The sequence below is a fragment of the Pseudomonas sp. HB05 genome, assembly GCF_016756915.1.
Taxonomy (GTDB): Bacteria; Pseudomonadota; Gammaproteobacteria; order Pseudomonadales; family Pseudomonadaceae; genus Aquipseudomonas; species Aquipseudomonas alvandae.
Genome location: NZ_JAESPG010000019.1, coordinates 56,174 through 112,827 on the forward strand (window position 1 = coordinate 56,174; position 56,654 = coordinate 112,827).

A 56,654-nucleotide genomic window follows, 5' to 3' on the forward strand; every position below is an offset into this window, starting at 1 on the left:
ACGGTGTTGTGCGGGTAGCGGCGCTTGACCGCAGCGCCCAGCACGCCGGCGCCGCAGCCGAAGTCCAGCAGGTGGCCGCTGGGCAGCTTGTCCAAGTGCTCCAGCAACAGCGCACTGCCGCGATCCAGCCGCCCGTGACTGAATACCCCCGGCAAGCTGATGACCTTCAGCGGACCTTCGGCCAACGGCAGCTCATACGTCTGTGCAAGGCTTTCCAGCGGCTTGGCCTCGGGCGCGTTGGCGACGGTGACTTGCCAGAGCTGGCAGTGCCGCGCGCTGTCGAGCTTGCGTGGCTTGCCGAATGGGTTGAGCTGCTTGGAAGCCCCCTCGATGCCGCTGCGTTTTTCCCCCACCAAGTACACCTCGCGACCGGCCAGGCGCGCGGCCACGGCGTTGAGGATGTAGTCGGTGAGGTCCTTGGCCTTGGGCAGGAACACCACGGCGGTGTCGAACCCTCGCTCGGGTACGTTCACGCCAAAATGGCTGCGCTCCGGGAAGCGCGCATCCAGGGCCGCTTGATCGCCGGCGTGCCAGCACCAACCATGGGCCTCGGGCAGGCGGCCGAGCAGATCGTCGGCGGGCAGGCCAGCCAGCAGGACCGAACCCTGGAATAGCTCAGGTTGACGAAGCAGTACTTCACTGCGCGGATCCATGGTCTGCTCCTTGAAAAAAAGTGCGGCAGTTTATCAACTGACGACTCGTCGCGCTGTACCGCTGAAAAATCCCTGGGCGTTTTCGCTCAGTTGGCCAACGATCCGCTGCCGAGCCTCGCGGCTGCCCCAGGCGTTGTGGGGCGTGACGATCAACCGTGGGGTGTCGCCTGTCAGGAGCGGATTGCCCTCGGTGGGCGGCTCCACGCTCAACACGTCGGTGGCCGCACCGCCCAGGTGACCGCTGCGCAGGGCGTCGGCCAAGGCTTGCTCGTCGATCAGCCCGCCGCGTGCGGTGTTGACCACGAACGTACCGGGTTTGAGCAAGGCCAGTTCGCGCGTGCCGATGAAATGACGGGTGTGCTCGTTGAGCGGACAGTGCAGCGTCAGGGCGTCCACTCGCGGCAACAGTTGGTCCAATGGCAGGCGGTCGGGACGAGCGGGGCGTCCGGGAATCTGTCCCAGCAAGACGCTCATGCCAAAGGCTTCGGCCAGCCGCGCGACGGCGCCGCCCAATTCGCCATGGCCGAGCAGTCCGAGGGTCTTGCCCTGCAGCTCGACAATCGGATAATCCAGCAGGCAGAACTGCGAAGCCTGTTGCCAGCGACCTTCGCCCACGGCTTTTTGATAATCGGCCAGGCGCGTCGCCAGGTTCAGCAACAGCATGATCGTATGCTGGGCGACCGACGGCGTGCCGTAGCCCTGGCAGTTGCTGACGGTAATGCCATGGCGGCGGGCCGCGACCAGGTCGACGTTGTTGGTGCCGGTGGCGCTGATCAGGATCAGTTGCAGTTCGGGGTTGGCGGCCATCGCGGCTGCATCGATCACGACCTTGTTGGTGATCGCCACCGTGGCGCCCTTGAGCCGCTCTGTTACCTCATCCTGGCGGGTTCCGGCGAACAGTTGCAGTTCGCCGAAGCATTCGCGCAACGGGCCGAGGTCGAGGTCGCCGAGGTCCAGGGAAGGGTGATCGAGAAAAACTGCGCGGGCGGTATTGGTCATCAGCTGTACCTGTCATGGAAAGGACTGAAGGCGTAATGTGGCGAGCCTATCAGAACATTTGCCGTGGCGAGGGAGCTTGCTCCCGCTGGCCTGCGAAGCAGGCCCCAGAGGCAAGCGACTGCTGCGCAGCCGAGCGGGAGCAAGCTCCCTCGCCACGGGATTCATTCAACAGAGATTGTCGCAAGGAGCCGCACCATGTACCTCGCCGAATTCCTCACCGTCGCCCTGATCCATTTGCTGGCCGTGGCCAGCCCTGGTCCGGATTTCGCCGTGGTGGTGCGTGAAAGCGTGACCCACGGTCGCCGCGCCGGGACGTGGACAGCGTTGGGCGTCGGCACCGCGATCTTCCTGCACGTGGGATATTCGCTGCTGGGCATCGGCCTGATCGTGTCCCAATCGATCGTGCTGTTCAACGCATTGAAGTGGGCGGCCGCCGCCTACCTGTTGTACATCGGCTTCAAGGCATTGCGTGCGCAGCCGGCCAAGGCCAGCGAGGAAAACCTGCACAAGGAAGTCGGCGAACGCACCGCTCGCGGCGCATTTACCGCCGGCTTCGTGACCAACGGCCTGAATCCCAAGGCGACGCTGTTCTTCCTGTCCCTGTTCACCGTGGTCATCAATCCCCATACCCCGATGGCGATCCAGGCCGGCTACGGCGTCTATCTCGCAGTCGCCACGGCGGCCTGGTTCTGCATGGTGGCGATGCTGTTCAGCCAGGCACGGGTGCGTGCCGCTTTTGCCCGCATGGGCCACTGGTTCGACCGGACCATGGGCGCCGTGCTGGTTGCCATCGGGGTGAAGCTGGCGTTTACCGAGGCCCATTGATTGGGCTGAACCCGTCCCGATGATGGCTCAAGGCTGGTATTTGCGAGCGGATCAAATCATTCCTTCGGCTGATTTGGTCCGTGAAGAAGCGCTTTAGAGTGCTTACTTTCCAGCCAAGACCGTGCAGTCAGAAAAGGGACACTTATGTTGCAGACTCGCGTAATTCCTCCAGCCGAAGGCGCCTATCAATACCCGCTGCTGATCAAGCGGCTGCTGATGTCCGGCGCGCGTTACGAGAAAACCCGCGAGATCATCTACCGCGACCAGTTGCGCTACAGCTACCCGACGCTGATCGAGCGCGTCGCGCGGCTGGCCAATGTGCTGACCGAGGCGGGGGTGAAGGCCGGCGATACCGTGGCGGTGATGGACTGGGACAGCCATCGTTACCTGGAATGCATGTTCGCGATCCCGATGATCGGCGCGGTGATCCACACCATCAACGTGCGCCTGTCGCCGGAGCAGATCCTCTACACCATGAACCACGCCGAGGACCGCTTCGTGCTGGTCAACAGCGAGTTCGTCGGGTTGTACCAGGCGATTGCCGGGCACCTGACCACGGTGAAGAAAACCCTGCTGTTGACCGACCTGCCGGAAAAAACCGCCGACCTGCCAGATCTGGTTGGCGAGTACGAGCAACTCCTGGCCGGTGCAAGCCCGGTCTACGACTTCCAGGATTTCGACGAGAACTCCGTCGCCACCACGTTCTATACCACCGGCACTACAGGCAACCCCAAGGGCGTGTATTTCACCCATCGGCAACTGGTGCTGCATACCCTGGGCGTGTCGACCATCATGGGCGCCATCGACAGCGTGCGACTGCTGGGCACCAACGACGTGTACATGCCGATCACGCCAATGTTCCATGTCCACGCCTGGGGCCTGCCGTACGTGGCGACCATGCTGGGGCTCAAGCAGGTCTACCCCGGTCGTTACGACCCGGAGTTCCTGGTGGAGCTGTGGCGCAAGGAAAAGGTCACGTTCTCCCACTGCGTGCCGACCATCCTGCAGATGGTCCTCAACGCCAAGGGCGCCCAGGACACCGATTTTGGCGGCTGGAAAATCGTCATCGGTGGCAGCGCCCTCAACCGCAGCCTGTACGAGGCGGCCAAAGCCAAGGGCATCCAGCTCACCGCCGCCTACGGCATGTCCGAGACCGGCCCGCTGGTGTCCTGCGCCCACCTCAACGACGAACTGATGGCCGGCAGCGAAGACGAACGCATCACCTACCGGATCAAGGCCGGCGTGCCAGGGCCGCTGGTGGAGGCGGCGATCGTCGATGGCGAGGGCCGCTTCCTGCCCGCCGACGGCGAGACCCAGGGCGAATTGGTGCTGCGCGCGCCGTGGCTCACCGAAGGTTATTTCAATGAACCACAGAAGGGCGCCGAGCTCTGGAGCGGCGGCTGGTTGCACACCGGCGATGTCGCCACCCTCGATGGCATGGGCTTCATCGACATTCGCGACCGCATCAAGGACGTGATCAAGACCGGTGGCGAGTGGATCTCCTCCCTGGACCTCGAAGACCTCATCAGCCGTCATGCGGCGGTACGTGAAGTAGCAGTGGTCGGCATTCCCGATCCGCAGTGGGGCGAGCGGCCGTTTGCCTTGCTGGTGATTCGCGAAGGGCATGAGATCGGGGCTCGCGAGCTCAAGGAACACCTCAAGCCGTTTGTCGAGCTGGGGCATCTGAGCAAGTGGGCAATCCCGAGCCAGATTGCCCTTGTTACGGAAATTCCCAAGACCAGCGTCGGCAAGCTCGACAAGAAGCGTATCCGCGTCGACATCACCGAATGGCAAAGCAACAACAGCACCTTCCTCTCGACGCTCTGAGCGTCCCTGCCGTGCCCGAAAAGGGCACGGCAGCCCCACCAAGCAAGCGCTTGTCTTGTCAAAACCGAAAATTCAGCCATCCTTGCCGTGCCGACAGGTGTCGGCCTGGCGAAGGACTGTTCCAGAGTGGTCGTGGGCTGCAAATCACACTTTAGAGGGATCAAGCCGTACTACCTGCTGGCTATAGTCCGCTCAAGGTTTTCTGGAATGGTACGCGCGTGCCAGCACGGCGAAGGGTTTCCGGAAATACCCACTGCCATAACAATAAAACACATGGAGTTGCGTCGATGACCTCAGCAAACACTTTCTGGCGCCGGGCAAAATTGCCGCTGGCCGTCAGTCTTGCCTCCTCGCTCGCCGGCCCGGCTTTCGGCGTCAGCTTCAACATCGGTGAAATCGAAGGCCAGTTCGATTCGTCCCTGTCGGTCGGCGCGAGCTGGTCCACGGCCAAGGCCAACAAGAACCTGATCGGCGTCAACAATGGTGGCCATGGTTTGTCCCAGACCTCTGATGATGGTCACTTGAATTTCAAGCGTGGGGAAACCTTCTCGAAGATCTTCAAGGGTATCCATGACCTGGAGCTGAAGTACGGCGACACCGGTGTGTTTGTGCGTGGCAAGTATTGGTATGACTTTGAGCTCAAGGACGAAAGCCGTCCGTTCAAGGACATCAGCGACAGCAACCGAAAAGAAGGCGCTCAGTCTTCCGGCGGGCAGATTCTCGATGCGTTCATTTACCACAACTACGCCATTGCCGATCAGCCCGGCTCGGTGCGCCTCGGCAAGCAGGTGGTTAGTTGGGGCGAGAGCACCTTCATTCAGAACGGCATCAATGCCATCAACCCGGTCGATGTATCCGCGTTCCGTCGTCCGGGCGCCGAGGTCAAGGAAGGGCTGATCCCGGTCAATATGTTCTATGTGTCCCAGAGCCTGACCGACAATTTGTCAGCTGAAGCTTTCTACCAGTTGGAGTGGGACCAGACCGTTACTGACAATTGCGGGACTTTCTTCTCGCAGCCGGACGTCATTTCCGATGGTTGTGACAGTAACCTGCGAGTGCTGAGGAGCGCGTCGGCGATTCCAGCTGCTGCGATGCCTACCTTGGGTGCGTTCGGAGTGGACGTTGATGGCGAAGGCACTTTGGTTCGTCGTGGCGCCGACCGTGATGCTCGGGACAGCGGCCAGTTTGGCGTGTCTTTCAAGTACATGTACGAGCCGCTGGATACTGAGTTTGGCGCTTATTTCATGAACTACCACAGCCGTGCGCCAATTTTCAGCGGTCATGGTGCACCCGCCAGCGCTTATACCAGCGGACCAGGGTTGGTAGGGTCGCTGATGGCCGCTGGCATTCCGTTTGCTCAAGCGGTTGCCATGGCTCAAGCCATGGTACCGATGGTGGTCGCAGGTAATTCAAACTACTACGTCGAGTATCCCGAAGATATCCGCCTGTATGGCCTGAGCTTCTCGACCACATTGCCCACAGGTACCGCATGGAGCGGCGAAATCAGCTACCGTCCGAATGCACCGGTCCAGCTCAATACCACTGACATCCTGTTTTCCGGATTAACGCCTCTGAACCCCGATGTTTCTGTACTGCCAGGACAGGCAGACACGGACCAGCCAGGCTATCGCCGCAAGGAAGTGACACAACTGCAAACCACCTTTACCCACTTCTTCGATCAGGTCATGGGCGCCGAGCGCCTGACATTGGTAGGCGAGGTCGGTTTCACTCACGTCGGTGGTCTGGAAAGCACTTCCAAGGCGCGTTATGGCCGTGATCCAAGCTATGGCCCTGGGCCATTGCCGAATGGCCAATGCGAGATATTGAACGGTTCGACCCTGGCAGGCGGAGCGCAGAACAACGCTAGTCGCTATTGCGAAAATGATGGCTTCACCACGGCAAACTCCTGGGGTTATCGCGGTCGCGCGATCTGGGACTACAACGACGTGTTCGCCGGTGTAAACCTGCGGCCGAACGTGGCTTGGTCCCATGATGTGAAAGGCTACTCGCCAGGCCCTGGCGCCAACTTCGAGGAAGGTCGCAAGGCCGTCAGCCTCGGGCTGGATGCCGAGTACCAGAACACCTACACCGCCAGCCTGGCCTACACCAACTTCTTCGACGGCAAGTACACCACTGTGGACGATCGCGACTTCGTGGCGCTCAGCGTCGGCGTGAACTTCTAAGCACCGTATTTCAGGACGACACACTATGAAAATAACAAAGAATCTGTTGCAAGTCGGTGCGCTGGGATTATCCCTGTTGGCGGCCAGCGTCATGGCCGCCGTGCCTGCCGCCGAGGCCGATAAGCTGGGCAAGAGCCTGACGCCGATGGGCGCCGAGATGGCCGGCAACGCCGATGGTTCGATTACAGCCTGGAAACCCATGGCCAAGAACGCCGGCAGCGTGGACGGCAAGGGCTTCCTCTCCGACCCATACGCCAGTGAAAAACCGGTCTTCACCATCACCGCGCAGAACGTCGAGCAGTACAAGGACAAGCTCGCCCCGGGCCAGTACGCGATGTTCAAGCGCTACCCGGAAACCTTCAAGATGCCGGTCTACCCGACCCATCGCGGCGCCACCGTGCCGGATGACGTGTTGGCCTCCATCAAGAAAAACGCCGTGAACACCAAGCTGGTGGGCGCTGGCAACGGCCTGGAGAATTTCGAGACGGCGGTGCCGTTCCCGATTCCCCAGAGCGGGCTCGAAGTGATCTGGAACCACATCACCCGCTATCGCGGCGGCAGCGTGACACGTCTGGTCACCCAGGCCACGCCGCAGCCCAACGGTTCGTACAACCTCGTGTACTTCCAGGATCAGTTCGTGTTCCGCGACAAGATCAAGGGCTTCGATCCGGCCAACCCGGGCAACGTGCTGTTCTACTTCAAGCAGCAAGTGACTGCGCCGGCGCGCCTGGCCGGTACCGTGCTGCTGGTGCACGAAACCCTCGACCAGGTGAAGGAGCCGCGCAAGGCCTGGATCTACAACGCCGGCCAACGCCGCGTGCGCCAGGCCCCGCAAGTCGCCTACGACGGCCCGGGTACCGCCGCCGACGGCCTGCGCACCTCCGATAACCTGGACATGTACAACGGCGCGCCGGACCGTTACGACTGGAAGCTGGAAGGCAAGAAAGAGCTGTACATCGCCTCCAACAGCCACAAGATCGATTCGCCGCAGCTCAAGTACGCCGACATCCTCAAGGCCGGCCACATCAACCAGGACTTGGCGCGCTATGAGCTGCGTCGCGTCTGGCATGTGACCGCAACCCTGAAGGAAGGCCAGCGCCACATCTACGCCAAGCGTGACTTCTACATCGACGAAGACACCTGGCAAGCCGCGGTCATCGATCACTACGACGGCCGTGGCCAACTGTGGCGCGTGGCCGAAGCCCATGCCGAGAACTACTACGACAAGCAAGTGCCGTGGTACGCCATGGAGGTTATCTATGACCTGCAGTCCGGTCGCTACCTGGCCCTGGGCATGAAGAACGAAGAAAAGTCGGCTTACGACTTCGGCTTCACCGCGTCCACCAGCGACTTCACCCCGGCGGCACTGCGCCAGGAAGGCGTTCGCTAAATCGCTCCACCCGAGGCCGCATCCTCGAAAAAACGCCCCGACTGGTTCGGGGCGTTTTTTTTGACCGACACAAAAGCAGCACTCCAAGGCATTTGGTTTGTAGCCTTTTTGTAGCCATTTGTAGCACTCCCTTCAATACCTCTCCGTTTACGGCTAGTCTGCGGACATCTGCAACGCCGCCACCCGCATTCCAACAAGAGCCGGCCATGACTGATTTGTCTTCACTTCCGGATTCTTCCCGCGCAGCCATTGCGGTACAGGAAGGGCGCTTCTACCGCCCACCCTTGCCCGACGGCCATGTCGTGCGGCCGCGGTTGTGCGAGCGCCTGGGTGCCGGGCTTGGTGGCCGGTTGCTGTTGGTGAGTGCGCCGGCGGGGTTTGGCAAAAGCTCGCTGGCGGTGGAGTTCTGCCAGGGCCTGCCGGCCCACTGGCACAGCCTCTGGTTAGGGCTCAGTGCCCGGGACAACGACCCGGGGCGTTTCCTGGAGCGGCTGCTCGAAGGGCTCCAGGCGTTTTTCCCGCAACTGGGTGGCCGGGCACTGGGCCTGCTGAAAATGCGCCAGCGCCATCAGCCCTTCGCGTTCGAAGAATGGCTCGATGGTCTGCTCGATGAGCTATCGGCGCATCTGTCCCCTCGCGATCCCTTGCTATTGGTGCTCGACGACTACCATCTCGCCCAGAGCCCGGTGTTGGATCGCTGCCTGCAGTTTTTTCTCAATCACCTGCCCGACGGGCTGCTGGTGCTGGTCACCAGCCGTCAGCGGCCGGATTGGCACCTGGCGCGCTTGCGCTTGTCGCGACAGTTGCTCGAACTCAACGAGCAGGACCTGCGCCTGACCCACGACGAAGCGCAGACCTTGCTCCAGCATCACAGCAGTTCACTGCGCGGGGAGGCGCTGGAAAGTCTCATCCAGCGCAGTGAAGGCTGGGTGGCCGGGCTGCGTTTCTGGTTGCTCGCCGCTTCCGAGGCCGGCAGCGAAGGGCGACTGCCCCAGGCCCTGCACGGTGGCGAGGGGCTGATCCGCGATTACCTGCTGGAGGAAGTCATCGATTGCCTGCCCGTCGAGGTGCAGGCGTTTCTCTATGACATCGCCCCGCAAGAGCGCTTCTGCAGCGAACTGTGCGATGCGGTGCGCGATGCCCATGACAGTCAGGAAATTCTTCAATACCTGGCCGCGCACCAAGTGTTCCTGGTGCCGTTGGACGAACATGGCCACTGGTACCGTTTCCATCATCTGTTTTCCGACCTGTTGCGCAGCCGTCCCAGTGCGCCGGCCATGGTGCCGGCCGCGACTTTGCACCTTCGGGCCTGCCGCTGGTTCAACGCCCAGGGCTTGATCGACGAAGCCGTGGAGCAGGCGCTGCGGGCGGGGCACCTGGATGTGGCGGCGAACCTGGTGCAGAACCTGTCGGAAGAGCAACTGCTGGCCGAGCAGAACGTCGGCATGTTGCTGCGCTGGAAAATGGACTTGCCCGACAGCCTGCTCATCAGCACCCCGAGGTTGATCGTGCTTTACAGTTGGGCGCTGGGCCTGGCCTGCCAACTGGATGCCGCCGAGGAGCTGGCCGCACACTTGAGCCGCTTCCTGCCGGCCCCATCGGCCACCGCGCAAAAGTCCATGCTCGCGCAATGGCTCGCCTTGAGCGGTATCGTCGCCCGGGGCCGTGGCGACCGCGCGGCTACGTTGCGCTATTGCACCGAAGCCCTGGAAAGCCTGCCGCAAAAACGCTATGGCCAACGCCTGATGTGCTTGTCCACGCTGTCGAACCTGGCGATTGCCGATGGCGACCTGTGGCGGGCTCGTGCCTTGAACCGAGATTCCCTGGAGCTGGCGCAACGGGTCGGCAATCCGCTCTTCGAGGCCCTGGCCCATTACGATCGGGCCCGGGTGCTGCAAGCGCGGGGAGAAATCCTGCGGGCGCTCGAAGAGGTGAGACAAGGGCTGCAACGTCTGCAGGGTTTATCGCCACAACGGTTGTACGCGGTGCGAGCGCGTTTGGTCCTGTATGAGGGATTTCTGCTGACCCTGCGCATGCAGTCCCAGGCTGGATTGGCACGGTTGCAAGCCGGCCTGACCGAAGCCAGGGCCTGCCGTGACATCAGCGTGTTGATCGGCCATTGCGTGATTGCACGCGTCGAAGGCTACAACGGTGAGTTCGCCCGGGCCTTTGCCGAACTGGCCGAGGCTGAGCGCCTGATGCATATCTGGGACGTTCCGCCGGTGTATTACCTGGCGATGATCACCCTGGTCAAATGCGAGCTCTGGCTTGCCCAGGGCCGCACCGAGCTGGCCGAAGCCTGGTTAGCGCGACTGGGACAGACCTACACCGGCGAACGGGCTGCCGCGCCTCCGGAATTCCATCCGCAACTGCCACTGCACGTCGAACTGCAACAAGCGTTGCTGGAATCCATCCGCGGGCAGCCGATGCAGGCCGAAGGGCGCCTCGATGCGTTGCTGGAGCACGCGCAGCAAACCGGCCGGCAAATGCTCAGCGTCATGGTGCTCAATCAGAAGGTCGCGTTGCTGCTCGCTGTGGAGCGTGAGCCGCAAGCTCGAAGCGCCCTGGCCCAAGCCTTCGAGGCCGCCATCGGCGGGGTGCTGCAACCTTTCGAGTGGTTGTTGAAAGAACATCCGGAGTGGCTGCGCGAGCAACTGTTGCAGGCACCGCCCAGCGATTTGCGCCAACAACTGCTCGAATCCTTGCCATCCGCGGCGACGCCAGCCACCGAATCCATGACGCCGGTCGAAACCCTCAGCAGCCGTGAACGCGCGGTGTTGCAACTGATTGCCCAGGGCTGTTCCAACCAGGAGATCAGCGAGCAATTGTTCATTTCGCTGCACACGGTGAAAACCCACGCCAGCCATATCAACAGTAAACTCGGCGTGGAACGCCGCACCCAGGCCGTGGCGCGGGCGAAGGCGTTGGGGTTGTTGGGATGAGGTTGCTGTGACAAAACTGTGGCGAGGGAGCTTGCTCCCTCGCCACAAGAGCCATTACGCGTGAGTCGAGGAATCCATTCGATGTTGCCGTTGTACAAAACCATCCCGTCCCCCGTCGGCGAGCTGATCCTTGTTGCCCGAGGCACGAAGCTGGCGGCGATCCTGTGGGAAAACGAACGGCTCAATCGTGTGCGCCTCGGGCCGCTGGAGCCAGACGACGATCACCCGACGCTCAACGAAACCGAGCGTCAACTGCTGGAATACTTCGCCGGCCAGCGCCGCCGTTTCGAATTGGAGCTGGACTTCGCCGGCACTGATTTCCAGGTGCGGGTCTGGCAGGCTTTGCTGACGATCCCGTTCGGCGAGACCCGCAGCTACCGCGACATTGCCATCCAGATTGGCCAGCCGACCGCGACCCGCGCCGTCGGGGCGGCCAATGGACGCAACCCGATCTCCATCATCGCCCCCTGCCATCGCGTCATCGGCACGTCCGGCAGCCTCACCGGTTTCGCGGGCGGCCTCGCCGCCAAGCAGTTTCTGCTCAGCCTCGAAGGCCAACAGAGCCTGCAGCTGGCGTTCTGACCCTCACCCAATCCCCATGTGGGAGCGAGCAAGCTCGCTCCCACAGATTTTTCCTGCGCCAATATGAAATCCGTCTACAGTGTCTGCGCCTGCAAACATAAATCGCCAACGGAGCCATTATGGCCAGCTATGGATTGTTCCTGCTGCTCGCAACCCTGACCATCCTCAGCCCCGGTCCGGGCGTGGTCCTGACCCTGTCCAACTCGGTGCGTCACGGCTGGAGCGGCGCCTTGCCCGGTATCCTCGGCATCGCCCTGGGCGGTTTCCTGGTGGCGGGGATCTCGGCCAGCAGCGTGGGCTTGATCCTGGCGACGTCGGCGACGGCCTTCACCGTGTTGAAGTACGTCGGCGCGGCTTACTTGCTGTATCTGGGCGTGAAGATGTGGAACACCAAGACCTTCATTCCGACCCTCAACGACACGCCTTCACGTCCTTGGCGGCGATTTGTCGAGGCGTTGTCGATCCAGTTGCTCAACCCCAAGGCCGGGTTCTTTTTCCTGGCGGTGTTCCCACAGTTCATCGAGCCGGCCGGCAACTACTACACGCAGTTTCTCCTGCTGGTGGCGTCCTACGGCCTGCTCGTCATCGGCATACACAGTGGCTACGCGCTGATGGCGAGCCGTGCCAGGGGCTGGCTATCCACGCGCCAAGGCACGCGCGTTGTCGGCAAGTTGTCCGGCCTGACGTTCTTTTCCTTCGGCGTGCTGATGGCCTCGGCCAGCAAGTGATCAGCCTGGGGGCGATTTCGGCGCCAGCATGCGTGTCGGCGGATGGCCGTTGGCGTTGTGCTGGTAGATGTCCGCCGGTTGCCCCTGCTCATTGAAAAACACCTGGCCGATACCCGCCGAATTCCACAAGCGTTCCCCGGCCTCGGCGTGTTCCGGGACGTGGGGAATGATGCGCATGCTGCGGCGCTTGGTGAACCAGTTCAAGGGGGATCGGGGGGAATAGAGCCAGCGGTTCAGTCGATCGAACCACTCCAGCAGCGCCGGAGGAAACTCATTCTTGATGCCGCTGCTGGTGATCTGCCAAATGCGCGGACCGCCCTTGCGATGTGGGATCAATACCTCATAGACGAAGGAATAATGCACGTCACCCGAGAGCACCACGTAGCTGCCGGGCGTACGTGAATGTCGGAAAATATTCAGGATCACCTGGGCCGCGCCGCGATGGGCCATCCAGTTTTCCGCGTCCACCAACAGTGGATAACCGCACCAACTGAACACCCGCTGCACGGTCTCGATCAGTTTCACGCCGAAGATCGGCGCCGGTGACACGATGATCGCCGAGGGATGGTCCAGCAGTTCTTGTTGCAGCTCGCTCAGCGCTTCCCAGTCCAGCAGGCCCGACGGCTGCTTGAGGTTGTTTTCGCTGCGCCAGCGGCGCGTACGGGTGTCGAGCACCACCAGCGCCGGCGTGCTCGGCAGCACGTAGTGCCATTGCTGGAAACCGAGCAGCGTGTCGATCAGCGTGTCCTGCGGCGCGCTGTCGAGGTAGCGGTCTTTGGCGGTGCCGCATAACGCCACGGTTTGCTGGATCACCTCGCCAAACACGTCCGGGTTATTGCCCCAGCCCTGGCAGAGCATATAGGCGATCAGCGCGTTGCCGATGATGCGCTTGGAGAACGGATGCCCGTAGGCCGTTTCCTCCCATTGTGCGGATAAATTCCAGTCGTCGGTGATGTCGTGGTCATCGAAGATCATCAAGCAGGACAGGTGCGCGAACACCCGGGCCACGCCGCCAAGTCCGGCCCTGAAAGCCTCGATGCGTTGTTGCTCCACGTCATAGCGTTGACGTCGTTCGGCGGTCAATTCGGGTGGTTGCGGGTCGATCAACGTCCACGGCACGGGCGACCACACCAGCAGATACATCGCCATGACTTCGGCGAAGGTCACCAGGTGATTATCTGCGCTGCTGCTGGTGAAGATCGGCTTGCGTGCCCCGCCGAAGAAACGCTCACGCAGGGTTTCGTTGCTTTCGAGCGCTGGCAGCAAGTCTGCACGGTGGTAATAACTGGCGGGATGTTGGTAAAGCTTGGCGCTGTCTTCAACCACCGCACCTTCGAGGCATTCTTCGAACAACCCCAGGCGCTCGATCAAGGCATGGATCGCCCGCAACATCGGCCCGGCGACATCGTCGGCATACACCTGGTCGCCGCTCATCATCAACAACGCCGGCCGTTGCTCGGGAGATTGCGCCAACAGTCGGTCGACACAGAGCAAACCGTCGTTGGCCGGGTAGTGGGGTTTGCGGCAGGAGCCATGGACCAGTTGCCCGATGCGCGAATGCAGCATGAAATTAGGGCACTTCGCACCGCCGTACAGCAGGTGCGGCGCCCATTCGGCGATGGGCGTGCCGTCTACCAGCAGGTCGTAGTCAATCGTCACATCCAGCGGCAGGGCAGTATCGAGATGCACGTCGATCAAGTGCAAGAATGCCTGCCGCCCCACGGGCACCACCGTGCAGCGCGTGGCGTCGAGCTCGAGATCGCCTGCTTCGTCGAGACGCAAAGTCAACGTCAAGGGTCGTGAACCCACCAGCCACATCACCAGCCGCCGGGCTTCCAATCGCCGCAGCAGCGGACCGACGAGGACGGAGGGTAGGGTGGTTGGTGTGTCGGAAGGGGACGGCAACATTCGTAGGAAAAGCTCTGCTTCAGAAGGAAGCAGGGATCATAACGCAATGCGCCCAAGGGCTGTGGCGGCTGCGTCTTTGTGGCGAGGGAGCAAGCTCCCTCGCCACAGGATCAGCTCATTCCCAACCAGTTCGGCAGAACCAGCGAAATCCACGGCACATAGGTGATCAACACCAGGAACGCCAGCAAGATCATCAGCCACGGCATGGCTGCGCGGATGGTGGCCGTCAGCGACATGCCGGTCACCGCCGAGGTGACAAACAGGTTCAAGCCCACCGGCGGCGTGATCAGGCCGATTTCCAGGTTCACCACCATGATGATGCCCAGGTGAATCGGATCGATGCCCAGTTTCATCGCGATGGGAAACAGAATTGGCGCCAGGATCAGGATGATCGCCGACGGCTCCATGAACGCACCGGCAATCAGCAGCACAATGTTCACCACCAGCAGGAAGGTCACCGGCGTCAGCCCGGCATCGATCACCCATGCGGTGATTTGCTGCGGTAGCTGCTCAGTAGTCAACACGTGGGCAAAAAGCATGGCGTTGGCAATGATGAACATCAGCATGATGCTCAGCTTGGCCGACTCCAACAGCACCTTCGGCGTCTCGCGGAACGACAGGTCCTTGTAGACGAACAGGGCGATGAACGCCGAGTAGACCGCCGCCACCGCCGCGGCTTCGGTCGGTGTGAACATTCCCGAATAGATCCCGCCGAGGATGATGACCATCAGCAGCAAGCCCCAGATGGCCTGGCGTGCCGTGCTCAGCCATTCACGCAAGGAGGCTCGGGGCAAAGCCGGGAGATTTTTCTTCACCGCGACGATGTAGATCGCCACCATCAAGAAGAAACCCAGCAGTAACCCCGGAACCACACCGGCCATGAACAACTTGCCCACGGAGGTTTCTGTCGCGGCGGCGTAGACCACCATCACGATCGACGGCGGAATCAGGATGCCCAACGTGCCGGCGTTACACACGATACCGGCGCCAAACGCTTGTGGATAACCCGAGCGCACCATGCCGGCAATCGCGATGGAGCCCACTGCCGCCACCGTCGCGGGGCTGGAGCCGGACAGCGCCGCAAACAACATGCAAGCCAGCACGGCCGCAATCGCCAGGCCGCCGCGAATGTGTCCGACGCAGGCGTTGGCAAAGTCGATCAGCCGCCGCGCCACACCGCCCGTGGTCATGAACGCACCGGCCAGCAGGAAGAACGGAATCGCCAGCAGCGTGTAGTGTTCGCTGGTTTCGAACAGCTTGATCGCCAGGGAACGTACCGAATCGGGGCTGAAGAAAATGATCGTCAGCGATCCGGCCAGGCCCAGGGAAATGGCGATGGGTACGCCGATGAACATCAGCACGAACAGCGCGATGAACAGGAAGGCAATGGTCATGGCTTGTCTTCCTCGATCTCGGTGAGTTTGATCGCTTCCGCTGCTTCATCCGCCAGGCCCAGGCCCGTCTGACGATTCATCAGGATGCGTACGAGAATTTCCGCGAAACGGATGAACACCAGGGCGAACCCCACCGGCACGATCAAGCCGACATGCCATTGCATGACGCCGAAATGACCGAGGTCTTCGGCGCCGATTTCGGCAATCATCAAGGTGTTGATCCACTCGAAACTCGCCACTGCCAGCAGTCCGGCATACGCCAGGCAGCACAGGCAGGCGATCACGCCGATGAGACGCTGTACCGGTTTGCTCGCCAGTTTCACCAGCGCATCGACGCCGATGTGCCCGGCGGTGCGCACGCCATAGGACAAACCAAAGAAAATCAGCCAGCCAAACAGGGCCTTGGTCAGGGAGCTGCTCCAGGTCATCGCCTGGGCCATGCCCATGACGCTATCACCAATGGCGAACATCGATTCGCTGGCGGCGGGCCAATGATCGCCGAGGCTGTAGAAAATCGCGTAGAGGTTGTTGAGGACCACATAGACGAACGTGACGAGCGTCATGGCGGCCAGGAGGAAAGCGATGAAGCCTTCCTCGAAGTGTTCCCAGGTGCGCCGAAGGGCGTTCATGGATGACATCTCCTGCGAAGAGGACGACAGGCCGGCATTGCCAGGGCGGCAACGCCGGCCGACCCATTACTGAGCCTTGTTGGAGGCTTCGGCGGCCTTGATCAGGTCGGCGCCGATGTCACCTTCGAACTTCTTCCATACCGGTTTCATCTTCTCGCGCCATTCGTCGCGCTGTTCAGGCGTGAGGGTGATGATTTCGGTGGTCTTGGCATCGAGGATGCGCTGTTTGTCATGCTCGTTGAGCTGTGCCGCTTCTTTGTTCACTTGCGCGGTGACTTCCACCAGGATCTTGTCCAGTTCAGTGCGGATGTCCGGCGGCAGGCCGTTCCAGAACTTGGTGTTGGTGATCAGCATGTAGTCGAGTACACCGTGGTTGGATTCGGTGATGTACTTCTGCACTTCATGCATTTTCTGGCTGTAGATGTTCGAGTAGGGGTTTTCCGCACCGTTGACCACACCGGTCTGGAGGCCTTGGTAGACCTCGGCGAAACTCATCTTGCGCGGGTTGGCGTTGACGGCCTTGAACTGCTCTTCGAGCACCGCGGACGCCTGCACGCGGAACTTCAAGCCGCGGGCATCCTTGGGTTCGCGCAGCGGTTTGTTGGCGGACAATTGCTTCATGCCGTTGTGCCAATAGGCGAGGCCGGTGATGTTCTTGCTTTCCATGGACTTGAGCAGTTTCTGACCTTCAGGGCTCAGTTGGAAACGGTCCACGGCGGAGATGTCGTCAAACAGGAACGGCAAGTCGAACAACTGTACCGTCTTGGTGTACTGCTCGAACTTGGCCAGGGACGGCGCGATCATTTGTACGTCGCCCAGGAGCAGGGCTTCCATTTCCTTGCCGTCGCCGAACAGCGAGGAGTTGGGGTACACCTCGACTTTGACTTTGCCCGGCAAGCGCTCTTCCACCAACTTCTTGAACAGCAGCGCGCCCTGGCCCTTAGGGGTTTGTTCGGCCACCACGTGCGAGAACTTGATGACCACCGGATCGGCCGCCATGGCCGAGCCCAGCGCGCTGAGGGCCAGCGTGCAGACGAGTGCTTTCCACATAGGTTTGAACATTGGGGTTTCCTTTTATTTTTAGTTTTGCCCGTGCGGGCTCATTCAAAACAAAACGCACGGTGGGACAGTTGCAAGTCTAGGCAGAAAATAGCGTGCCGGGGCTTTGTGACATCAAGTGCCGCGTATTACTTCGCCGGGTTGGACGCTTCGGCAGCCTGGATCAAGTCCGGGCCGATGTCCTTTTCAAACTTCGCCCACACCGGTTTCATCTGGTCGCGCCAGGCACTTCGCTCTTGCGGGGTGAGCGTGATGATCTCGGTGGTCTTGGCGTCCAGGACGTGCTGTTTGTCCAACTGATTGAATCGCTCCGCTTCCTTGTTGGCATGGGCAGTGGATTCGACCACGATCTTCTGCAGTTCCGCGCGGATATCCGGCGGCAGGCCGTTCCAGAAGTCCGACGTGGTAATCAGCATGTAATCGAGTATGCCGTGGTTGGATTCGGTAACGTATTTCTGCACCTCATGGAGTTTCTGGTTGTAGAAATTCGAATAGGTGTTTTCCGTGCCGTTGACCAGGCCCGTACGCAAGCCCTGATACACCACCGAAAATATCATCGGTTGCCCTTTGGCGCCCACTGCCTTGAACTGCTCCTCCAGTACGGCGGAAGTCTGCACGCGAAAGACCAGGCCGCGCGCATCTTCGGGCGTACGAAGTGGCCTGGTCGCCGACAATTGCTTCATGCCGTTATGCCAATAGGCCAGGCCCGTGATGTTCTTGCTTTCCATGGACTTGAGCAATTGCTGGCCCTGGGGGCTCTGTTGGAAACGGTCTACCGCGGCAATGTCGTCGAACAGGAACGGCAAGTCGAACAGCTGTACCTTGCGGGTGTACTGCTCGAACTTGGCCAGCGAACGCGCAATGATCTGCACGTCTCCCAGCAGTAACGCTTCCATTTCCTTGTCATCGCCATAAAGCGTGGAATTGGGATAAACCTCCACCTTGACCTTGCCCGGCAAGCGTTCCTCCACCAGCTTCTTGAACATCAAGGCGCCTTGGCCCTTGGGCGTCTGCTCGCCCACCACGTGGGAGAACTTGATAACGATGGGGTCCGCCGCAGCGGTGCCCAGCGTGGTGAAAGCCAGCGTGAAGGCGAGCGCGTTCCATAAGGGTCTGAGCATGGCGATTCTCTTGGAATTATGTTTATCGTGCGGGCTCATCCCAGCCCCGGCGAACTGCAAACATGGCAAGTCTAGGAGAAAAAACGCGGGTGATTGGGTGATAGGTAAAATGAAGCCGTTTCGCCATCTGCTAGGCTAGGCCTCCAGGATCAAAAGCCGCAGGGGGGAACAGGATGTTTACGTTTGATAAGTTATGGAAGAGTCATCCCGAAATATTCGGCGACGCCGCGCCTTGCAGGACGAATGGTTCCAAGAACTTTAGCGATCAATGCGCAATCAATCTCGGCGTGGCCCTGCGGCGCGCAGGCGCCGACACAAGGATTACCATGAGTCCAAGGACATCTGGTTCTGGAAGGTCATATGAAGGTCATCAAAGGAGTCTTGTTCGTCTTGCTGCTGGTCGCTTCGGCCATGGGTGCTTTTAATCTGATTTTCATACTGATCGGAACCTATTTGGGTCCGCTGTATGAAAGCGATGCGGACCAGAGCCGCAATTTCGCGATCTGGCTGTTCGGAAATATCGGAGTGATGATCGTCGCGGCTGCGGCGGGCATTATCTGGAGCCGTCGGCGCGCGAAAAGGATTTAACCAAACAGTGCACGCGATAGGCGTTTTTTCATACCTCTTGGCCTGACCGCATCAGGCTGGCTGGAGCTCAAGGCTCCAGCGATGGCCCCTTCAACTCGATCTGGTTGCCATCCGGATCGGCGCAATAGATCGACAATCCCTTACCCTCCGCGCCAAAACGCATCTGTGCTTTCTCGACGGCCAGGCCGGCTGCGTGCAGATGAGCGAGCAGCGCTGGTTCGTCAAACGGCTCGATGCGCAGGCAGAAGTGATCGACGTTGTGGCCCTGCTTGCCGGCAGCCGCGCCACCCTGGCGGCCAAGCGGGCCATCGACAGCCACCAGATCGATCATCGATGCACCGGCACCGAGATGGATCAATCCCAGATCGTCCCGACGCTTCCTGAGCTCGCAGCCGAACACCGAGGTGTAGAAGGCGAGACTGCGCTCGATGTCGGTTACCCGCAGGACGATGTGGTCGATGCGTTCGATGGTGAAGTCCTTCATACCGGCCTCCGCATGGGGTGTCACGCCAATGACCCAGTCACTTTAGTCCAACAATTCCCGCAGAGGGAGCGAGCTGATTCCCAGCGATGACGTACCGCGTGGTATGACGACTTTTGCAGTCGTCATCTTCATGAGAAAGATGAGTTGACGAAAAAATCTCCTGTTTGTGTGGCTTTGTGGGTTGACATGCCTGCGGAAACATTCGAATAATCCATCACGTTGTATGACGACATACAAATAAAAAATAACAACACGGTGGCCCTCCCATGAGAATCACAGGCGTTAACGTCGAAATCTTTTCCACCCCGTCGCGTCGCGCCCAGGACAGTGCCGGCCACGCCCATCCCGGCGACGAAGTCATGATCAAGATGGCCCTGCTGCGAATCAGTTGCGACGACGGATCGGAGGGTTATGCCTTCGGTACGCCTGAGTTGATTCGCCCGCACATCATCGAATCCTTCGTGCGCAAGGTGCTGATCGGCCGCGACCCGATGGACCGTGAGAGCATCTGGCAGGATCTGGCGCACTGGCAGCGCGGCAGCGCCGGGCAATTCACCGATCGGGCCCTGGCCCTGGTGGAACAAGCCTTGTGGGATCTGGCCGGGCGCAAGCTGAAGTTGCCGGTGCACAAGCTCATCGGCGGTTACCGCGACAAGGTCCTGGCCTATGGCTCGACGATGTGCGGCGACGATTTGCCGGGTGGTCTGTCGACGCCGGATGAGTACGGCCAGTTTGCCGAGAAGCTGGTCAAGCGCGGCTACAAGGCAATCAAGCTGCACACCTGGATGCCGCCGATTTCCTTCGCACCAAATCCGCAAATGGACATCCAGGCCTGCGCCGCCGTCCGCGAGGCGGTTGGCCCGGACATCGCCCTGATGCTCGATGGCTACCACTGGTACAGCCGCATGGATGCGCTGACCATCGGCAAGGCCTTGGAGAAGCTGAATTTCGCCTGGTTCGAAGAGCCGATGATGGAAGACTCCGCCGAGTCCTACGCCTGGCTCGCTGCGAACCTGGACATCCCGGTGCTGGGCCCGGAAAGCATCGCCGGCAAATTCCACAGCCGCGCCAGTTGGGTGACGCAGAAGTCTTGTGACATCCTGCGCGCCGGCGTGGCCGGCGTCGGCGGTATCGGGCCGTGCCTGAAAGTGGCGCATCTGGCCGAGTCGTTCGGCATGGATTGCGAAGTCCACGGCAACGGCGCGGCGAACCTCGCCGTGGTCGGGGCGATCAGCAATTGTCGTTGGTACGAGCGTGGCCTGCTGCACCCGTTTCTCGACTACGAGGAAGTGCCGGCGCACCTCAACAGCCTCGTCGATCCGATGGACGCCGACGGTTATGTGCATCTGTCGGATCGGCCGGGGTTGGGCGAGGACATCAACTTCGCGTATATCGAAGCCAATACATTATCCCGGCACTGATGGCGCACTGCGTCCGAGGCTGAACGGCCCGGACGACAAAGTCTTTATAAATATAAGAAAGGACTGAACCATGAAACTCTGGCCCAAGCGCCTGTCCAGGCTGCTCTGTGTCATCGTGGCCCTGTGCGCAGTGCAGGTGCCCGTCAGCCTGGCCCAAGGCGAAACGCCCGCCGACCAATTGGTGGTGGGCATGAGCATGATCAACCTGCTGTCCCTCGACCCGGCTGCCGCGACGGGGCTCGAAGTGGCCGAGGTCAACGCCAACGTCTATGACATGCTCCTGGAGCAAGACGCGGCGAAGCCGGACACGCTGATTCCCGCCCTGGCCAAAAGCTGGGAAATCAGCCCGGACCGTATGCGCCTGACCTTTCAATTGCGCGACGACGTGCGCTTTCACTCCGGTGCGCCACTCACTGCGCAAGACGTCGCCTGGTCCTTGCAGCGCGTGGTCACGCTCAATCGCGCCCTGGCTTCGACCTGGAAGGCCTACGGCTTCACCGCCGAAAACGTCGTCAAACTGATGCGCGCCGAAGGGCCGCACACCTTTGTCATGGAGCTGCCGCGCAGCACCGATCCGTTGCTGGTACTCAACACGTTGGCGACCTCGCCCAGTGCCTTCATCGTCGATCGCTCGGTGGCCTTGCAGCATCAGGTCGGCGACGATCAGGGCGCGGCGTGGCTGGCCACGCATACGGCAGGTTCCGGTGCGTTCAAGCTGGATATCTGGCGCGCCAACGACGTGATCCTGATGAGTCGCAACGATGAGTACTGGCGCGGCGCGCCGAAGTTGCGCCGGGTGATCATGCGCAACATGACCGAATCCCAGGCCTTGCGCCTGATGGTCGAGCGCGGTGACCTGGACGTTGCCCGCGGCATGGCGGCCACCGACATCAAGGCCCTGGGCGCGGTCGATGACGTGCACATCCAGAGCATCGCCCGGGGCACGCTGTACTACGTGGCGTTGAGCATGCAGCAGCCGCTGTTCCAGGACATCCGCGTGCGCCAGGCGATCCGATTGTTGATCGACTACCAGGGCATCAACGACGTGGTGATGCCGCACTACGGCGTGATCAACCAACGGCCGATGCAACTGGGCTTGCCGGCGCGCCTGGACGATCCGGGTTATCGCCTGGACGTGGCCAAGGCCAAGCGCCTCCTGGCGGAAGCCGGTCACGCCGACGGCTTCAAGGTGAGCATCCGTTCGCTGACCGATCCACCGTTCATCAATATCGCCACCAGCCTGCAAGCGACGCTCGCCCAAGCGGGCATCCAGGCGACGATCATCACCGGCACCGGCAACCAGATCTACGGGGCGATGCGCGACCGTCAATTCGACATCCTCGTCGGGCGTGGCGGCGGCGGGGCCGAGCGGCATCCGCATTCGAGCCTGCGCGCCCTGGTGTACAACCCGGACAACCGCACCGAAGCCAAGTTGAGCAATTTCCAGGGCTGGCGCACCTCGTTCTTCGACCCGCAGCTCAACCAGTTGATCGAGCAGGCCGAGCGCGAGCGCGACCCCGAGCGCCAGCGGCAGATGTACGCCCAGGTCCAGACTCTCTATGACCAACAGGCCGGGGCAATCATGCCGGTCTCGCAAATGGTCGACGAGGTGGTGATCCACGCCGACGTGCGCAACTACATCGGCCACACCGCCGCCACCACGCGCCTTCGCGACGTCTATAAGCAGCGCTGAAATCGACGGCCTCACGGCCAAGGCAGGAATGAATATGTCGACTGCATCCTTTTCAATCTGGACCACCCGGGCCGCTTCGGCGACCCGGCGCGGCGGCTCGGTGGCGGTGACGCTGCTGGGGTTGCTGCTGCTGACTTTCTTTATCGGACGGGTGATGCCGCTGGACCCGGTGCTGGCCATCGTCGGCCCGGACGCCGACGCCTCGGCCTATGCCCAGGTCTACAAGGAGCTGGGCCTGGACAAACCGTTGTGGACGCAGTTTGCGATCTACCTCGGCGACCTGCTCCACGGTGACTTCGGCATGGCCTTGCTGACCGGCAATCCAGTCATCACCGACATCGCCCGGGTGTTTCCGGCCACGTTGGAACTGGCGACCCTGGCCATTCTGTTTGGCGTGTTGGCGGGGCTGCCGCTGGGTGTCTACGCGGCGACCCATCAGGGCCGTGCCGGTGACCATGTCGCTCGGCTGATCACGCTGTTCGGTTACTCCACGCCGATTTTCTGGATCGGCATGATGGCTTTCCTGGTGTTCTACGCCTGGTTGGGTTGGGCCGGCGGTGTCGGGCGGATCGGCCTGGCTTATGACGGGTTGATTCCGACGCACACCGGGCTGTTGTTGATCGACACTGCCTGGTCCGGCGATTGGGAAGCCTTTCGCAGCGCACTGCGGCACATCCTGCTGCCGGCGGTGATCCTCAGTTTCAACTCGGTCGCCTACATCAGTCGCATGACCCGCAGCTTCATGCTTGAGCAGTTGTCCCAGGAATACATCATTACCGCGCGGGTCAAGGGTCTGTCCCAGCGCAAGATCGTCTGGGGCCACGCCTTCGGCAACATCCGCGTGCAGCTGTTGACCATTGTTGCGCTGGCCTACGGCGGGTTGCTCGAAGGCGCGGTGCTGATCGAAACCGTCTTCGCCTGGCCAGGCTTCGGGCAGTACCTGACGAGCAGTCTGTTGCTCGGCGACATGAACGCGGTGATGGCTTGCGTGCTGTTGATCGGCCTCATCTTCGTGACGCTGAACCTGATCAGCGACGCGCTCTACAAGATCTTCGACCCGAGGACTCGCTAATGAACCTGCCCCTTGCTTCCAGCGCAGCCGGCAGTGCCGCGCTGCCCGCTTCGAGTACGGCTGCGCTGGTGGCCAGCGCCACTCGACTGCTGCGATTTTTGCTGCGCAACCCGATGACGTTTGCCGGCCTGGTTGTGGTCTCGACCTTGATGGTGGTTGCGGCGTTCGCGCCGTGGATCGCCGGTCACGATCCCCTGTTGCAGAACCTTGCCGGCGCGTTGCAAGCGCCCAGCAGCGCGCATTGGTTCGGCACGGACGAATACGGTCGCGATGTGTTCGCCCGGCTGGTGTATGGCTCGCGCATCACGCTGTACATCGTTTTGCTGGTGACGGTGATCGTCGGCCCCATCGGCCTGTTGGTCGGCACCGTTTCCGGCTACTTCGGCGGCTGGGTCGACAGCCTGTTCATGCGCATCACCGACATCTTCATCTCGTTCCCCAGCCTGGTGTTGGCGCTGGCTTTCATTGCCGCCCTCGGCCCGGGCCTGGAGCACGCGGTGATCGCCATCGCACTCACCGCCTGGCCGCCGATTGCCCGGCTCGCTCGCGCCGAAACGCTGCCGCTGCGCAACGCTGACTTCGTCGTCGCGGTTCAACTTCAAGGCGCGTCGAGCACCCGGATCATCCTGCGCCACATCATCCCGATGTGCCTGTCGTCGGTGATCATCCGCCTGACCATGAACATGGCGAGCATCATCCTCACTGCCGCTGCCCTGGGCTTTCTCGGTCTCGGCGCCCAGGCACCGCTGCCGGAGTGGGGCGCGATGATCTCCACCGGGCGGCGCTACATGCTCGAAAGCTGGTGGCTGGTGGCGGCGCCCGGTGCGGCGATCATGCTGGTCAGCCTGGCCTTCAACCTGTTGGGCGACGGCTTGCGCGACGTCCTCGACCCCCGCAGCCAATCCTGAGGAAAGTCCCATGACTGAGATAAAACTGGCCGTACAGGATTTATGCGTGGAGTTTCGCAACGCGGGCAAAACCTCGCTGGCGGTGCGCGATGTGTCGTTCACCCTGGGCCGGGAAAAACTCGCCATCGTCGGTGAATCCGGCTCGGGTAAATCGACCGTCGGCCGCAGCCTTTTGCGCTTGCATCCACCGACGGCGCGGGTCACCGCCAAGACCTTGCGTTTTGCCGATATCGACTTGCTGAGCGCCAGCGAAAAGCAGATCCAGGCGATTCGCGGGGCGCGCATGTCGATGATCATGCAAGACCCGAAGTACTCGCTGAACCCGGTGGTGCGCGTTGGCGAGCAAATCGCCGAAGCCTATCTCGCCCACCACAAGGTGCCCCATCACCAAGCCCGGGAACGGGCCCTGGATATGCTCGCCAAGGTGCACATCCGCGACCCTCGGCGGGTTTATGACCTGTATCCGCACGAGGTGTCGGGCGGCATGGGCCAGCGGATCATGATCGCCATGATGGTCATCACCGATCCCCAGGTGATCATCGCCGACGAGCCCACATCGGCGCTGGACGTGTCGGTGCGCCGGCAGGTGCTCAACGTGCTTGAAGAGTTGGTCTGCGAGCGTGACCTCGGGCTGATTTTCATCAGCCACGACCTGAACCTGGTGCGGCATTTCTGTGATCGGGTGCTGGTGATGTACGCCGGGCGCGTGGTCGAGTCGATTGCCGCCGCCGACCTGGACAACGCCACCCATCCGTACACCCAAGGCCTGTTGGCGGCGTTGCCCAGCCTGGACCATCCGCGCGCCACGCTGCCGGTGTTGCAGCGCGACCCACACTGGTTGAACCCTTGAGGAGCCTGTCATGAGCATGATCGAAATCACCGGCCTGAACCTCAGTTTCGGCACGGGCGCGGCACTGAATGCGGTATTGCACGACGTCGATTTGAGCGTCGCCGAAGGTGAAGCCTTCGGCCTGGTGGGGGAGTCCGGTTCGGGCAAGACCACCGTGCTGCGTTGCCTGGCCGGACAGTACCAGCACTGGACCGGACAATTGCAAGTCGCCGGCCGGGCGGTGACGCGCAAGCTGCCGCTGGACCACTACCGCACCGTGCAGATGGTTTTTCAGGATCCATACGCTTCACTGCATCCGCGCTACACCATCGACGCCGCTTTGCAGGAACCACTGCGCATCCATGGCATCGACGGGCGTGGGCAAAAGGTCAGCGAGATCCTGCGCAAAGTCGGCTTGAACGACAGCTTTCGCTTTCGTTACCCGCATCAATTGTCCGGCGGCCAGCGCCAGCGCGTGGCGATTGCCCGGGCGCTGATCCTGCGCCCACGGGTGTTGCTGTTGGACGAGCCGACCTCGGCGCTGGATGTCTCGGTGCAGGCGGAAATCCTCAACCTGTTGGCCGAACTGCGCCGCCAGGAAGGGCTGACTTATCTGATGGTCACCCACGACCTGGCCGTCGTTGCGCATTTGTGCGATCGGCTGGCGGTGATGCAGCAGGGCAGGGTAGTGGAGACGCTCGACAGTCATCGACTGGCAAACGATGGCGCCGCCCACGAATACACACGCCTGCTGGTGCAAGCCAGTCGCGACATACAACGAGTCCCTATCGCCGTTTGAAGTAACTAACCCGCTGTACCTGTTTTAAACCGCAGAACACGTTGAACCGCACGTTTCAATGCGCGCACGCGCTCGCCTGCGATTTGGCGTTCAACCCAACTATTGATTTCAACTTACAAGAATAAAAAACATGAAAAAGACCCTGGTAGTTTTGTCGATCGCTTCGCTGTTCACTTCGGTTGTCGCTCAGGCGGATACCGGTTATATCAACGTCCGCCATCAATACGCTGAAAAGACCCGCATGCACGCCGACCGCGCCAAGTTCGGCATCAGGCTGGATAACGGTGTGGGCCTGGAAGGTGAGCTCAAATACAAGACCGCTGGTGACCGGGAAGATGTCGCTTTCGACAACACCGTCGGCAGCGGCCACGAATTTACCGTCAACTACCAGCACAAGATCGATGATCGCTGGACGCTGACGCCTTCGTTCGCCATGGAAAGCGACGAGGAATCCACCACCTACAAGACGGGCATGCGCCTGGGCTACAAGATCACCAAGGAACTGAGCATCGCCGGTCGCTATCGCTACGACGTCAGCAAGCTGGACCGTGACAAGGTCGATCGCGACGTGCCGGACAACGGCCAGGACGACCAGACGATCCATCGCTACGACGTCTATATCAACTATGCAAACCAAGGGCCTTGGGCTTACGAGTATCAACTGACTTACTTCGATGCCGATTACATCCGCTACAACGGCGGCACCGATGACTATGAGCAGAATGCCGTGGTCAAGTACAAATGGGATAAGCGCTGGGCACCGTTCTTTGAAGTGGGTGATATCAAAGTCAACTCGGTGGACAGTGATCGGCAACTGCGGTTGCGGGTGGGGGTCCAGTACAACTTTTTCTGAGTTGCGGGAGAGGTAGTCAACACTGAATAAAACTGTGGGAGCGAGCTTGCTCGCGATAGCGGTCTGCCTGTGCCGATGATATTGGATGTGCCGCCGCCTTCGCGAGCAAGCTCGCTCCCACAGGGGGCGGTGGAGGATACAAATGCTGTGGTCACTGCAGCCACAAAACTGCGGGGGTTACTCGTTGTAGAACGCCTGGCGTTGTTGGGTTTCACACAGGCGCATGCGGCTGTTGCTCAAGTGCAGGTACATGGCCGCCCGCGCCGCGTCGACATTGTGACTGGCGATGGCATCGAAAATCTGTTGGTGTTCGGCATTGATCCCCTGCAGGTAGGCGCTGCGATCACTCTGCCCCGAATAGGCGGAGTTCATCCGGGTACGCGGGATCAGCTTGGTGCCCAGGTGCTTCATGATATCGATCAGGTAGTAATTGCCGGCCGCCTTGGCGATCTTCAGGTGGAACTGGAAATCGGCATTGATCGTGGTGCCGGATTTCTCAGGCCCTTGCAACAACGCTTCCAGCGCCTGGGCCAGCTCGGCCAGGGCTTCGGGCGTGGCGCGCTCGGCGGCCATGCCGGCGGCCTGTACTTCCAGGCTCAGGCGAAACTCCAGCAAGTTAAGCACATCGGACAACGTGGCGATCGTCGCCGGCCCGAGGGTAAAACCTTCCGGCGCCGGCATGTCCAGCACAAAGGTGCCGACGCCATGGCGCGTCTCCACCAACCCTGCCGCCTGCAAGCGCGACAATGCTTCGCGCACCACCGAACGGCTGACGCCTTCGGCTTCCATGATGTGCACTTCGGTGGGGAGCTTTTCGCCGCATTTCAGAATGCCGTCGCGCATGCGCTGGGCAAAACGGTCGACCAGTGTCTCGGCGAGGCGGCGCGGCTTGTTCAATGGAGATAACGCTTGGTCCGTCATCGGCGTGCTCTAGTGTGATCAGCGGGCATTATAGTGAGTTTTGGGGCAAGGTCGCGGCTATAATGCCGCGATCGTCTGGCTTGATGGATAGGTGCAATGGAGCGTGTCACAACCGATCGACGCCTGAGCATGACTCAGCAACTGGTGGTCGACCTGACGCAGCAGATACTCGCCGGCGAGCTGCCCGCGGGCAGCAAGCTGCCGACCGAACAGGTCATCATCAAGGAACGCGGCGTCAGTCGGACCGTGGTCCGTGAAGCCATGTCCCGGCTGCAGGCCGAAGGTTTGGTCGAGACACGCCACGGCATTGGCACCTTTGTGGTCGACACCGCCCGGCCGGGAGATTTCCAGGGCAGCAAGCACGTCAAGGGCGGCGCCTACGACGCATTGGCCGTCATCGAACTGCGCCTGAGCCTGGAAGTGGAAGCCGCCGGCATCGCCGCGCAACGGGCTACGCCTGAGCAATTGCTGGCGATGCGTGAAGCGCTCGACGTAGCGAATGCGCTTGACCCAACGGATGACGACAGCGCCCGGGCCGATTTCGAATTTCATCTGCAGATCGCCCAATGCACCGGCAACAGTTTCTTCATCGATGCCATCGCCCATGTCGGCAATACATTGCTCGCGGTTGTGCAACAGGCCGGGCCGGTGGTGACGGGCGAGAACCGGGCGTTGGTGGTGCGTGAGCGGGAGCAGGTCTACGCGGCGTTGGCGCGCCGTGATGCCGATGCGGCGCGGGCTTCGATGCGGCTGCATTTGATCAATGTGCAGCAGCGGGTTCGTGCTTTGACCGAGTTGACCGCGCAGTAACCTTCCGCCGTCCCCCCCTGTGGGAGCGAGCTTGCTCGCGAAAGCGGCGGATCAGTCAACATTAATGCGACTGACACACCGCCATCGCGAGCAAGCTCGCTCCCACAGTCGGGGGCTCGGGCGTTTGCAGATGCTGCGTTTACCGCCGCCCCCCTGTGGGAGCGGGCTTGCTCGCGAAGATGGTGGCCCATCCTCCTGCTAGTTGCGCTTCCAGCACTCCGCGTACCGCGCGCACACCCCGTAACGCTCATCCATCAGCGCCATCCTGTCCAGGTGATGACCCACCGCTTCGACCGTTACCACATTCACGATCCGGAAATACTCCACCATCATGGCGACGTCCAGGTCGACCTCGGCTTTCTCCGGCTTGGCATCGGCGGTTTTAGGCAACGCCCACTGTTCCAACTGCTCGTCCTTCAACTGCCGCAGGCGCGCCTGGTATTCCTCCTTGAAGCGTTCCATCGAGTGCGCCTTGTTCTGCGCCATGTCATCGCCAAACGTCTTCAGGTTTTCCCGGTACAGCGTCCAGTAGTCAGCCGGCAGGTCGAAGCCGAGCTTGGCCTTGCGTTCGCTGATCAGGGTGTCCAGCTTCTCTGGCGAATAGCTCTCGACTTTTTCCTTGGCCGGATCCGTCTTCACCGTGACGACCAGGCTTTTGTCGATGACTCGATTCATCAGCTCCAAGCGATGGGGTGTGTCCGGGTAGATCTTGGGAAACAGCGCATTGCGACCGGCGCAGGCGGGAAAGTCCTTTTTCAGGATCGGGATCGGTGTGCGCACGTCCTTGCCGTCGACCCGTTGCAAGCGTTGCAACTGAGTCAGGCAGAAGTTCTTCTCGGACTTGAACGTCACCTCGTATTCTGCATTGGCCTCGGGCGTGAAGTTGAAGCCCTTGCCACACACGGCATAACCGCTGTTCATGTTGGTGCGCAGGTGAATCTGCTCGCCGGGCTTGAGCTTGACCTCCAGATAACCCCTCGCATCCTTGGGCGCCGGAACGCTCATCCCCACCCGCCGCGCGGTATCGCTCAGCAGCATGTTGTTGAGAATGCCCGTGGTTTGCCCGTCGCAATGGGCTGCGTCGAAATAATCCAGGGTGGCGTTGCTGGTGTTGGCGACGAACCGCAACTTGGCGGCGTCCGGTTCGATGGCATCGGGGTAACTGCCATGGACGCTGCAGCCGCCGAGCAATACAAACAACGCGGACAATGCTAGCAACGGGGCTGGGGAGCGAGGCAGGGCGAGCATGGGTCATCCTTGAGGGGATCGATGAAGGGGGTGAATGCTACTGAAGTGCCACTATTGCGTCCATCGCCTGCAGCTGGACTCAGGAGTTTCAATTGAACTTCAGGAAGGTCGATAGCTAGGAAGTGGCGGTGTAGTTGTCGTTGAATGTCAGTGATGTTTATCCACAGGGGAGGCACAACGGTGGTCCCTGTTTCGCGCTGATGCCTCTAGCTATGAGCTGAAACAATGTTTCAGCACGATATCAGGCTTAATGATATCGTGCGGAAAAACTGATTCAGGCTAGGCTGAAGGCTTCTTGAATAGTCTTGATCAGGCGGTCGCCGTCCACCCCTTTGTAGGCCTGAGGATTTGACGCGAGCTCAGTGGGCACTTGGTTAAGAAACGACTTCAAATCGAGCGCCAGTCGTTCCGGTAGCTGAGCCATTCCCTCAGTGAGACCGACAGCCAGTACGATCACATCCCTGAAATGCTTTTTGATATCGCGACTGTCCACTGCAATGCCTTGCCCAAGCGACGCCTTCTTGTTGAGCCAGGCATGGGCTTTGAGGGGAACGAGCCGGTCGGCCCCGATATGGCTGATCTCCTGGGTATGATCGATGCCAGCGAGGAGAAAGGCATAGTACTCATCATCCAGGATAATCGCAGACAGGCTCGCAGCTTGTTCCTCTACGGGAATCTTAGTCATTCGGGCTGCTTCTTCGTGGTCCAGGCCGTCCGGGACGCGGGAAAACAGCTCGACCTGAACAGGAAAAGACTTGTCCACAGGATTTTGGAAACGATAGAAAACAGGGGAATCCTCATCGCTGTCCCCATTCTGGCGAATGGTATAGCCGCCGTCCTTGATGAACTTCCAGAACTGTCCGACGAATTCACGGTCGAGGGCTTCGACGACCAGCACGATATCCAGATCCTTGGTCGGTCGAAATGCCTCGCCGAGTTCCTCCATGGCAATCGAGGCGGCCATCCCTCCGATCAGAACGTAACTGCCCTGGAAGTCTTTGAAATACTCTCGAAACCGGTCAACACCCACTACCATTTCACATTCTCCATCATTTCATCCAGACACATTTGTATGCGTTCATCGTGGTCATCCTTGAGGCTTAGATAGAGAGAAAAGGGATCCACGATCCCATTGGCGATGTTGCTGCGGGGTGGTTCATAGCTCCAAAACTGAATGCAACACGCCGCATGGTTTTGTGGCACCTCGGCATAGGGGGCCGTGGCCTCGAGTTTTGACTGGATCGTTTTTGTCGTTGAACCCCAACCGCCAAAAGTGTCCCCGTAGATCTCGTTCCTTTCAGACTGCGCGCGTGTTCGAATTTGATCGAACTGCGCTGCCGTCATTGCAAAACAAGTCACTTTTGGGCTGGCAAGAAGGCTCATCTCGGCCAGTGCCGTTTCTCCTGCCAATAACATTGGTGTGTCAAATGCCTCCGGGATTGCATTGAGCCAAAGTGTTTTCTTGACCGGCGTGCGCATGGCCTCCTTCGCCCTTTCCCACGTTTCCTCGGGCGATAAATGAAAAATGATTGCGGATTCGCCCAGTTCTTTTCCAGGCTTAACAATGTCCAAGTCGGTCAGTTCCCTGATCGCTCGGGTGATGGTCATTTTGGCGTAGGAGAAGGACTGCTCGAATGCTGCGCGGGTGATCAGCAGCGAGTGATGCCAGCCTTTGATCAAGTATTGAATCAGCATGGCTTGGGTGGCGGGGCTCAGAACCTGAGGTTTGTTCAGGCGCTGGCGGTAATATTCACGCAAATCCATGCCAAAGGCCGGAAGAAAAAGTTGATTGCCCGGCACGATGAACTGAACGCCTTTCTCTACCAGTCGCTTGCGGTCATAACTGGGTAGCGTATCGGTGACGAAAATCATTAGATCGCCAGTCTCGGGCAACTTGTTGTGGGACTGGAGGTTGTGGATGGCCTGGATATGCTTGGCTACATCAGCAACGCTGGCTTCACGCTGTGGACGTTCCTTCAGAATAAGACATGGGGCGTCGAAGAAATTTGTGATGAAAAACTCGTATCGATCACGCAATGCATACGGAAGGATCTTCACGTTTTCCCACGGTTTCAGTCGTAGCTTCAGGCCAAGCACGCTTTCAACGTAGGCTTTGAGTTCGATCAGATCACGTCTGTCCTGAAGGTCAAGGTCCTGCCGAATAGCTGTCATGGTAATCCTTCCTATCACGATTTCAGCACGGTATCAGAAGTCATGATAGCGTGCAAAATCCGTGATGCTGATCGCGGATTTTCGTGCATGAAGCTCGTCGAAGAATTTCAGCCAATATTGCAGGTGAGCTGAAAAATATGATCGTCATCGTAAAAACGCTTGCCGGCCAATGCTTCAATAGCTGCGGCTTGGCTGGGGCTCAGGTTATAACCTTCATCGCCGCGTTGGGGGGTGGACCATCCCATGATTTGTTTCAGTTGCGCATCGCAGTTTTCGGGAAGATCAATCTCAAAAACTAAGAAGTCGCTAGATCTGTCAAAAGCTTCAACAATGTACTTCAAGGTTCTACCTCACGTGTATTGTCTGCATCTTTGGTTTGTTCACCGGTTTCGGAGTCAAATTCCCCTAGGTGTTTTCCACGTTTATTGTATTTTTCTACTTTCCCATGCTGGCAGTCCCATTCGTAGATAGTCCCGTCCCTTGTTTTCCATCGCTTCCGTAGACCTCCTCCGCCTTTTACCGGCGTTTTGCGAGTGGCAATTTTTGCATCAGGAAACGCAATAAGCCCTTTAGGAGGCGGATAGTATTTATGGTCTCCTTTAGCAGGCCGCGCAAACACCACATAAAGCGACTTCAGCCCCGTATCCGCCGGAAACACCAAGATACCGTCATCCGCCGTAACATCTTCTCCCGGCAGCCCATCAATCTGGCTGTCGACGTCCTCTGCGATCGGATGGACGAGGATCGTGCCCAGCTGCTTGCCGATATCGTCGGGGTAGGTCAGCGGTGGAAGCGAACCAAGCGGGGTCTGCTGCGGCGTCCAGATGAGGGTGATGCCGTTGAGCGTCGCCTCCATCGCCGTCTGGTCGGTGTTCCAGGTCACCTGCACGGTGCGCACCGAGTCGTCGGCCGAGGGACCGCTGTGGATGCCGTACACCTGGAGCACGCCGTCGGCGTCACGGCGGAATTGGAAGCGGACACGTGTGGTTGCGTGGTTCAGGCGGCGTAGCTGGTCGTCGGTGTACAGGGTGCCGTCGGCCATTTTAGTGGGCAGCATGCCCAGGACGAAAACGCTGGCAGGGCCGCCCGCGCCGCGTACCGCCCAGGTGAGGCGCTGTTGCATGATCCCGCCGCCGGCGATGCGGCCCAGCGCGAGGTCTGCGCCAAGCGCCGAGGCGATTGCGGTACTTGCCGAAGGCATGAGCATGGCGCCCGCCACCATGATCCGGCCGAAATTCGAGGCGGGCTCAGGCGTCGTGCCGGCGCCCGTTTGGCACCAGTTCTCGGCGATGCAGGATTTGGCAAAGACCAAGTCTTGCCGGGGCTTGGGCAACGGCCATTGTTCCGGGGGGACGGGGAGCTGTTCTGGCTCCGGCGCCAGGCGCGGCATGAAACCGCCGCCTGAGCTGGCGAGCCCCGACTTCACCAGCAGCAGGTCTCCGTTCCGGACGGCCTCGACGATATCGTTGTCCCGGTTGATCTTCGCCCGCATTCCAAACTGATCGAGCCCGTCGATGACATGGCCGCGCATCAGGGCGTCATCGACCAAACGTGCGGCAATGTCGGGAGACTCGGTCGGTTCAAGCCCCTTTTCCGCACTCCTTATCAAGCGCATTGCGATCCTTGCGGTTAAATAGGCGGGCTATTCTGGTGAGGCGCGCCATGGCCGGCAATGCGAGGACCTTTGCGGCATATGTCCTGCTTGAAAATTTCAATCTTTAGAAACGATTAATCGATCACCAGGGATTTCACGACATGAAAAAACAAGAACAACAAGCGCTGCTTCAAACCCTGAAAACCCGCTTCGAACAAAACCCGAACCGTCACCCAGACATTCCCTGGTCCGACATCCAGACCCGGCTCGAAAACAACCCCAATGCCCTGAAAACCCTCCAGGCCATGGACGCCACCGGCGGCGAGCCCGACGTGATCGGTCTCGACCCGCAGACCGGCGCCGTCACTTTCTGCGATTGCGCAAAGGAAAGCCCCACCGGTCGTCGCAGCCTCTGCTACGACCGTGCGGCCCTGGATGCGCGCAAGGAGAACAAGCCCAAGGGCAGCGCGATCGAGATGGCTGACGACATGGGGATAACCCTGTTGACCGAGGAGCAATACCGAGCCCTGCAGACGCTCGGTGAGTTCGATGCCAAGACGTCCAGTTGGCTGGCGACGCCTCCGGAACTTCGTGCGCTCGATGGGGCGATTTTTGGCGATTACCGTTATGGTCGGGTGTTCATCTACCACAACGGTGTGCAGTCGTATTACGCGGCGCGTGGGTTTCGTGGGGTGCTGAATATTTAGGAAACGCCCCTTCGCCACAAAGGGGCCGGGGATTTAGAAAATGCGGTACGTCAGCGCTGCATCACTTGAAAGTCAGAACCTCACACCCCTTGGCCTCAACGATCTCGCTAAACTCCGGCAACTGCGCCACAAAATCCGCCTCGAACGCCAGGTACCGATCCAGCGACGGCAGATAACGAATCTCCGGTTTGATGCGCGGGATATCCTTGCTGGTCAGCTTCACCACCTCATTGCTGCGCTGATTCCAAAACCAGGCCTGCGTGTGTGTGCCAAAGGTGTTGGCGCGGTAGCTCCACACCCACCAATCGCCATGCCCGCGCGCTACCTGCAGTTGCCCATGGAACGTGCGCAACGTAATCACCTGCTTGGGCTGCGTGACGAGCAGACGTGTGTCCTGGCGCAGCTCACTGCCGAAACCGTCCAGCGTCGCCTTCGATTTGGCGCCGGTGATGAAATTGAAGCGCCACGCCAATAGCACGGTCTCTTGATAACCCGAGTGCTCGACGTTCTGCCGCGCGCCTTCGCTGAACAGCAGAATCTCGTCACCGCCCAAGTACGCGGTCGATGCCCGTAGCTTATAAGCCTCGGTGGGCATCGGCTTGGCGACGATGGCCTGTTGGGTGTCCTGGTTCCAGACCCAGCAGCACTTGCCGTTGTGCTGCATGAACAACAATCGACGCCCGCCGACAGGCAGGATGGTGAGCTCGTCCGAGTCTTCGAAAATCACCTCGCTGCTGTCCGCCGTGATCCGCCAGATCCTTGTCAGGTGCTCGGGTTCGTAGATGCGCTGGCGCTCGAATATCTCATCGTCTACGACGACGCAGGGCTCTTCGAATGCCGGCCACTGCAGCCCGGCAGGGCCGAAGTCCTCGATGGCATCGCCCCGGCGAATCTCGTATTTGAACCGATCATCCGCGCTGTAATCGCCGTGTTTGACCTGGCGTCTCCACAGGCTGCGCCGGGCGTTGGCGTCGATCAGGCGCAGGTCCGCGCCATCCACTTCATCGGTGCGTTGTTCGAGCATGTCCTGTTCGGCGGGCGGCCACTGGTTATAGTCGATCAAAAAGCACAGCCAGCGATCTTCATCCTGTTCGGTGATTGCAGCCCAGCCGTTGCGGTAGTTGTATTCATGCACGTAGGTAGGGCCGGGGTAGTCATGGACTTCCTGCAACCACTTCAGCTTGCCGCGCTTGGGTTTGGCCGGCTTATGCTCGGTGACGGCAGGCTTCTGCGGCTCGATCAAAATCGGCGTGAACCTCGGCTCGCCACGTGGGCTTTGCCAATGCTGGGCAAACGCCTCGCGTTGATCGGAAGGGAAGATCACCGGTCGATAATCATCAGCGCCGGCATCCAGATTCCACAAGTCAAAACCCCGACCCGCCAGCACCGGCGCCAGGGCTTCGAAGCAGACCTCGGGCATCTCGTTGGACAGCTCGTCCAGCAACGCCTCGAACCCCGGGCCTGCGAATACATCGATGTCGGGATAGTAATGCTGCAACAGCCCGAGCAGGTCGCTGCCCGGGGTTTTCCAATCGATGTGGACCAACGGATCGAATTGCGATTGCATTACGGTGGTCTTCCTTGTGATTTCTCTGCGCCGATCTTAGGCAAATCAATAACCCGTGGCGAGGGAGCAAGCTCCCTCGCCACGGGTCAAAGCAAGCCCATCTCAGAGCTCCGGGAACTCATCCAGATAACACACCGGCGAGTTCCCCTCCGCGCGCTTATCCACCTCATCCTCCAACCACTGCGCCAACACCACCGCATTGTTCTCGCGCGTCGACTTGGCCGCATACACCAGGGTAAGCGTCCCGCCCCGCGCGACGTCCACCAACTTCCACCAATGCTCCGGTCGGGCCGCCAGCTCACGCCGATAGGCCGCCCTGAACTCGGCAAACGAAACCGCCCCCGCCTTGAACGCCTTGCGCAGTGCGTGGGAAGGCCCCACCTCCGGCAGCCACTCGGCAATCGCCAGGGCATCCTTGGGGCAACTACGCGGCCACAGCCGGTCGACCAGCACCCGCACGCCATCCTCGGCGCTGGCTGTTTCATAGGCGCGTTTACATTGGATCATCGCAGCCTGCCTGTTGAAGTGGGATCGCCTCAGCATAGCGACCAAGGATAGTTGGGCGCCTTCAAGTCTTCGCCGGACCTGCCGCTATCGGTATAACGATTTTTTACTGATCCATCGAATTGTTTTGAAAAATCCTGTTGCTCCGGCAATTGAATTGGAAAAAGCACGATAAGAGAACGTAGCGAATGGACGACGGACGATACGAAAGGCGGGCGGCGATGGCTGGGGGCGCGGCGGTGTCATCCGAGCCGCCGCATATTCTGCTGATTGACGATGTCCCGGAGGACATCCGCGCAACGCTCGTTCTATTGAAGGCGCAGCCCTGGCGCGTTTCCCTGGCCAGCGATGCCCTCCAGGGTTATCAGCGCGCATTGGCCTTGCGCCCGGACCTGATCGTGCTGGACGTGCACATGCCGCATATGAACGGTTTCAGCCTGTGCAGGCTTCTGCGCGAGGCTCCGGCGACCCGGCAGACGCCCATTCTCTTTCTGTCGTCGGCCAACAGCTCGATTGAACGCCTTGAAGGCTTGACCGTCGGTGGCGTCGATTACATTCCCAAATCCTGCGCCCCGGAAGAAGTGCTCGCACGCATCAAGATCCACCTGCAATTGACCTGGCGCGCGCCACCGGCCATGCCTAAAAGCCCCGCCGATCCGGAACCGCAAGGCGACGAAATCGTCCTGCGCGCGGCGATGCGACTGATTGAAAACCAGTTGGACGACATCCCGTCCCTGGCCAGCCTCGCGCAAAAGGTCGGCACCCATGAAAAACGTCTCACCGCGATTTTTCGCGAGCACCTGGGCATGACCGTGTTTGCCTATATTCGCGACGCGCGTTTGCGACGCGGCCAGGATCTGCTCTGCGAAAGCGCCATGAGCGTGCAGGACGTCGCCGAGCTGGTGGGCTTTCGCAACGCCTGCAATTTCACCACCGCCTTCCGCCAGCGAATCGGCATGACGCCCAGCCAGTTTCGCCAGCAAGCCCTGGGCCTCGTTGAAACCGAGTCGGCCGGGCGCGCCTGATGCGGCTTCTACAATTTTTATTGCTGACGATAACGCTGTTATCCACAGGCCTACTGCGTGCGGCGCCTGTGGATATCTGCCGCGCTGATCATTTGGACCTACTGTCCGTAGCGGAGATTTTCGAGGACACCCAGGCACGCCTGAGCCTGCAAGAAGTCGCGCAACGGCCTGACGCCGATTTCAAGGTGGCGACTCCAGGCTGGCCGACGCAGGGTTACAGTCGCTCGGCCTTCTGGTTGAAATTACAACTGACCAACTCAAGCGCTGCGACGTGTTCGCGTCTGCTGGTGATCGGCGCGCCGCGCCTGGAAGACATCCGCGTCTACCAGCCGGGGCAGGATGCCCATGGCGGAGCCGCCTATCCCCTGGCCGAATGGCCCCGGCCGGCAGCGCGTCAACCGGCGTTCCCCGTCACGTTGGTGGCGGGGGAGAGCACCACGGTGTTCGTCCGGGTGGCGAGCAATTTCCAGATGCTGTTGGAGCCGGAACTGTGGTCCGAGCCCGCGCTGTTGCGCAGTCAGCAACAGACCTACCTGAGTGACGGACTCACCCTCGGCATTGTCCTGCTGGTGGTGCCGTTCGGCTTTATCGTCGGCAGGATCCTCCGCTCCCGACTGCTGACGGTGAATGCCGGCGCGGTACTCAGCTACATCCTGTTGAGCTGCATCCTCAACGGCTACCTGATCTACTGGCCCAGCGCACTGGGCTGGACACGCGAGCTGCTGACCTTCGCCAGTGCAACCTCGATCGTCCTGTTCCTGGCCTACATGCGCGTGCTATTGCAGGTTTCCCAACTGCCCAAGCTCATTGGCTGGAGCTACTGGGTGCCGCTGTTGGGCTGTGTCTTCGGCCGACTCTGGTGGCTCAAGGCCGACCCGGCCCAGGGCGCCCTGATTGTCCAAATCTCGCTGATGAGTTTCTACGGCGCGCTGCTCCCCACCTTGTTTATGGCGTGGCGCAGGCGTCTGGCCTACAACTGGATGGCATGGCTGGTGCCGGGGCTATTGCTGACGCAACTGCTGATGCGGATTCTATTTCCCCAAGAACAATTGCCCTGGCAATCGCCGGAAAGTAAATACAGCCTGTCGTCGACCCTGCCGGGCGTGGTGTTGCTGGTGTGCACATTGATCACGGAAGTCGCCCGCAGCCGCCACCGCGAAAAGCACGCCCTGTCCACCCTCGAACAACAACGCCAGGCCGAGCATGAACGCCTGGAAAGCACCGTGGCGCTGCGCACCTCGCAATTGCGCGAATCCCTCGAGGCGCGCAGTGCGTTGATGGCGCGGATCAGCCACGACCTGCGCTCGCCGCTGGTGCGCATCATCGACTACGCGCGCCTGCTCCACGCTGGGCCGAACCGCGACTATCAAGCGACCATCGAGCGCAACGCCCGCCAGCAACTGGAGCTGATCGACGAGATGCTCGAGTTTTCCCGTGGCGAACTGGAGCAGATGCAACTGGCCCTCGCGCCGGGTTATCTGTACGGCTTCCTCCAAGAGATCGCAGACGAAGCGGGCTTTCTCGCCGCGCGCCAGGGCAACGTTTTCAACGCTGTCATGGCCGATGACCTGCCGCCACTCGTCGAGGCGGATTTCAAGCGGTTGCGCCAGGTGCTCATGAACCTGCTGGCAAACGCGGCGAAATTCACCCGCAACGGTCAGATCCGTTTCGAAGTCAACGCGTGTCCAGGAGCCTCCGCAGATACTGTGGAACTGCGCTTCAGCGTGATCGACACCGGCATCGGCATCGACCCGCATGAATTCGAACAACTGCTGCAACCGTTCCGCCGTGGCCGCAACGCGCAACGCTACGAAGGCAGCGGGCTGGGCCTGTCCATCGTCAGCCAATTGCTGGAGCGCATGGACAGCCGCCTCGAACCCCAGGCCACGGGGCAGGGCAGCCACTTCAGTTTTCGCCTGCAACTCAAATGCGCCCAGGAACACGACCTGGAAAACGGCATCGTCGATAACAACGTCACGCCGCTGGATGGCGAGGGCAAACATGTGCTGCTGGTGGACGACGTCGAGCAGAACAGTGAATGGCTCTACGACCTGCTGGCCGGCTACGGTTTCGACGTCAGCATCGCAACGCACGGCGAAGACGCCTTGGCCTGCCTGGCGGAGCAACCGATCGACCTGCTGATCAGCGACCAGATGATGCCCGGCATGGACGGTTGGGAACTGCTACGACAGGTGCGCGACCGTGAGCACGACCTGCCGGTGATGCTTTATTCAGCGATCCCGCCACGCAGGCCGGAAGATTACCCGCAAGACCTGACCTTCGACGCGGTGCTGCTCAAGCCCGCCGACAGCCGCGAATTGCTGGCGAGGATCAAAACGCTGGTTTGCCAGGACACGGTGCATCGCGCGATGGCTCGGGAGTTCTAGCATGCCGGGTCTGGGTTATCGGCTGCTCTTGCTCGGCAGCCTTTGCGCGTTGCCCTGGGTGTCGACCCAGGCGGAACAGGAGACGCCCAGCGCCCTCACGCTCGACGCAACCACCGTCACCGCTCGCCGTCGCGAAGAAGACCCGCAAGACGTGCCGATCCCGATCAACGTCCTCTACGGCGAGCAACTGGACGAGGCCGGCCTGCACCGGTTGCAAGACATCCAACAACGCGTGCCCGGATTGATCGTGTCCGGCCACGACGCCCGCTACGCCGGCTTCGGCCTGCGCGGCTTCGGTGCGACCGCCTACAACGATGGCCTGGAAGGCAGCGTCGGCACCTACGTCGATGGCGTCTACCAGGCGCGCCAGGGCATGGCCTTCACCGAGTTGATGGACATCGAACGCATCGAAGTTTTGCGCGGCCCCCAAGGCACCTTGTTCGGCAAGAACACCACCGCCGGCGCGCTGAACATCGTCACCAGGCAACCAACGTTCCAGCCCGAAGCCAACCTCGAAGCCAGCTACGGCGAGCGTGGCCTGCGGGAATATCGCGGGACGGTTTCCGGGCCGCTGCAAGACGACGTGCTTGCGGGTCGACTCAACGTGTTCGACAGCTCCAGCGAAGGCTCTGTGGAAAACCTGCAAGACGGCAGCCGCCTCGGCGATGCCGACAGCCAAGGCCTGCGCGGCCAATTGCTGTGGACGCCGAACAGCGACTTCAGCGCCCGCCTGATCGCCGACTACGCCGAGCAGAACGAAGCCGGCAACGTGCTGCTGGTCAATCACTACGGCGAGCAAACCCGCAAGCGCGCCAAATTCCTTGGCTATCCGCTGGCCGAGCCCGACCCCTACAAACGCGAATCCCGCATCGACGCGCCGGGACATCCGCAAACCCTGCAGAACGGTGTCTCGCTGGAATTGAACTGGGACCTCGACGAGGCCATGCGCTTGACCAGCATCACCGCCTACCGCGACTGGGATTACCGCGCCGACCGCGACGCCGACAGCACCGCACGCTCGGTGATGCAATCCGAAGCCGCATTGGACCACCGACAGTTCAGCCAGGAATGGCGCCTGTCCGGCACGGCCGGCTCGTCCGTCGATTACGTCGCCGGCCTGTATTACCTGCGCCAACAGCTCGACCGCCAGATCGACGTCGAATACGGCAAGGACGCCGCGTCCTGGTTCGTCGGCGATCAACTGGAACAACTGAAGAAACTGGGCATCAACATCACCGATCCGAGCCAGGTGCCGGCCCTGTTGCTGGACGGTGCGCGGCAACGCTACGACGGCGAGCAGAACGGCGACAGCCGCGCCGTTTTCGGCCAACTCTCCTGGCGCCCGATTGACCCGCTGGAACTCACCGGCGGCCTGCGCTACAGCCAGGAGCGCAAGGACGGCTGGATCTCCCGCGACGTCAGCAACCTCGCCCCGCTGACGGGCTTGCCCCCGGTGTTCCAAGTGGGCGGGCAACTGCTGCGGGACATCGCCCTCGGCCGTGCTTACTACCGCGAAGACTCCATCAAAGAAGACAACGTCTCCGGCCTGCTCAGCGCCAGCTACCGCTTCAACGACGGGATGATGGGCTACGTCAGTTGGTCGCGAGGCTACAAGGCTGGTGGCATCAACTTCGACGTGATCGGCCCGTTCACCGCGCCGACCTTCGAGCCGGAACGCGCCACGTCCCTGGAAGCGGGCATGAAGACGCGGTTCTGGGACCAGCGCGCGATGCTCGACCTCGCCGTCTACCAGACCGACGTCGACAACTACCAAGCGCTCACCTACAGCCCGCCCACGTCGGTGTTCGCGCCGCCGCTGCGCGACAACCTGATCAACGTCGGCAAAGTCCGCCTGCGCGGCATCGAACTCGATTCCGCCTGGCAACTCACCCCCCGACTCACCGGGCGCCTGGGCCTGGCCTGGAGCGATGCGCGCTACCGCAGCTTCCCCAACGCACCGTGCCCACCGGCCTCGGGCCAATGGACCTGCGACCTCAGCGGCGAGCGCCTCTACAACGCACCGGAATGGAACCTCAGCAGCGGCCTCGACCATACCCACCCGCTGCCCTACGGATTGGAAGCCTTCAGCGGCCTCGACTACAGCTTTCGCACCGGCTACTACGGCACGCTCGAAGGTGGCGACGGCAGCTATCAACCGAGCTACGGCCTCACCAACCTGCGCCTGGGCGTGCGCAGCCAGGACCGTGCCTGGGAAGTCGAAGGCTGGGTGCGCAACGTCTTCGACCGCAACTACATCACCGCCGTCTACTCACTGCTCGGCGCCGGCGACTACGGCGTCATGACCGGCAGCGAACGCACCGTCGGCAGCACCGTCAGACTTCGCTATTGAGCGAAATAAACCGCGTCGGACAAAACGCCAGGCGATTACCGCCAGCCTTCTTCGACAAGTACATGGCCTGATCCGCCTTGCTGATCAACCCATCGATCTCATGCCCGTGCTCAGGATAGAACGCCACCCCGATACTCGCCGCTATCTCTACTTTCTGCGCACCAATCACTATCGGTGCGTTCGCCGCCGCCAACATCCGCTTGAGCAGCGGCTCGCTGTCCTCCTCCGCGTGCAAACCCACCAGCCCGGCGACAAACTCATCACCCCCCAGCCGGGCCAACGTATCGCCTTCACGCAACGTCGCATTGATCCGCGCCGCGACAATCTGCAACACCCGATCGCCCCAGTCATGCCCATAACTGTCGTTCAACGCCTTGAACCCATCCAGGTCAATAAACGCGATCGCCACCTTCTGCTGATAAATCCGCGCCTTGCCCAACGCCTGCCGCATCCGTTCGGCCAACAACAACCGATTGGGCAACTGCGTGAGCGCGTCATACCGCGCGTCCCGCTCCAGCAACTGCAAACGCTGCTTCATCTGCGTCATGTCGCTGAACAACGCCACGTAATGCTGGACATTGCCGTGACGGTCATGCACCGCGCTGATGCTGATCCGCGACGTCATCTCCCGGCCGTCCTTGTGATTGCTTTGGATCTCGCCGGACCAATGGCCATGGAAATCCAGGGCGTTTTTCATGGGCGCGTAAAAGGCGGTGAGGCGACGGACCATGCGGTGGGAATTCAACTCGCGTCCTTGTAGCTCTTCCTGACCGTAACCGGTGAGACGGGTGAAGGCCTCGTTCACGCCAATGACCCGGCCGAACGGATCGACCAGCATGATGCCTTCGCGGGCATGGGTGAACACCGTTGTTGCCAGCTCAGGGCACAGGTTGTTGAGGTGACGGTCCAACTCGGCTTCATCGCGGGTGGCGGGCCAAATGTTGGAATCGAAGCCTTGCTGGGCCAGATAGGCGACCAGGGAGGAGAGCGATTTGTGCAGGCGGGTGAGTGCATTCGTGGCGAGCCTGGAGTTGAGGCAGTAGCTGCGAATGAAGGTGCGTAGGTTCATGGGGGGACGCGGTGCTCGGTTGTAGCGCTTGGGGTGGGTGAAGCGGGGGATTATCGGGGTGCGGGACGGAAGGGGACTTTGCTGGAGCGGATGGGGGCTTTGCGGGAGGGGATGGAGTGGAAAGATTTTGGGTGTAGCCTTGGCAACGAATCACAAGGCCGACCCGCAAAGCGTATGGAATGAACAGAATCGGAGACGTTGCCCCATGACCTGCGAAGCCAGAATCAACAGCGTGAAGCCTGTCCCGGGCCAACGTGCATTGCAGGTGGAGTTTGCCAACGGCAAGCGCTATGACGTTGACCTACAGGCACACATCCGACAGTTCCCGGTGCTGAACCCCTTGGACGATCCGTCATTGTTCGGCACCGCCCAAGTGGGCGAGTGGGGCTTTGGTGTGCGCTGGGGGGATGGCTTGGAACTGGCCGCCGTGACCTTGCATCGGTTGGCGCTGGAGCAAGCCGGTGAGGTTGCCAACCCAATCATTTGAGCGCTGGATGTCGAAGGACAAGCCCTGCTGACGACCGTGGCCTGAGTGATTGGAGCTGCTACGCAGCCCAGCGGGAGCAAGCTCCCTCGCCACGGGATAATCGGTTGTCCAATGAATCCGGGCACAACGCTCCCCCTGTGGGAGCGAGCTTGCTCGCGATAGCGGTGCGTCAGTCAACAAGTATTCAAGCGGACTCAACCTCACAAAACGAAACCCGCCCCGCGTCCGAAAGAGGACAGGTCCATTTATTACCACGCTGCTCAGTTGAGTAAACACTGAACCCCGTGGCGAGGGAGCTTGCTTCCGCTGGGCTGCGCAGCAGCCCCTCCTCATCCATAGGCCAACCGCTCACCCCAGCCAAATGAAGCCCTGTCAGTAAAGCCCGACAGACACCGCCACGAAGCCTCGCCAGCCCACGTCGCCTTGCGCCTTTGCCTACAACTACGCCAGAATCCGCCGGCTTGTGCGCCTTGGGTTACGTCGGTAGTTTGGGTTCGGTCACTGCTCATCAGTGATCGGGTTTAGTCGCCCAGGGTGAAACAGGTTGTGCAAGGCGTCATCCAGTCGGGATTCCCATCCTGTACTCGATGGTGGCTGTGCGCAGGGCGTCCTCGGACGCGCCGGTTTCTTGTTTCCCCGGTCGACTAACCTGCGTACAGCTGCCTCCCATCGTTTAGTCGCGAGCGGGTGATGGCTCCAACTAAAGGAAGCAAGACGATGGCAAAAGTTACTCCGAATCCTCCCGATACGAACGAACACGTCTCCCGTGCTCAGTCTGCCCGCAACAAGAAAATCGACGACGCTGCAACGCGAGCGTTGGATTTTTACCTGAAACCCAAGCCTAAGGGCGAAACTTCTGACAAGACCGATTCCATTCTCCGGATTGATCCGGGTGTGGATTCTGAGTGTTTGCTTGCGAATCTCAGTGAGAACCTGGCTTCGGCGAATGCCATGATCAGTGATTTGGCGTTTGATCTGGATGGATCGCGACGGCGGGTTGCGTTGGGGATTTTGCAGGTGATTGAGGTGAGTGAGCTGTTGGCGAATCGGGCTTTGGATATTGTTGAGGTGAGGTAGGGCGGCAGCGTTACGTGCCGCCTGGATTGGAAAAAAAAGGTCTTGCCTAGCAAGGCCTTTTTTTGTGCCCGAGGGAGGCTGAGCGCTCCAGCAAGCACGAGGCGCCAAAGGTCCGCGTTCTTCATTCATGCGAGCTTTTCTTCTGCTAGCTGAGGTGTGACAAATTTTCGCGGGGCAGCAGTGGCGTTTTGCTGCTATACCTGAGTCGAGCATATACGGCGCTGTGCAAACAGGAGTTCTGGATGAAGATTCTTGCAGGGTTGGTCGCGGGATTGATATTAGCCATTCTTGTTTCGACAGTTGTAGCAATCGCCGGGGCGGCATCTCCGAGAGCCGCTGGAGGGACTGGCGCGATTGTTTTCTTCGTAATATGGATTATTGCATTAGTAATAGCTGTCTCCGCTCCCACTGCTGGCAAGGCATGGCGTCGACTTTTGGTTACCTCAGGAATCGCTGCGTTCATGCTTCCGTTAGCTGGTATTGTTTTTACCGGTAGCCATATCGCAACGAATATTAGCGGTGCTCATTCAGGCGCGGAAACCGCAGGAGCCGCAATTGGCGGCACCTTGGTGAGTGGCTTCCTAGGATTTGTTGGCTTCTTCCTGGGGGTGATTTTTCTCATCGTCGGTTTGTTGGTTGGTCGAGATAAACAAGTGATTTACATTCAGCCGCCATCAAACTCCTAAGACAAAACGGGCGACGGTTTGAAAACTTTTTGGCTATTAAAGCAGGATGCGAGTTTGTTTTTTCGTGGCGGGACCCTTTTAATAAATTCGTTACCTTCGTAGTGAGAAGGCGTCGATGTGCATTGTTGAGGGAAATATCTAATCACTGTTGGGCGGCGCTATAGCGGATAGGAACATCGAACTCATGAAAAAGATTGACTTGCACATTCACACGATATCAACGATCAGTGACGCCGGTTTTACATTCAGTCTTGAGACATTTAAGAGGTATGTCGAGGAAGCTTCGTTAGATGCAGTGGCTGTCACCAATCACGATGTTTTTGATGCCGATCAGTTTAGAGAGATACAGGACGCCCTCAATATAGTGGTTTTCCCAGGTATAGAAATAAACGTGATGAAAGGGCATGTCCTTATCATCGGAAGCGCCTCGCGGTTAGATGACTTTGAGGCGAAATCAAAAAATGTTTCGCAAAAAATAACGAAAATCGGGGACTTCCTGTCCGTAGATGAACTGATCTCCATTTATGGGAATCTTGATCAGTACCTAGTGATACCTCATTACGACAAGTCACCGCCAATTAGAGGGGAGGCTCTGGAGCAATTACGACCCTATATCTGCGCGGGGGAAGTAGATAGTGCAAAAAAATTCGTCCGCTCGATCAAAGACAGCACGAAGCCTACGCCCGTTTTGTTTAGCGATTTCAGAATGAAGGCTGACCTTCCACGACTTCCTACCCGCCAAACTTTCATAGACTGTGGGGAGGTAACACTTGGCGCTCTCAAGGCATGCCTACGGGACAAAGCAAAAGTTTCACTATCAGAGTCTGACGGCAACAACCTGTGGCAAGTCCTTGAAGGAGGACAAAAAATTTCTACAGGCCTCAATGTTCTGATCGGCGCGCGTTCTAGTGGCAAGACCCATACGCTCGATGAAATCAGTGCTACTGTTGAACATACCAAGTACATAAAACAATTCTCACTCGTGCAACAGAGCGAGGCGGATTACGAGCGAGAATTTACAAGCGAGGTGGAGCGTAGGCGCAGTGTGTTTGTAGACGATTACTTGGCTGGCCTGAAACGAGTGCTAGACGATGTTATGAATGTCGACTTAGAGGCTCGTGAGCGTGACCTGGATCAGTATGTCGAGACACTTTTGAAATCAGCCGAAGAGACTGATCGTCAGGATGCCTTTTCAAAGTCTAAGCTATTTGATGAGGTTAAATTTCCGATAGGAAATAACAAAGCATTAACCTCGCTCATAGATTCTGTAAAGCAGATAATTGAAAATACCGAATTTCGTGGGGTTGTTGAAAAACACATTCAGTTGGTCGCATTAAAGAGTCTCATCGTAGAATTGATAGGGTTGTATAGAGATAGGACTTTCAATAATCAAAAAACGAAAGCGGTTAATGATTTGATAGATGAGATAAAACAAGGCTTGCTCCTGAGGACTTCAGCAACTCAAATTAAAGATATCGACATTTATGAGTGCTGTTTAGATAAAAAGAGAGTCGAGCGGTTTGCCGAAATTGTAAATATTCTTAAGCAGGAAGCGGTTATATTTGAAGAGTCTTTGCAAGGATTCAAAATAGAAGCTATCAAAGCACCGTATGCTGGTGCGGGTGAAATGAAATCCGCAAGCGGGATTCGAACCGCTTTTAGTGGAGCGTTTCTCCAGTACTCAGACCCCTACAAGTATCTCCGTTGCTTGCTTAGTAACGAAAATCTAGCTCGCGCAGATTTGTATAAATTATTCACAAAAATATCCTACAGAATTCTAAATGAAGATGGTTTCGAAGTCTCAGGTGGAGAGCGATCAGAATTTCGCCTGCTTCAGGAAATTTCCGATGCCCAGAATTACGACATATTGTTGATAGATGAGCCAGAGTCATCTTTTGATAATCTTTTTCTGAAGAGTGATGTCAATAAGATATTGAAATCGATTTCAGAAACGATGCCGGTAGTTGTTGTTACTCATAACAGCACAGTTGGCGCTTCAGTCGGAGCCGATTATCTTCTTTACACGAGAAAAGAGATTGAAGATGGGCGGGTTTTGTATAGGCTGTACTCTGGATACCCCACGGACAAAATGCTTTCCTCAGTTGACGGAAAAGCCATTAAGAGTCACGAAATTATGATGGATTCACTGGAGGCTGGAACTAAGGCCTATGAATCTCGGAGAAAGGGATATGAAGCTATTAAAGGTTGAAAGCAGTTGTGGGTACTTCCGCTTGCAGGACGGAAGTTACAGTCCTGTCGACAAAATTTCCAAGGATGATTTGCTTTGGCTTGTCAGCGTAACTTTATCCGATGAAGACGTTGAATTCGATATATACGACGAAAGCATGATCCAAAACCATGCTCATCAGGTCATCTACAAAAGTATCGTACGTAAGCTCCACTCGCTGCGAGAAAGAAAACAGGAGTTTGTTGACGAATCTGCGCGACTGTATCTAGAAGATTATGAAAAGTACAAGATGGTCCCTGCTAGCTAGAGGCGCTGAGCGCGGTTAGAAACTGATCGACCACGCCGCCGGGTTCGGAGAGTTCAAAGCGCAGGCCGCCGGGATAGTAATAGAACAGCGGTCTGGCGAATGTGCTGTTGCCAAAGATTCGTTCGGTTTCGATTTGTAGATTCACGTGTGTCCTGGCCGCTCTTCAACCGTTTCCATGGTTTGGGTGGTGCGATGGGATGTTACGACGCCTCGGATAGTGGGTCGATGATCTTGAGTGTCGCACCGCCAGCCGTCACCGCGTTCTTGCGTTCAGTCGAACTCTACGTTTGGCACGAACGATGGATACTCAAGGCTCAGGTCTTCGAGGCACTTTTGCATGAGCTCAGCATCTTTGGGTAAGCGCCTGGATAACGCATCCCACCCGGAAATTTTCAGGTGCACGGGCATTTCCACTAGTCCGGTAATTGCGTCCCAGAAGGCATCCCAGTTACAGCCGTACCAGCCGGGGAAGCCTAGCGCGTCTCTCAGGGTGGAATGGAGTTCGTTGGCACTCATCACTTCGTTTAGATCAATCTGCACAAGCAGTTGGCGGGTCATCGTTCGAACCTCAATAGCGTTTAAGGTCTGCGATCAGGAACTCAACGGAACGAGCGCTGGGGTTTATAGAATATCTTTCACGTAACCGTTAAGCGCGATGAGCGGAGCGTAAAAATCGTCCATTTTCTGCACTGCGTTGAAGTCCGCAACCAAACGATGCAGCTCTCGGCCCAGCACTGTATCTACCCCACCAATCGCGCCCAACGCTAAATCCAGGCATCGGCTGATTTCGCCCTGAATCCCGGCCACATCGCCCCGCCGTATCAGCAACTTAAAAATCTCCCGGTCGCAACTGCCCATCAACGGATCATCCCGCAAAATCGGGCTGTGCCCTTCCGTCTCATAAGCGAGTTTGAGGGAGTAGAGAGCGACCGTTTCCAGCAGCAATTCCATGGGGTGAAATCCTTTGTGACTGGGTGAGGAGGGTGGGGTGGAGTTGGGTTGAGGGTTCATGGCTTGGCGAGTGCTAGTCGGAGTATCGGTGTGGGGAGTGACTATTTTGTGAGCGCTTTGCGCTCAAGCGGGAGCAAGCTCACTCGCCACGGGGTTTTCCCCTATCGCAGGTTCTTCCTCGTGACTGGGCTGGTATTGGGGGGCTGCTTTGCAGCCCAGCGGGGATAAATCCCCTCGCCACAAAAGGGATCGCCGTCAGGTGAGATCTGCGCTGATCACAGCAAAACCACTTTCCTGCAGACGAAAAAAAAGACCTTGAATTTCAAGGTCTTTCTTTAAGATGGTGCCCCGAGGGAGACTCGAACTCCCACTCCTTTCGAAAACGGATTTTGAATCCGCCGCGTCTACCAATTCCGCCATCAGGGCTCAATGGCGGCGAAGTATAGAGAGGTGCCTACCGTTGGTCAATCACGTTTTATGGTGAATTTTTGATATTTCCGCTAGACTTTCCGGCCCTGCTAGACGAACCCCATCATGCGTGTTGCTGACTTTACCTTCGAACTCCCGGATTCGCTGATCGCTCGCCACCCTCTGGCCGAGCGTCGCGCCAGTCGACTGTTGACCCTGGACGGGGTCAGCGGTGCCATGGCTCACCGTCAATTCACTGATTTGCTCGAGCATTTGCACCCGGGCGATTTGATGGTGTTCAACAATACCCGGGTGATTCCGGCGCGGTTGTTTGGCCAGAAGGCCTCCGGCGGCAAGCTGGAGATTCTGGTGGAGCGGGTGCTGGACAGTCATCGCGTGCTGGCCCATGTGCGGTCGAGCAAGTCGCCCAAGCCGGGTTCGTCGATCTTGATCGACGGCGGCGGTGAGGCGCGGATGGTGGCGCGGCATGATGCGTTGTTCGAGCTGGAGTTTGCCGAAGAGGTGTTGCCGCTGCTCGACCGTGTCGGGCACATGCCGTTGCCTCCTTATATAGACCGCCCGGACGAAGGTTCGGACCGCGAGCGTTATCAGACCGTCTACGCCGAGCGCCTGGGGGCGGTGGCGGCGCCGACGGCGGGGCTGCATTTTGATCAGCCGTTGCTGGAGGCGATTGCGGCCAAGGGCGTGGAGACGGCGTTCGTGACGCTGCACGTCGGCGCGGGGACGTTCCAGCCGGTGCGCGTGGATCGCATCGAAGACCACCACATGCACAGCGAATGGCTCGAAGTGAGCCAGGAAGTCGTCGATGCCGTGGCGGCCTGTCGCGCCCGCGGTGGGCGGGTGGTGGCGGTGGGGACCACCAGCGTGCGCTCCCTGGAAAGCGCCGCGCGCGATGGCGTGCTCAAGCCGTTCAGTGGCGACACCGACATCTTTATCTACCCGGGCCGGCCGTTTCATGTGGTCGATGCCCTGGTCACCAACTTTCATTTGCCCGAGTCCACGCTGTTGATGCTGGTTTCGGCGTTCGCCGGTTATCCCGAAGCCATGGCCGCCTACAAGGCCGCTGTCGAGCATGGGTACCGCTTTTTCAGCTACGGTGATGCGATGTTCATCACCCGTAACCCCGCGCCACGCGGGCCCGAGGAAACCGTATGAGTCGCACCTGTCGCATGTCCTTCGAGTTGCTTGCCACCGATGGCAAGGCTCGTCGCGGACGCCTGACCTTCCCCCGCGGAACCGTGGAAACCCCTGCGTTCATGCCGGTGGGCACCTACGGCACGGTCAAGGGCATGCTGCCGCGTGACATCGAGGCGATTGGCGCGGAAATCATCCTCGGCAATACCTTCCACCTGTGGCTGCGCCCGGGCATGGAGGTGATCAAGGCCCACGGCGACCTGCACGATTTCATGCAGTGGAAAGGTCCGATCCTGACCGACTCCGGCGGCTTCCAGGTGTTCAGCCTCGGTGCGATGCGCAAGATCAAGGAGGAGGGCGTGACCTTCGCTTCTCCGGTGGACGGTTCCAAAGTGTTCATGGGCCCGGAAGAGTCGATGCAGGTGCAGCGCGACCTGGGTTCGGACATCGTGATGATCTTCGACGAGTGTACGCCGTACCCGGCCGATGAAGACGTGGCGCGGGTGTCGATGGAACTGTCGTTGCGCTGGGCCCAGCGTTCGAAGAATGCCCATGGCGAAAACACGGCGGCGCTGTTCGGCATTGTCCAGGGCGGCATGCACCGCGACCTGCGCATGCGCTCGCTGGAAGGCCTGGACAAGATTGGTTTTGACGGCCTGGCGATTGGCGGCCTGTCGGTGGGCGAACCGAAGCACGAGATGATCAAGGTGCTCGATTACCTGCCGGGCGAAATGCCCGCTGACAAACCTCGTTACCTTATGGGCGTTGGCAAACCGGAAGATCTGGTTGAGGGTGTGCGCCGCGGGGTGGACATGTTCGATTGCGTGATGCCAACCCGTAATGCCCGCAATGGGCATCTGTTCATCGACACCGGTGTGCTGAAGATCCGTAACGCGTTTCATCGCCATGATGATTCGCCGCTCGATCCGACGTGCGATTGCTACACCTGCCAGAACTTCTCCCGTGCTTATCTGCATCATTTGGACAAGTGCGGCGAAATGCTCGGCAGCATGCTCAATACCATCCACAATTTGCGCCATTATCAGGTGCTTATGGCTGGTTTGCGCGAGGCTATCCAACAGGGTACATTGGCCGCCTTTGTCGAGGCCTTCTATGCCAAGCGCGGGTTGCCTGTTCCGCCTTTGGACTGAGTTTTCCGATCCCTAGATTCAATACTTGCAACTGGAGTGCTAAATGAGCTTTTTTATCTCTAACGCCATGGCCGATGCCGCTGCACCTGCAGCTGCGCCAATGGGTGGCGGTTTCGAGTGGATTTTCCTGGTCGGCTTCCTGGTCATCTTCTACCTGATGATCTGGCGTCCACAGGCCAAGCGCGCCAAAGAGCAGAAGAACCTGCTCAGCAGCTTGCAGAAAGGTGATGAAGTGGTCACCACCGGCGGCATCGCTGGCAAGATCACTAAAGTGGCTGATGACTTCGTGGTACTGGAAGTGTCCGACACTGTTGAAATGAAGTTCCAGAAGGGCGCCATCGCGGCCACGCTGCCAAAAGGCACGCTGAAAGCGATCTAAGTAACAACTTCTCTTCAATCGACGGGGCGCGCAAGGCGCCCCGCGTCATAAGCGGGCGGCGTGATGCTGAACAAATACCCTCTGTGGAAATACCTACTGATCCTGGCGGTGCTGGCGGTCGGTCTGATTTATTCCGCTCCCAATCTTTACCCGGATGACCCGGCCATTCAGGTCAGTGGCGCAAGCACTGCGCTGCAGGTCACCCAGGCCGATCTGGACCGTGCGAGCGCTGCGCTCAAGGCTTCCAATATCGAGGTCAAGGCTGCGTCCATCGCTGAAAACGGCAAGGGCGGCCTGTTGCGCCTGGTCAAGTCTGAAGATCAGCTGCCGGCCAAGGACGTGGTGCGCAAGGCGTTGGGCGACGACTACGTTGTAGCCCTGAACCTGGCCCAGACCACCCCGCAATGGCTGCGCAATCTTGGCGCCCACCCAATGAAGTTGGGCCTGGACTTGTCCGGTGGCGTGCACTTCCTGCTGGAAGTGGACATGGAAAAAGCCCTCGACGCACGCCTGAAAGTCTACGAAGGCGACGTCAAGAGCCTGCTGCGCAAAGAGCGCGTGCGTTATCGCAGCCTGCCGCAGTTCGAAGGTGCCATTCAACTGGGCTTCAGCGATGAAGACGCCCGCGAACAGGCTCGTGCGCTGGTCCGCAAGAATTTCAACGATTTCGACATTGTACCGGCCGACCTCAATGGCCAACCGGTGCTGCGTCTGGCGATGACCCCGGCCAAGCTGGCGGAAATCCGCGAATACTCCATCAAGCAGAACTTGACCACGGTACGTAACCGCGTCAACGAGCTGGGTGTGGCCGAGCCGATCGTGCAGCGCCAGGGCGCCAACCGCATCGTGGTTGAGCTGCCAGGCGTGCAGGACACGGCCGAAGCCAAGCGTATCCTCGGCAAGACCGCCAACCTGGAATTCCGCCTGGCTGCTGAGCCGGGTGCGTCCAAGGCCACTTCCGAGAGCTTCGAGTTCCGTGAAGGCGGTCGTCCGGCGGCGCAGATCGAGCGTGGCCTGATCATCACTGGTGACCAGGTGACCGACGCCCAGGCGGGCTTCGACGAGCAGGGTCGTCCGCAGGTGAACATTCGCCTCGACGGCCACGGCGGCGAACTGATGAGCCGCGCCACGCGCAGCAACGTCGGTCGCAGCATGGCGGTGATCTTCATCGAGCAGAAGCCGACCACTACCTACACCAAGCAAGTGGTCAACGGTGTCGAGAAAGACGTGCCGGTGCAGACCTTCAAGGAAGAGAAGAAGATCATCAGCCTGGCGACCATCCAGTCGCCACTGGGCAGCCAGTTCCGCATCACCGGCCTGAACGGCCAGGGCGAATCCTCGGAACTGGCCTTGTTGCTGCGTGCCGGTGGCCTGGCCGCGCCGATGTACTTCGCTGAAGAACGCACCATCGGCCCGAGCCTGGGTGCCGACAACATCACCAAGGGTGTCGATGCATCCCTGTGGGGCATGTTGTTCGTGTCGCTGTTCATCATCGCCATCTACCGCTTCTTCGGCTTGATCGCCACGGTTGCGCTGGCGGTGAACATGGTGCTGCTGCTGGCCCTGATGTCGTTGTTGGGCGCGACGCTGACCCTGCCGGGTATCGCCGGTATCGTCTTGACCATGGGCATGGCGGTGGACGCCAACGTGCTGATCTTCTCGCGGATACGTGAAGAAATCGCCGCGGGCATGTCGGTCCAGCGGGCAATCAACGAAGGCTTCGGCCGCGCATTCACTGCGATTATCGACTCCAACCTGACCACGTTGCTGGTCGGCGGGATTCTCTTTGCCATGGGCACCGGCCCGGTCAAGGGTTTCGCAGTGACCATGTCCCTCGGGATCTTTACCTCGATGTTCACAGCCATCATGGTGACCCGTGCAATGGTCAACCTGATTTATGGTGGTCGTGACGTCAAGAAGTTGTGGATTTAAGGGGCTGCCATGTTACGTACAATCAACTTCATGGGCGTTCGCAACATTGCGTTCGGCGTCACATTGTTCCTCACGGCCCTGGCGTTGTTCAGCTGGGCCACCAAGGGCCTGAACTACGGCCTGGACTTCACCGGCGGTACGCTCATCGAGCTGACCTACGAGCGTCCGGCTGACGTCAGCAAGGTGCGTGAGCAACTGGCGACCTCGGGCTACAGCGATGCCGTCGTGCAGAGCTTTGGCGCCACCACCGATTTGCTGGTGCGCATGCCAGGCGAAGACCCGCAACTGGGCCACCAGGTAGCCGAAGCCTTGCAGAAGGCCGGCGGCGACAACCCGGCCCAGGTCAAGCGCGTGGAGTTCGTCGGCCCGCAAGTGGGTGAAGAACTGCGCGACCAGGGCGGCCTCGGCATGCTGTTGGCCCTGGGCGGCGTGATGCTCTACCTGGCCTTCCGCTTCCAGTGGAAGTTCGCGGTGGGGGCCATTGTCTCGCTGATCCACGACGTGATCGTGACCGTGGGCATCCTGTCGTTCTTCCAGATCACCTTCGACTTGACGGTGTTGGCGGCGGTGCTGGCGATCATCGGTTACTCGCTCAACGACACCATCGTGGTGTTCGACCGGGTGCGTGAGAACTTCCGTGTGTTGCGCAAGGCGTCCTTGATCGAGAACATCAACATCTCGACCACCCAGACCCTGTTGCGGACCATGGCGACGTCGATCTCCACCTTGCTGGCGATTGCCGCGCTGTTGTTCTTTGGCGGCGACAACCTGTTCGGTTTCTCCATCGCGCTGTTCATTGGTGTGATGGCGGGTACTTACTCGTCGATCTACATCGCCAACGTGGTGTTGATCTGGCTGAACTTGAGCTCCGAGGATCTGATTCCTCCAGCCGCTACGGAGACCGAGGTGGACGACCGCCCGTAAGGTTCGGTTTTCCGTCCGTCACCACTGAAAAGGCGCGAGTTGAACTCGCGCCTTTTTTTGTGCTCCAAGGCTGGGAGAAGCGCGGATTATTCCGCTTGTGATGGTCAGGAGGTTCAAGTGAACAAATCGATGCTGGTTGGTGCGGTATTGGGTGCTGTCGGTGTAACAGCCGGTGGTGCGGTCGCCACCTACAGCTTGGTAAAAAGTGGCCCTGAGTATGCGCAAGTATTGGCCGTGGAACCGGTCAAGACCCAGATCAAGACTCCGCGTGAAGTGTGCAAGGACGTCACCGTGACTCGGCAGAAGCCAGTCCAGGACCAGCACCAGATCGCCGGCACCGTGCTCGGCGCTGTGGCCGGTGGCCTGTTGGGCAACCAGATCGGCGGCGGCACCGGCAAGAAAATCGCCACCGTGGCCGGTGCGGCTGGCGGCGGTTATGCCGGTAACAAGATTCAGGAAGGCATGCAGGAACGCGACACGTACACCACCACCCAAACTCGCTGCAACACGGTCAATGACATCAGCGACAAGGTTGTAGGCTACGACGTTCGCTACATGCTCGACGGCAAGGAAGGCAAAGTCCGTATGGACCGCGACCCGGGCAACCAGATCCCGGTGAGCAAGGAAGGCCAACTGATCCTGGGTCAGAACGAACCAGCGCAGTGATCCAGCCGCTATGAAAAAGCACCCTTCGGGGTGCTTTTTTCATGCCCACAATTCACGCGCCACCCCGAATCCCCTGTGGGAGCGAGCTTGCTCGTGAAGCGGTGGCTCAGCTTGCATCGATATTGAATGTGCCGGCCTCTTCGCGAGCAAGCTCGCTCCCACATTGGATCTGCGGTGGGCACAAATCTTATGCCTACCCCAAATCTCCTTGTGGGAGTGGGCTCGCTCGCGAAAGCGGTGGTTCAGCCTGCATCCATGTTCCAGATGCGATCCGTCGTGGCGAGGGGATTTATCCCCGCTGGGGCGCGTAGCGGCCCTAATTGCGGCCAGCCAAGTGTGTCAGGCAGATTAAATTTGGCTGCTGGGGAGGGGGCTGCTGCGCAGCCCAGCGGGGACAAATCCCTCGCCACGGGTGAGTGAGGTGAGCACGTAGGCATAAAAAAAAGCACCCCGAAAGGTGCTTTTCTCTAGTCGAGCTGCTTAGCGCTTCAGCGAAGCCGGCAAATGCGGCTGGATGGCCGTCAGCACAGCCTTGAAGCATTTGGTGTTGCCGGCAACGATGTGGCCTTTTTCAAGGAAGTCGTGGCCGCCGGTGAAGTCGCTCACCAAGCCGCCAGCTTCCTGGATCAGCAGGGCGCCCGCAGCCATGTCCCACTCGGACAGGCCCGACTCCCAGAACGCATCGAAACGGCCTGCTGCAACATAAGCCAGGTCCAGGCTTGCAGCACCGGCGCGGCGGATGCCAGCGGTCTGGCCGACCAGGGCGCGGAACATGCCCAGGTAGTTGTCCAGGTTATCCATCTGGTCGTCACGGAACGGGAAGCCGGTACCCAGCAAGGCGCCGTCGAGGCTGGTGCGGCCGCTGACGCGCAGGCGACGACCGTTCAGTTGGGCGCCACGGCCTCGGCTGGCGGTGAATTCTTCCTGGCGAACCGGGTCCAGTACGACGGCGTGTTCCAGGCGACCACGGTATTTGCAGGCGATGCTGACAGCGAAGTGTGGAATGCCGCGCAGGAAGTTGGTGGTGCCGTCCAACGGATCGATGATCCACAGGTACTCTTCGCCTTCGATGCCGGTCCCGGCATGCATGCCGGTCTCTTCA

The 56,654-nt window shown here is 59.7% G+C and carries 52 protein-coding genes and 1 tRNA gene (2 of these 53 running past the window's edge); 31 read left to right on the plus strand and 22 right to left on the minus strand.

Going from position 1 to position 56,654, the window contains the following annotated elements:
• Together JMN22_RS17565 and JMN22_RS17570 are read right to left on the minus strand one after the other, a co-directional pair.
• Positions 1–653: the 5' portion of a class I SAM-dependent methyltransferase gene (locus JMN22_RS17565; RefSeq protein ID WP_030138610.1), read on the minus strand. It extends 346 nt beyond the left edge of the window; 653 of the gene's 999 nt are visible here — the first part of the coding sequence; its start codon is at positions 651–653; its stop codon lies beyond the left edge, outside the window.
• Between the two features lie 33 nt (positions 654–686).
• Positions 687–1,652 (minus strand): 2-hydroxyacid dehydrogenase, encoded by a 966-nt coding sequence (locus JMN22_RS17570; protein WP_198796257.1) that lies wholly within the window; start codon positions 1,650–1,652, stop codon positions 687–689.
• A 195-nt stretch (positions 1,653–1,847) separates the two neighbouring features.
• Between JMN22_RS17570 and JMN22_RS17575 the strand changes: the two genes are divergently transcribed.
• From JMN22_RS17575 to JMN22_RS17605, 7 genes are all read left to right on the plus strand, one after another.
• A complete protein-coding gene (locus JMN22_RS17575) occupies positions 1,848–2,477 on the plus strand; it encodes a LysE family transporter (protein WP_198796258.1) in 630 nt (209 codons plus the stop codon).
• A 144-nt stretch (positions 2,478–2,621) separates the two neighbouring features.
• Complete coding sequence (locus tag JMN22_RS17580; protein ID WP_030138613.1) at positions 2,622–4,304, plus strand: fatty acid--CoA ligase; 1,683 nt, start codon at positions 2,622–2,624, stop codon at positions 4,302–4,304.
• A 287-nt stretch (positions 4,305–4,591) separates the two neighbouring features.
• Positions 4,592–6,487 (plus strand): DUF1302 domain-containing protein, encoded by a 1,896-nt coding sequence (locus JMN22_RS17585; protein ID WP_198796259.1) that lies wholly within the window; start codon positions 4,592–4,594, stop codon positions 6,485–6,487.
• Between the two features lie 25 nt (positions 6,488–6,512).
• Complete coding sequence (locus JMN22_RS17590; protein WP_198796260.1) at positions 6,513–7,877, plus strand: DUF1329 domain-containing protein; 1,365 nt, start codon at positions 6,513–6,515, stop codon at positions 7,875–7,877.
• A 206-nt stretch (positions 7,878–8,083) separates the two neighbouring features.
• Positions 8,084–10,819, plus strand: a complete 2,736-nt coding sequence (locus JMN22_RS17595; RefSeq protein ID WP_198796261.1) for a LuxR C-terminal-related transcriptional regulator — start codon at positions 8,084–8,086, stop codon at positions 10,817–10,819.
• 81 nt (positions 10,820–10,900) lie between these two features.
• The gene (locus JMN22_RS17600; protein WP_198796262.1) at positions 10,901–11,401 is read left to right on the plus strand and encodes a methylated-DNA--[protein]-cysteine S-methyltransferase; all 501 of its coding nucleotides are present in this window, start codon (positions 10,901–10,903) and stop codon (positions 11,399–11,401) included.
• 119 nt (positions 11,402–11,520) lie between these two features.
• Positions 11,521–12,129 (plus strand): LysE family translocator, encoded by a 609-nt coding sequence (locus JMN22_RS17605; RefSeq protein ID WP_198796263.1) that lies wholly within the window; start codon positions 11,521–11,523, stop codon positions 12,127–12,129.
• Here JMN22_RS17605 and JMN22_RS17610 read toward each other — a convergent pair whose 3' ends face one another.
• The 5 genes from JMN22_RS17610 to JMN22_RS17630 form a co-directional block, all read right to left on the minus strand.
• The gene (locus JMN22_RS17610) at positions 12,130–14,037 is read right to left on the minus strand and encodes an alkaline phosphatase D family protein (protein ID WP_198796264.1); all 1,908 of its coding nucleotides are present in this window, start codon (positions 14,035–14,037) and stop codon (positions 12,130–12,132) included.
• Positions 14,038–14,147: 110 nt separating this feature from the next.
• Complete coding sequence (gene dctM, locus JMN22_RS17615) at positions 14,148–15,431, minus strand: C4-dicarboxylate TRAP transporter large permease protein DctM (protein WP_198796265.1); 1,284 nt, start codon at positions 15,429–15,431, stop codon at positions 14,148–14,150.
• Positions 15,428–16,060, minus strand: coding sequence for a TRAP transporter small permease (locus tag JMN22_RS17620; RefSeq protein ID WP_198796266.1), 633 nt, complete (start codon positions 16,058–16,060; stop codon positions 15,428–15,430). The genes dctM and JMN22_RS17620 overlap by 4 nt, the downstream gene beginning before the upstream one ends.
• 66 nt (positions 16,061–16,126) lie before the next feature.
• Entirely contained in the window at positions 16,127–17,122 is a 996-nt protein-coding gene (gene dctP / locus JMN22_RS17625; protein ID WP_198796267.1) for a C4-dicarboxylate TRAP substrate-binding protein DctP, read from the minus strand.
• A 125-nt stretch (positions 17,123–17,247) separates the two neighbouring features.
• Positions 17,248–18,240: a TRAP transporter substrate-binding protein gene (locus JMN22_RS17630; RefSeq protein ID WP_198796268.1), complete on the minus strand. Its 993-nt coding sequence runs from the start codon at positions 18,238–18,240 to the stop codon at positions 17,248–17,250.
• Between the two features lie 360 nt (positions 18,241–18,600).
• On the opposite strand from JMN22_RS17630, the gene JMN22_RS17635 reads away from it, so the two are divergent.
• Complete coding sequence (locus tag JMN22_RS17635; protein ID WP_030138625.1) at positions 18,601–18,828, plus strand: membrane protein; 228 nt, start codon at positions 18,601–18,603, stop codon at positions 18,826–18,828.
• 67 nt (positions 18,829–18,895) lie between these two features.
• Here JMN22_RS17635 and JMN22_RS17640 read toward each other — a convergent pair whose 3' ends face one another.
• The gene (locus JMN22_RS17640; protein ID WP_030138626.1) at positions 18,896–19,312 is read right to left on the minus strand and encodes a VOC family protein; all 417 of its coding nucleotides are present in this window, start codon (positions 19,310–19,312) and stop codon (positions 18,896–18,898) included.
• Between the two features lie 266 nt (positions 19,313–19,578).
• Between JMN22_RS17640 and JMN22_RS17645 the strand changes: the two genes are divergently transcribed.
• The 7 genes from JMN22_RS17645 to JMN22_RS17675 all read left to right on the plus strand — a co-directional run bounded on the left by JMN22_RS17645 (position 19,579) and on the right by JMN22_RS17675 (position 26,887).
• The gene (locus JMN22_RS17645) at positions 19,579–20,733 is read left to right on the plus strand and encodes a mandelate racemase family protein (protein WP_030138627.1); all 1,155 of its coding nucleotides are present in this window, start codon (positions 19,579–19,581) and stop codon (positions 20,731–20,733) included.
• Positions 20,734–20,803: 70 nt separating this feature from the next.
• Positions 20,804–22,426, plus strand: coding sequence for an ABC transporter substrate-binding protein (locus JMN22_RS17650; protein WP_198796269.1), 1,623 nt, complete (start codon positions 20,804–20,806; stop codon positions 22,424–22,426).
• A 34-nt stretch (positions 22,427–22,460) separates the two neighbouring features.
• Complete coding sequence (locus JMN22_RS17655) at positions 22,461–23,498, plus strand: ABC transporter permease (protein ID WP_030138629.1); 1,038 nt, start codon at positions 22,461–22,463, stop codon at positions 23,496–23,498.
• Positions 23,498–24,406, plus strand: a complete 909-nt coding sequence (locus JMN22_RS17660; protein ID WP_198796270.1) for an ABC transporter permease — start codon at positions 23,498–23,500, stop codon at positions 24,404–24,406. The genes JMN22_RS17655 and JMN22_RS17660 overlap by 1 nt, the downstream gene beginning before the upstream one ends.
• Positions 24,407–24,416: 10 nt before the next feature.
• Positions 24,417–25,256, plus strand: a complete 840-nt coding sequence (locus JMN22_RS17665; protein WP_030138631.1) for an ABC transporter ATP-binding protein — start codon at positions 24,417–24,419, stop codon at positions 25,254–25,256.
• Positions 25,257–25,266: 10 nt separating this feature from the next.
• On the plus strand, positions 25,267–26,034 hold the full coding sequence (locus tag JMN22_RS17670; protein ID WP_030138632.1) for an ABC transporter ATP-binding protein: 768 nt from the start codon (positions 25,267–25,269) through the stop codon (positions 26,032–26,034).
• Positions 26,035–26,164: 130 nt separating this feature from the next.
• Positions 26,165–26,887: an oligogalacturonate-specific porin KdgM family protein gene (locus tag JMN22_RS17675; RefSeq protein WP_030138633.1), complete on the plus strand. Its 723-nt coding sequence runs from the start codon at positions 26,165–26,167 to the stop codon at positions 26,885–26,887.
• A gap of 177 nt (positions 26,888–27,064) precedes the next feature.
• Here JMN22_RS17675 and JMN22_RS17680 read toward each other — a convergent pair whose 3' ends face one another.
• Positions 27,065–27,808 carry a FadR/GntR family transcriptional regulator gene (locus tag JMN22_RS17680; RefSeq protein ID WP_030138634.1) on the minus strand — a complete coding sequence of 248 codons (744 nt, stop codon included), beginning with the start codon at positions 27,806–27,808 and terminating at the stop codon, positions 27,065–27,067.
• A gap of 96 nt (positions 27,809–27,904) precedes the next feature.
• Here JMN22_RS17680 and JMN22_RS17685 point away from each other — a divergent pair, with 96 nt between their 5' ends.
• Entirely contained in the window at positions 27,905–28,618 is a 714-nt protein-coding gene (locus JMN22_RS17685; protein ID WP_198796271.1) for a FadR/GntR family transcriptional regulator, read from the plus strand.
• A gap of 198 nt (positions 28,619–28,816) precedes the next feature.
• Here the strand turns inward: JMN22_RS17685 and JMN22_RS17690 are convergent, their stop codons facing one another.
• From JMN22_RS17690 to JMN22_RS17710, 5 genes are all read right to left on the minus strand, one after another.
• Positions 28,817–29,866: a hypothetical protein gene (locus JMN22_RS17690; RefSeq protein ID WP_198796272.1), complete on the minus strand. Its 1,050-nt coding sequence runs from the start codon at positions 29,864–29,866 to the stop codon at positions 28,817–28,819.
• A 274-nt stretch (positions 29,867–30,140) separates the two neighbouring features.
• The gene (locus JMN22_RS17695; RefSeq protein ID WP_030138637.1) at positions 30,141–30,902 is read right to left on the minus strand and encodes a hypothetical protein; all 762 of its coding nucleotides are present in this window, start codon (positions 30,900–30,902) and stop codon (positions 30,141–30,143) included.
• Complete coding sequence (locus JMN22_RS17700; RefSeq protein ID WP_198796273.1) at positions 30,896–32,038, minus strand: hypothetical protein; 1,143 nt, start codon at positions 32,036–32,038, stop codon at positions 30,896–30,898. Before JMN22_RS17700 ends, JMN22_RS17695 begins: the two co-directional genes overlap by 7 nt.
• A 107-nt stretch (positions 32,039–32,145) precedes the next feature.
• Positions 32,146–32,379, minus strand: a complete 234-nt coding sequence (locus JMN22_RS17705; protein WP_198796274.1) for a DUF7683 domain-containing protein — start codon at positions 32,377–32,379, stop codon at positions 32,146–32,148.
• Entirely contained in the window at positions 32,376–33,653 is a 1,278-nt protein-coding gene (locus JMN22_RS17710; protein WP_236010289.1) for a colicin E3/pyocin S6 family cytotoxin, read from the minus strand. Before JMN22_RS17710 ends, JMN22_RS17705 begins: the two co-directional genes overlap by 4 nt.
• 140 nt (positions 33,654–33,793) lie before the next feature.
• Here JMN22_RS17710 and JMN22_RS17715 point away from each other — a divergent pair, with 140 nt between their 5' ends.
• Positions 33,794–34,339 (plus strand): DUF4256 domain-containing protein, encoded by a 546-nt coding sequence (locus JMN22_RS17715; protein WP_198796275.1) that lies wholly within the window; start codon positions 33,794–33,796, stop codon positions 34,337–34,339.
• A 61-nt stretch (positions 34,340–34,400) separates the two neighbouring features.
• Here JMN22_RS17715 and JMN22_RS17720 read toward each other — a convergent pair whose 3' ends face one another.
• Complete coding sequence (locus tag JMN22_RS17720; protein ID WP_198796276.1) at positions 34,401–35,906, minus strand: hypothetical protein; 1,506 nt, start codon at positions 35,904–35,906, stop codon at positions 34,401–34,403.
• Between the two features lie 102 nt (positions 35,907–36,008).
• On the minus strand, positions 36,009–36,413 hold the full coding sequence (locus JMN22_RS17725; protein WP_030138645.1) for a DUF488 domain-containing protein: 405 nt from the start codon (positions 36,411–36,413) through the stop codon (positions 36,009–36,011).
• A 218-nt stretch (positions 36,414–36,631) separates the two neighbouring features.
• Here JMN22_RS17725 and JMN22_RS17730 point away from each other — a divergent pair, with 218 nt between their 5' ends.
• The 3 genes from JMN22_RS17730 (at position 36,632) to JMN22_RS17740 (ending at position 42,172) form a co-directional block, all read left to right on the plus strand.
• Positions 36,632–37,435, plus strand: coding sequence for a response regulator transcription factor (locus tag JMN22_RS17730; RefSeq protein ID WP_198796383.1), 804 nt, complete (start codon positions 36,632–36,634; stop codon positions 37,433–37,435).
• Positions 37,436–37,527: 92 nt separating this feature from the next.
• Positions 37,528–39,822 (plus strand): hybrid sensor histidine kinase/response regulator, encoded by a 2,295-nt coding sequence (locus tag JMN22_RS17735; protein WP_236010291.1) that lies wholly within the window; start codon positions 37,528–37,530, stop codon positions 39,820–39,822.
• 1 nt (position 39,823) lies between these two features.
• A complete protein-coding gene (locus JMN22_RS17740) occupies positions 39,824–42,172 on the plus strand; it encodes a TonB-dependent receptor (RefSeq protein ID WP_198796278.1) in 2,349 nt (782 codons plus the stop codon).
• Here JMN22_RS17740 and JMN22_RS17745 read toward each other — a convergent pair.
• Positions 42,156–43,241, minus strand: a complete 1,086-nt coding sequence (locus tag JMN22_RS17745; protein WP_198796279.1) for a sensor domain-containing diguanylate cyclase — start codon at positions 43,239–43,241, stop codon at positions 42,156–42,158. The genes JMN22_RS17740 and JMN22_RS17745 overlap by 17 nt on opposite strands.
• A gap of 205 nt (positions 43,242–43,446) precedes the next feature.
• Between JMN22_RS17745 and JMN22_RS17750 the strand changes: the two genes are divergently transcribed.
• From JMN22_RS17750 to JMN22_RS17770, 5 genes are all read left to right on the plus strand, one after another.
• Positions 43,447–43,728 carry a DUF2442 domain-containing protein gene (locus JMN22_RS17750; protein ID WP_198796280.1) on the plus strand — a complete coding sequence of 94 codons (282 nt, stop codon included), beginning with the start codon at positions 43,447–43,449 and terminating at the stop codon, positions 43,726–43,728.
• A gap of 717 nt (positions 43,729–44,445) precedes the next feature.
• Positions 44,446–44,805 (plus strand): DUF6124 family protein, encoded by a 360-nt coding sequence (locus tag JMN22_RS17755; RefSeq protein ID WP_198796281.1) that lies wholly within the window; start codon positions 44,446–44,448, stop codon positions 44,803–44,805.
• A gap of 242 nt (positions 44,806–45,047) precedes the next feature.
• Positions 45,048–45,491, plus strand: coding sequence for a hypothetical protein (locus JMN22_RS17760; RefSeq protein ID WP_198796282.1), 444 nt, complete (start codon positions 45,048–45,050; stop codon positions 45,489–45,491).
• A gap of 184 nt (positions 45,492–45,675) precedes the next feature.
• Complete coding sequence (locus JMN22_RS17765) at positions 45,676–47,700, plus strand: phosphotransferase (RefSeq protein ID WP_198796283.1); 2,025 nt, start codon at positions 45,676–45,678, stop codon at positions 47,698–47,700.
• On the plus strand, positions 47,681–47,986 hold the full coding sequence (locus JMN22_RS17770; RefSeq protein WP_198796284.1) for a hypothetical protein: 306 nt from the start codon (positions 47,681–47,683) through the stop codon (positions 47,984–47,986). The genes JMN22_RS17765 and JMN22_RS17770 overlap by 20 nt, the downstream gene beginning before the upstream one ends.
• Here JMN22_RS17770 and JMN22_RS17775 read toward each other — a convergent pair.
• The 4 genes from JMN22_RS17775 to JMN22_RS17790 all read right to left on the minus strand — a co-directional run bounded on the left by JMN22_RS17775 (position 47,979) and on the right by JMN22_RS17790 (position 49,363).
• A complete protein-coding gene (locus JMN22_RS17775; protein WP_198796285.1) occupies positions 47,979–48,131 on the minus strand; it encodes a hypothetical protein in 153 nt (50 codons plus the stop codon). The genes JMN22_RS17770 and JMN22_RS17775 overlap by 8 nt on opposite strands.
• A gap of 125 nt (positions 48,132–48,256) precedes the next feature.
• Positions 48,257–48,544, minus strand: coding sequence for a barstar family protein (locus JMN22_RS17780; protein ID WP_198796286.1), 288 nt, complete (start codon positions 48,542–48,544; stop codon positions 48,257–48,259).
• 63 nt (positions 48,545–48,607) lie between these two features.
• On the minus strand, positions 48,608–48,937 hold the full coding sequence (locus JMN22_RS17785) for a hypothetical protein (protein WP_198796287.1): 330 nt from the start codon (positions 48,935–48,937) through the stop codon (positions 48,608–48,610).
• A 341-nt stretch (positions 48,938–49,278) separates the two neighbouring features.
• Positions 49,279–49,363, minus strand: a tRNA-Leu gene (locus JMN22_RS17790).
• Between the two features lie 108 nt (positions 49,364–49,471).
• On the opposite strand from JMN22_RS17790, the gene queA reads away from it, so the two are divergent.
• From queA to JMN22_RS17820, 6 genes are all read left to right on the plus strand, one after another.
• Positions 49,472–50,521, plus strand: a complete 1,050-nt coding sequence (gene queA / locus JMN22_RS17795) for a tRNA preQ1(34) S-adenosylmethionine ribosyltransferase-isomerase QueA (protein WP_198796288.1) — start codon at positions 49,472–49,474, stop codon at positions 50,519–50,521.
• Positions 50,522–50,535: 14 nt separating this feature from the next.
• Complete coding sequence (tgt, locus tag JMN22_RS17800; protein ID WP_161951757.1) at positions 50,536–51,651, plus strand: tRNA guanosine(34) transglycosylase Tgt; 1,116 nt, start codon at positions 50,536–50,538, stop codon at positions 51,649–51,651.
• A gap of 43 nt (positions 51,652–51,694) precedes the next feature.
• The gene (gene yajC / locus JMN22_RS17805) at positions 51,695–52,030 is read left to right on the plus strand and encodes a preprotein translocase subunit YajC (RefSeq protein WP_007956696.1); all 336 of its coding nucleotides are present in this window, start codon (positions 51,695–51,697) and stop codon (positions 52,028–52,030) included.
• A 63-nt stretch (positions 52,031–52,093) separates the two neighbouring features.
• Positions 52,094–53,962: a protein translocase subunit SecD gene (gene secD, locus JMN22_RS17810; RefSeq protein WP_198796289.1), complete on the plus strand. Its 1,869-nt coding sequence runs from the start codon at positions 52,094–52,096 to the stop codon at positions 53,960–53,962.
• Between the two features lie 9 nt (positions 53,963–53,971).
• A complete protein-coding gene (gene secF / locus JMN22_RS17815) occupies positions 53,972–54,886 on the plus strand; it encodes a protein translocase subunit SecF (RefSeq protein ID WP_198796290.1) in 915 nt (304 codons plus the stop codon).
• Between the two features lie 117 nt (positions 54,887–55,003).
• Positions 55,004–55,552, plus strand: a complete 549-nt coding sequence (locus JMN22_RS17820; protein WP_014336691.1) for a glycine zipper 2TM domain-containing protein — start codon at positions 55,004–55,006, stop codon at positions 55,550–55,552.
• Positions 55,553–56,032: 480 nt separating this feature from the next.
• Here the strand turns inward: JMN22_RS17820 and suhB are convergent, their stop codons facing one another.
• Positions 56,033–56,654, minus strand: partial view of a type III secretion system regulator SuhB gene (gene suhB, locus JMN22_RS17825; RefSeq protein ID WP_003185165.1) — the 3' portion only. Its footprint extends 197 nt past the window's final position; the window shows 622 of its 819 coding nt (coding positions 198–819); the start codon falls outside the window, past its right edge; it ends in the stop codon at positions 56,033–56,035.

Excerpts from the sequence above, each read along its gene's own strand:
- JMN22_RS17785 (WP_198796287.1), bottom strand. The coding sequence starts at position 48,937 with ATGGAATTGCTGCTGGAAACGGTCGCTCTCTACTCCCTCAAACTCGCT.
- dctP (WP_198796267.1), bottom strand. The coding sequence starts at position 17,122 with ATGTTCAAACCTATGTGGAAAGCACTCGTCTGCACGCTGGCCCTCAGC.
- JMN22_RS17620 (WP_198796266.1), bottom strand. The coding sequence starts at position 16,060 with ATGAACGCCCTTCGGCGCACCTGGGAACACTTCGAGGAAGGCTTCATC.
- JMN22_RS17585 (WP_198796259.1), top strand. The coding sequence starts at position 4,592 with ATGACCTCAGCAAACACTTTCTGGCGCCGGGCAAAATTGCCGCTGGCC.
- JMN22_RS17590 (WP_198796260.1), top strand. The coding sequence starts at position 6,513 with ATGAAAATAACAAAGAATCTGTTGCAAGTCGGTGCGCTGGGATTATCC.
- JMN22_RS17720 (WP_198796276.1), bottom strand. The coding sequence starts at position 35,906 with ATGCAATCGCAATTCGATCCGTTGGTCCACATCGATTGGAAAACCCCG.
- JMN22_RS17605 (WP_198796263.1), top strand. The coding sequence starts at position 11,521 with ATGGCCAGCTATGGATTGTTCCTGCTGCTCGCAACCCTGACCATCCTC.
- JMN22_RS17650 (WP_198796269.1), top strand. The coding sequence starts at position 20,804 with ATGAAACTCTGGCCCAAGCGCCTGTCCAGGCTGCTCTGTGTCATCGTG.
- JMN22_RS17575 (WP_198796258.1), top strand. The coding sequence starts at position 1,848 with ATGTACCTCGCCGAATTCCTCACCGTCGCCCTGATCCATTTGCTGGCC.
- JMN22_RS17645 (WP_030138627.1), top strand. The coding sequence starts at position 19,579 with ATGAGAATCACAGGCGTTAACGTCGAAATCTTTTCCACCCCGTCGCGT.
- JMN22_RS17660 (WP_198796270.1), top strand. The coding sequence starts at position 23,498 with ATGAACCTGCCCCTTGCTTCCAGCGCAGCCGGCAGTGCCGCGCTGCCC.
- JMN22_RS17680 (WP_030138634.1), bottom strand. The coding sequence starts at position 27,808 with ATGACGGACCAAGCGTTATCTCCATTGAACAAGCCGCGCCGCCTCGCC.
- JMN22_RS17695 (WP_030138637.1), bottom strand. The coding sequence starts at position 30,902 with ATGGTAGTGGGTGTTGACCGGTTTCGAGAGTATTTCAAAGACTTCCAG.
- JMN22_RS17765 (WP_198796283.1), top strand. The coding sequence starts at position 45,676 with ATGAAAAAGATTGACTTGCACATTCACACGATATCAACGATCAGTGAC.
- JMN22_RS17690 (WP_198796272.1), bottom strand. The coding sequence starts at position 29,866 with ATGCTCGCCCTGCCTCGCTCCCCAGCCCCGTTGCTAGCATTGTCCGCG.
- JMN22_RS17725 (WP_030138645.1), bottom strand. The coding sequence starts at position 36,413 with ATGATCCAATGTAAACGCGCCTATGAAACAGCCAGCGCCGAGGATGGC.
- JMN22_RS17630 (WP_198796268.1), bottom strand. The coding sequence starts at position 18,240 with ATGCTCAGACCCTTATGGAACGCGCTCGCCTTCACGCTGGCTTTCACC.
- JMN22_RS17675 (WP_030138633.1), top strand. The coding sequence starts at position 26,165 with ATGAAAAAGACCCTGGTAGTTTTGTCGATCGCTTCGCTGTTCACTTCG.
- JMN22_RS17655 (WP_030138629.1), top strand. The coding sequence starts at position 22,461 with ATGTCGACTGCATCCTTTTCAATCTGGACCACCCGGGCCGCTTCGGCG.
- secD (WP_198796289.1), top strand. The coding sequence starts at position 52,094 with ATGCTGAACAAATACCCTCTGTGGAAATACCTACTGATCCTGGCGGTG.
- tgt (WP_161951757.1), top strand. The coding sequence starts at position 50,536 with ATGTCCTTCGAGTTGCTTGCCACCGATGGCAAGGCTCGTCGCGGACGC.
- JMN22_RS17755 (WP_198796281.1), top strand. The coding sequence starts at position 44,446 with ATGGCAAAAGTTACTCCGAATCCTCCCGATACGAACGAACACGTCTCC.
- JMN22_RS17710 (WP_236010289.1), bottom strand. The coding sequence starts at position 33,653 with ATGCGCTTGATAAGGAGTGCGGAAAAGGGGCTTGAACCGACCGAGTCT.
- JMN22_RS17610 (WP_198796264.1), bottom strand. The coding sequence starts at position 14,037 with ATGTTGCCGTCCCCTTCCGACACACCAACCACCCTACCCTCCGTCCTC.
- JMN22_RS17635 (WP_030138625.1), top strand. The coding sequence starts at position 18,601 with ATGAAGGTCATCAAAGGAGTCTTGTTCGTCTTGCTGCTGGTCGCTTCG.
- JMN22_RS17570 (WP_198796257.1), bottom strand. The coding sequence starts at position 1,652 with ATGACCAATACCGCCCGCGCAGTTTTTCTCGATCACCCTTCCCTGGAC.
- dctM (WP_198796265.1), bottom strand. The coding sequence starts at position 15,431 with ATGACCATTGCCTTCCTGTTCATCGCGCTGTTCGTGCTGATGTTCATC.
- JMN22_RS17640 (WP_030138626.1), bottom strand. The coding sequence starts at position 19,312 with ATGAAGGACTTCACCATCGAACGCATCGACCACATCGTCCTGCGGGTA.
- JMN22_RS17700 (WP_198796273.1), bottom strand. The coding sequence starts at position 32,038 with ATGACAGCTATTCGGCAGGACCTTGACCTTCAGGACAGACGTGATCTG.
- JMN22_RS17665 (WP_030138631.1), top strand. The coding sequence starts at position 24,417 with ATGACTGAGATAAAACTGGCCGTACAGGATTTATGCGTGGAGTTTCGC.
- JMN22_RS17770 (WP_198796284.1), top strand. The coding sequence starts at position 47,681 with ATGAAGCTATTAAAGGTTGAAAGCAGTTGTGGGTACTTCCGCTTGCAG.
- JMN22_RS17670 (WP_030138632.1), top strand. The coding sequence starts at position 25,267 with ATGAGCATGATCGAAATCACCGGCCTGAACCTCAGTTTCGGCACGGGC.
- JMN22_RS17685 (WP_198796271.1), top strand. The coding sequence starts at position 27,905 with ATGGAGCGTGTCACAACCGATCGACGCCTGAGCATGACTCAGCAACTG.
- queA (WP_198796288.1), top strand. The coding sequence starts at position 49,472 with ATGCGTGTTGCTGACTTTACCTTCGAACTCCCGGATTCGCTGATCGCT.
- yajC (WP_007956696.1), top strand. The coding sequence starts at position 51,695 with ATGAGCTTTTTTATCTCTAACGCCATGGCCGATGCCGCTGCACCTGCA.
- JMN22_RS17780 (WP_198796286.1), bottom strand. The coding sequence starts at position 48,544 with ATGACCCGCCAACTGCTTGTGCAGATTGATCTAAACGAAGTGATGAGT.
- JMN22_RS17760 (WP_198796282.1), top strand. The coding sequence starts at position 45,048 with ATGAAGATTCTTGCAGGGTTGGTCGCGGGATTGATATTAGCCATTCTT.
- JMN22_RS17595 (WP_198796261.1), top strand. The coding sequence starts at position 8,084 with ATGACTGATTTGTCTTCACTTCCGGATTCTTCCCGCGCAGCCATTGCG.
- secF (WP_198796290.1), top strand. The coding sequence starts at position 53,972 with ATGTTACGTACAATCAACTTCATGGGCGTTCGCAACATTGCGTTCGGC.
- JMN22_RS17745 (WP_198796279.1), bottom strand. The coding sequence starts at position 43,241 with ATGAACCTACGCACCTTCATTCGCAGCTACTGCCTCAACTCCAGGCTC.
- JMN22_RS17730 (WP_198796383.1), top strand. The coding sequence starts at position 36,632 with ATGGCTGGGGGCGCGGCGGTGTCATCCGAGCCGCCGCATATTCTGCTG.
- JMN22_RS17715 (WP_198796275.1), top strand. The coding sequence starts at position 33,794 with ATGAAAAAACAAGAACAACAAGCGCTGCTTCAAACCCTGAAAACCCGC.
- JMN22_RS17600 (WP_198796262.1), top strand. The coding sequence starts at position 10,901 with ATGTTGCCGTTGTACAAAACCATCCCGTCCCCCGTCGGCGAGCTGATC.
- JMN22_RS17750 (WP_198796280.1), top strand. The coding sequence starts at position 43,447 with ATGACCTGCGAAGCCAGAATCAACAGCGTGAAGCCTGTCCCGGGCCAA.
- JMN22_RS17740 (WP_198796278.1), top strand. The coding sequence starts at position 39,824 with ATGCCGGGTCTGGGTTATCGGCTGCTCTTGCTCGGCAGCCTTTGCGCG.
- JMN22_RS17580 (WP_030138613.1), top strand. The coding sequence starts at position 2,622 with ATGTTGCAGACTCGCGTAATTCCTCCAGCCGAAGGCGCCTATCAATAC.